The following is a 57671-nucleotide window of genomic DNA, read 5'->3' as shown; positions in this document are numbered from 1 at the left end:
GACCAGGCCGATCACCTCGCCGACTCTGTGTTCATCGAAGACGCGGTCGTGGTCTTCGGTGACGTCGCGGTCATCACGAGCCCGGGGAGTGAACACCGGGTCGAAGAGACCGATGCTGCCGAAGTCACGGTGCGGGAGCTGGGCCTCAAGGTCGCGAGAATCGCCCAGCCGGGCACGCTCGACGGCGGCGACGTGCTCAAGGTCGGCACCACGGTCTACGTCGGCCGGAGCGGTCGCACCAACGCCGAGGGTATCCACCAATTGCGGCACATCCTGGCTTCCCTGGGGTACACGGTGGTCGCCGTACCGCTGAGCAAAGTACTGCACCTGAAGAGCGCGGTCACGGCCCTGCCAGACGGCACCGTGATCGGGTACCTGCCGCTGGTGGATGACCCGCAGATCTTCGACCGGTTCCTGAGCATGCCGGAGGAAGGTGGCGCCCACGTCGTGAAGCTCTCCGAAGACACTGTGCTGATGTCCGCCTCTGCGCCGAAGAGTGCTGAACTCATCGAGAATCTCGGCTACCGGGTCATCTCTGTCGACATCAGCGAGTACGAAAAACTTGAGGGCTGCGTCACCTGCCTGTCGGTGCGGGTGCGCTGACACGGAACGTCTCACATCGGTGAGATGACCGATCCGCGAGTCGGTCGCGAGCTTGCAGGCGGCGTGAAGATTGGGTAGCCTGCAAGGCTGCCCAGAATTCCCTGCGCCCCACAACGGCGAAGCAGCCTGTCGTCAGTCACCATCACACCACACCGAGGACAACCCGTTCATGCCTGCCTCACAAGGACAGTCGACTTTTCGCACTCTCTCGCGACTCCACGAGTACGCGCGACCCGCTATGCCGCGGATCTACACGGCCATGGTCGTGTCGCTGACGGCAAGCATCGTGGCCCTCGTCATCCCGCAGGTGCTGCAGGTTCTGATCGACGGGCCGCTCTCTGACGGAGATTCCTCGCAGATCTGGCCGGTCGTGCTGCTGATTCTCGGCCTCGGTGTGCTGGAGGCCGTGCTGATCGCCCTGCGCCGGGTGCTCGTGCTCACTCCGGGCACCCACGTCGAGGCGAGCATGCGAAAAAGCCTGTATTCGCACCTGCAGGATCTTCCGGTTTCCTTTCATGACCGATGGCCGAGCGGCCAGTTGCTGTCTCGTGCCGTCAGCGACCTGAATCTGATTCGCCGGTGGATCTCGTTCGGCATCGTGATCCTGGTCGTCAATGTGTTGACCATCGTGATCGGTTTCGCTGTGCTCATCAGCATCAACTGGGTACTCGGGCTGATCTTCGTGGTCGCTTCGATCCCGGTACTGGCCTACAGCTACGTCTTCGAGGGGCGGTATTCCGAGGCCGCGAGGCGCAGCCAGGATCAGGTCGGCGACCTTGCGACGTCGGTCGAGGAATCTGTGCATGGAATCCGCGTGCTCAAGGCCTTCGGCCGGGGTGGCTTCGCGCTCAAGAAGTTCGAGCGCCAGGCCGAAGAGCTGCGGGGCACTGAGATCGAGAAGGCCAAAGCGGTCGCTAGCATCTGGTTGTGGTTGCTTCTCATCCCCGATGTGGCGTTCGCGGTCTGCCTTGTCGTCGGAGTGTGGCTGGCGTCGACAGGGGAATCCTCGGTCGGGCAGCTGGTGGCATTCTTCGCCACAGGCACGGTGTTGTTGTTCCCCGTCGAATCGATGGGCTATTTTCTCGCAATGACGCTCGACGCGAAGACGGCGACAGCACGATTCTTCGACGTCCTGGATTCGGTGAACACCATTTCCGACCCGGAGAGACCCACGATCATCCCGAACCCCCGTGGGCAGCTGACCTTTGAGAACGTGCACTTCCGGTACCAGGATGCCCCGGCTGAGTTCCGCGACCTGCTCGATGGTGTCGACCTGCGGATCGAGTCGGGCGAGACGATGGCGCTGGTGGGCCTCACCGGCTCGGGCAAGAGCACCCTGACGGCACTGACAACCCGGCTCTACGACACGACAGGCGGTGCCGTGATGCTCGACGGTGTCGACATCAGGGAGCTGACTCGTGCTGATCTGCGAACGAACATCGCCATGGCATTCGAAGACGCCACGCTGTTCAGCGCCTCTGTGAGGGAGAACATCGTTCTCGGGCGACCTGAAGCCAGCGACGCAGACGTGGCGGAGGCCATCCAGATCGCACAGGCCAGCTTTGTGTACGATCTTCCGCTGGGTCTGGAGACGCGGGTCGGCGAAGAGGGGCTGAGCCTCTCTGGCGGCCAGCGACAGCGCCTGGCACTCGCCAGGGCCATAGCGGCACGCCCGCACGTTCTGGTACTCGATGACCCATTGTCGGCGCTCGACGTCGACACAGAGGCGCTCGTCGAGGCGGCACTCAGACGGGTGCTGGCCACAACGACGGCTCTGATCGTGGCACACCGGCCGTCGACCGTGGCGCTGGCCGATCGGGTTGCACTGCTGGAGCACGGCAGGATCTCAGCCGTGGGCACTCATGCGCAGCTGCTTGCAAGCAGCGATCACTACCGGTTTGTCATCTCGAGTTTCGACGAGGATCCCACGGTGGTGCCATCGACGTCCGGAATCTCCGGTGATCTGTCGATCGAACTGTTGAATTCGGAGGAGGGCAGATGACCACCGCCACAAGCATTTCCGGCGTCGGCGGCGAAGAGCGCAACGACTTCACGAAGATCGAGAGCCAGCAGATCCGCCAACGGTCGCTTCGCCTCCTCGGTTCCCTTCTCCGCCCTGAACGCCCGAGGCTCCTGCTGGGGCTCATCGTCGTCGTGGTGAGCACTGCGGCCCAGGTGGCCGGTCCCGCGCTCATCGCGTACGGAATCGACAGCGGGCTGCCGGCTCTTCTGGCGAATGACTGGATGCCCATCGGCCTCGCCGGGGCCGCCTACATCCTGACGGGGGTCAGTGGCGCGCTCCTGATCTCGTGGTTCACGGTGTTGACGGCGAGAATCTCCCAGTCGATCCTGCTGGATCTGCGGAAGAGGGTCTTCGCGCAGACACAGCGGCTGAGCCTGGACTTCCATGAGAGCTACACCTCAGGGCGCATCATCTCGCGCCAGACCAGCGATCTCGACGCAATCCGCGAGTTGCTCGACTCGGGAATCAACCAGCTCGTGCAGGGTCTGCTGTACATGCTGTTCATTGGTTTCGCTCTGTTCTCCCTCGACTGGACCAGTGGCGTCATCCTTGTCTGCTCGCTCCTGCCGCTCGCGATTCTGACGCGTTGGTTCCAGGTGCGCTCGCAGAAGATGTTCCGGCTCACGCGCGTCGCCAGCGCAAAGTTGATCGTGAAGTTCGTCGAAACGATGACCGGAATCCGCGCGGTCAAGGCATTTCGCACGGAGAAGAGCAATGAGCGTGAATTCGGCGGACTCGTCGAGGCGTACCGGGAATCCAATGCCCGGGTCATCCGGCTCTTCGGCATCTTCGATCCGGGGCTCGTGCTCATCGGCAACGTCACCGTCGCTGTCGTGCTTCTGGTGGGTGCGTTCCGCGTCATCGACGGGCAGGTCGCCATCGGGGTTCTGCTGGCTGCCGTGCTGTACACGCGCCGGTTCTTCGATCCCATGGAAGAAATGGCGATGTTCTACAACTCCTACCAGTCGGCGGCCGCAGCGCTCGAGAAGATCTCGGGCGTCCTCGAAGAGATGCCGAGTGTGGCCGACCCGGTGTCGCCCGTCGACCTCTGGGAATCGAAGGGCGAGATCGACTTCGTCGGGGTGGAATTCTCCTACGACACCGGGCGGATCATCCTGCCCCGATTCACGCTGCACATCCCCGCGGGCCAGACCATCGCCCTGGTCGGATCGACGGGCGCCGGAAAATCGACCCTGGCGAAGCTGATTTCGCGGTTCTATGACCCGACAGCAGGAATTCTCGCTCTCGACGGAATCGACCTGCGCGAAGTGCACCCGAAAGACCTCAGGCGTGCCATCGTCATGGTGACCCAGGAGGCCTATCTCTTCTCGGGGAGTGTCGCAGAGAACATTGCCATCGGAAAGCCGGGTGCCAGCCGCGACGAGATCGTGCGGGCGGCTGAAGCCGTGGGTGCCGACACCTTCATCATGGGTCTGCCGAACGGATACGAGACCGATGTGAATAAGCGAGGCGGCCGTGTCTCAGCCGGGCAGCGGCAGCTCATCTCGTTTGCCAGGGCCTTCCTGGCTGACCCTGCCGTACTGATTCTCGACGAGGCGACTGCTTCGCTCGACATCCCCAGCGAACGCCTGGTTCAGGATGCCCTTCAGACGCTCCTCGCAGACCGCACCGCCATCATCATCGCCCACCGGCTTTCGACGGTTGCGATCGCCGACCGCGTGCTCGTCATGGAACACGGACGAATTGTCGAGGATGGCACACCGGCAGACCTGATTGCGGGAACCGGGCGCTTCTCCCAGCTACACGCTTCGTGGCGCGAGTCGCTCGTGTAGAGCTGTTCGTTGAGCCCGGGCAGCCGGAGAACTCCATGCGGCCTGAGAACGTCAGGCGGCCAAAGAACCTCAGGCGGCCGGAGAACTACGGAGTCCAGGCGTAGACGTAGTTGGCTGGAGTGAAGATGTGCCATGCGCCCGAGCAGGTGACACCTTCGGCAGGCACGGTCGGAGGCCACCACGATTCGATGAGCTGGGGCAACTGTGCGCTCATGTCCGCGCTACACGGCTGACCGATGGGGGCCGGCGTCGTGACAGTGAAAGTCATGATGCTCGCGTGCTTGGTCTCGTCTGTCTTTATCCGGATCAGGGTGGCATCGGCGGGCACCCAGTCGGGCAGCGCCACGTTCGAAGGTGCGCCGGAGGCATCGGCCGGGGTGGCATAGATCGCGCCAGCAAACGGTGGAGCGACGACCTGGGCCACCGAGCACGCTGAGAGCATGAGCGCGCTCGCGGCAAGGATCGGCGCGGCGATGAGAATACGACGCTTCACAGCTTCTCCGTCGATTGTCTGAGGGGTGGGAGGGGGTTCAGTGGCGCTGTGAGGCACAGCTCCACTCTGCGACAGCGTAGCCGAACCGCGTGAGCGAACGCCGTTACAGCGAGAGTGCCGCGATCGTCTCGCCGAACTGGGTCTCGCCGATCGGCTCGAAGCCCACGGCGAGAAAGAAGGCCTCCGGGCCGTCTTCGCCGGGCTCGAACATGACGGTGAGCCTGTCGAATCCCCTCGAACGCGCTTCTTCGGCCAGTGCAACTACGGCGAAGCGGCCGATGCCGCGACCCTGGGCACTCGCGGCTACGTTCATTCGCCAGATGCAACCGCGGAATTCATCGTGCGGGCTGTCTGGATCGAAGTTGCCCATGATGAAACCGACGACTTCGTCGCCGTCGAGAACGACCCGGGGCCACGCCGTCGACGGATTGACATACGCTTCCGCGATGGAGTGCGATACCGGCGCCACGAACTGTTCCTGGCCGGGCTTGAGCGTCAGTGTGTTTGCGGCGACGATGTTGGTCGCAGACAGCTCTTCAAGTCTCAAGTCACTCATGGTGCAAGGCTAACGGGATGCGCATCGACGCGCCAGACGTGCCTGGCCGGCCCCCCGGTTTCCGCGAAAATCTCGTCCCAAACTGTCTTGATATCGAGATACATCTGAAACCGGGTAGGCTGTTCCTTGGCTTAGTTTCGTCAGCACAGGCTGACCACGCGGGTAAGGAGTTTGAATGTCCAAGATTCATGTAGAGGGCACGGTCGTCGAGCTCGATGGCGACGAGATGACGAGGATCATCTGGCAGTCGATCAAAGACACGCTCATCTATCCCTACCTCGACATCAACCTGGAGTACTACGACCTCGGCATCGAGCGCCGCGACGAGACCAACGATCAGGTCACGATCGATGCGGCGCATGCGATTCAGAAGCACGGTGTCGGCGTGAAGTGCGCCACGATCACTCCGGACGAAGCCCGCGTGGAGGAATTCGGCCTGAAGAAGATGTGGAAGAGCCCGAACGGCACGATCCGCAACATCCTGGGTGGAACCATCTTTCGTGAGCCCATCATCATCTCGAACATCCCCCGTCTCGTGCCTGGGTGGAACAAGCCGATCATCATCGGCCGCCACGCGTTCGGCGACCAGTACAAGGCCACCGACTTCCGGTTCGAGGGCAAGGGCACGCTGACCCTCTCGTTCCAGCCTGAAGAGGGCAGCAACGCAGAGCCTCAGTCCTTCGAGGTGTTCCAGTCGCCCGGGTCTGGTGTCGCCATGGCGATGTACAACCTGGATGACTCGATCCGTGACTTCGCCCGCGCGTCATTGAGTTATGGCCTGAACCGCAAGTACCCGGTCTACCTCTCCACCAAGAACACGATTCTGAAGGCGTACGACGGCCGCTTCAAGGATCTCTTCCAGGAGGTCTTCGACGAGGAGTTCGCTGCAGCGTTCGCCGAGGCGGGTATCACCTACGAGCACCGACTGATCGATGACATGGTCGCGGCCGCTCTCAAATGGGAGGGCGGTTACGTGTGGGCTGCCAAGAACTACGACGGCGACGTGCAGAGTGACACGGTGGCGCAGGGCTTCGGTTCGCTGGGACTCATGACGAGTGTCCTGTTCACGCCAGACGGTAAGACGGTCGAAGCCGAGGCCGCCCACGGCACCGTCACGCGCCACTACCGCCAGCACCAGGCCGGCAAGCCCACTTCCACGAACCCGATCGCCTCGATCTACGCGTGGACCCGTGGCCTCGCGCACCGCGGCAAACTCGATGACAATGCCGAGCTCATTGCTTTCGCCGACACGCTCGAGGATGTCGTCATCAAGACCGTCGAGTCTGGTGCGATGACCAAGGACCTCGCCTTGCTGGTCGGCCCTGAGCAGCCGTACCAGACCACCGAAGAGTTCCTCGCGACTCTGACAGAGAACCTGAAGGCGCGCCTGGCGTGATCGTCCTGCCCGACCCGATGCAATCGGGCCGGGTTCAGAGAACGGCATCCTTCCTCCAGTCGAGGTGGGGTGCCGTTCTCCGTTGATCGGAGCCTCAACCCCTGTCTGGGCCCGATCCGGAGACTGCGCCCAGGCACGGGTTTGCTCGGAACGTGTCTACTCGGTCCCGTGTCGTTCAGACCCTGGTTGCTCAGAGCCTGGTTGCTCAGACCCGGGAGCCGGCCGCCCAGACCTGTTCCACATTCCATCCGGCATCCAGCAGCACCGCGTCTGCAGCAAAGCCGGGGGCGAGGTAGCCAAGCGTCTCGTCGAGTTTCAGAGCCCGCGCCGGAGACGCTGTCACCGCGCGCACGGCGAGTACCGGGTCGACGCCAGAGTCGAAGATGGCCGATCGCAGGGCCGCGTCCTGCGTGAGCGAAGAACCGGGAGCCGACATCGCGTCGGTGACCAACACGATTCTCTGGGGGGCGGCGTAGAAGGCGATCCGTGCGACCTCGGGGTGCACCTGCACCCCGTCGAGTACGAGTTCGAGCGCGACCCTCGGGTCGACGAGTGCCGCCGTGACCGGCCCCGGCTCGCGGTGCCCGATACCGGGCATCGCTTCGAACCCATGAGTGAGAAGGCTGGCGCCGCGATCGAATGCCTCACGGGCAAGGTCGAAGTCGGCTTCAGTGTGACCGATAGCGACAACCACGTCGGCATCGACCAATTGGTCGATGATCTCCAGCGCACCAGGCAGTTCGGGGGCAATCGTGACCTGTCTGAGGCTCCCTCTCGCCGCATCCACAAGATCTCTGACCTCGTCGCGGTCAGGTGCTTTCAGGAATTCCGGGTTGTGCGCACCCCGTCGCGAGAGCGCCAGATACGGGCCTTCGAGGTGTGACCCGAGAACCAGCGGGTCCGACTCGGCCAGCGTGGCGATGAGCGCGAGGTTGGTGGTCAGCGATTCACGGGTGTTCGACACGAGACTCACTATGGACCGCGTCGTTCCGTGGGCGCGGTGCGCAGCCAATGCGGCAGTGATGCCGTCGGCGTCACGATCGAAGGCGTGGCCGCCGCCCCCGTGGCTGTGTACGTCGATGAAACCCGGCGTCAGCCAGCGGCCGCGCGCATTGATCACTTCGGCGTTCGCTGCGGTCGACCAGCCATGCCATCCGTTGCCGACACCGGCGGCTGCGATCGTGGTGCCGGTGAAGGCCACCCAGAAGTCCTCGAGTTGCCCGTCGGCGTCGACCTTGGTGGCGCTGTGGATCACGACGGTCATGCGAATTCCTTGCGGCCCGAGATGACGCCACTCACCACGGCGACGAGACCGAACACGAGGGCGACCAACCACTGGCCCATGACCAGCCACGCCAGTGCCCCGGAACCCATGATCACGATTTCAACGAGAGCCTTGCCGAACGGATCCAGGCTGAATACAGCTCGAGGTGAGCGGAACAGACCCCAGAGCACGATTGCGAACAGGGGAGCTCCGATACCGAATACCCAGTTGAGCAGGGGAGCCGGCCATGCGAGAAAGCCCCACAGCCCGATCGAGAAGAACGCGAAGAGTTCGAGCACGAGCCGCAGAATATCGTTCGGCCCGATGCGAACTGGCCCAGAAGGTTCGGTATTCACGCCTGCAATGCTACTGCCGCGTTCGCGCCCGTCGACGCACGGGCCGGGTCTGGCGACACGGGGGGCGTGGGGCAGAAGGGAGAGTACAATTGATTCTGGCTGGCGGGTATCGCTTCAGCCCCGGGCACGAACGTTTGAGATTTGGCCTGCCAAATACGCCTGTGAGAAGTGGTTTTTTCTCGTGACGACTATCGTCAAATCCCCTCCGTCCGCTGTTGTCGAGTCGCCTTTTCCGTGGACTGGGCTCATCGTTCTGGCCACCGCCGTCTTCATGTCTGTAACCGCAGAGATGGTGCCGACAGGCTTGCTCCCCGAGATGAGCGCTGAACTCGGAGTCACCCCGTCCCAGATCGGTCTGCTGGTCACTCTCTTTGCGCTCGCGGTTGTGGCAACCAGCGTTCCCCTGGCTGCCCTCACCCGTCGGTTTGCCCGCCATTCACTGATCGTTGTGGTGCTACTCGCTGTCAGTGCCACCAGTATCCTCGCCGCAGTGGCACCGAGCTACGAGTTCCTCGCCGTGGCGCGGGTGCTGGGCGGAATGGCACACGGGCTCTTCTGGGCTGTCGTCGGAGCATATTCAGGGCACCTCGTACCGAAGCGGCACCTGGGGCGAGCCGTCGCCATAACCACGGGGGGCGGAACGCTGGCATTCGTGCTGGGCGTCCCATTGGCCACCGTCATCGGCCAGTCATTCGGCTGGCGGGTCCCGTTCGCGGCCATCGCCGTTCTCGCTGTGTGTGCGTCGGTACTGATCTTCATGAAGCTTCCCCGTGTGCCGAGCCCGGCTGCGCGGGCGCTGGATGATCGAACCACCGGTTCACCCCGCCTCGCGCGATTCGACCCCTCCATTCCCGGCGTGGTGATGGTCTGCATCACAGTGGCCGTGATCATGGTCGGCCACTACGCCATCTACACGTTCATCACGCCCTATCTGGTCAACCAATTGCACGTTGCGCCAGGCAGTATCGGTGCTTTGCTGTTCCTCTATGGGGCAGCCGGTGCGATCGGGCTGCTCCTTGCGGGCTTCGTGTTCGGGCGGAGACCGTCGCTGGGGCTGGCGGTGGGTATCACGGTCACCGCGATCGCAGTCGCAGTGATGGCTGTCTTCTCCGAGAATGCGGTGGTTGCCATTGTCGCATTCGCGCTGTGGGGGGCTGCCTTCGGCCTGATTCCTCCGCTGATGCAGGTTCGACTGCTCCACACGGCGGCTCCCCATATCCGCGACACGGCAAATGCCTTCTTCTCCAGTTCCTTCAACGTCGGCATAGCGGTGGGGGCACTTTTCGGCGGAATGCTCCTCCCGGGATTCGGTGTCGAGTCGCTGCCGTACGCGTACCTGGCGCTGCTGTTCGTCGGAGGAGGGCTGCTCGCCCTGGCGATCGTGTCTGCACGACGAAGGCGCCTCGAGGCCTGAGCTACGGGGTCAGCGTGATGGTGACGCTGGCAGAGGAAAGTGGTCCGTGCTGGCCCGTATCCGGGTCTGTGTAGCGGACGCCGACCGTCGCCGGTGACGGATCGGGGAGCGGCGGGGCGGTGAACTGGCTGAGGAAGTGCCCATCGCTGCCGATCGCGTAGGTGAACGGGTCGGCGACGCCGTTGAAGAGTTCTTCGAAGAACCCATCGGGGATTCCGGAGGCCTCGACGAAATAGCTGGGCATGATCGAACTGCCCGGCGTGGGGGAGTTCAGTGTGATCGTTGCCAGGGTGACGGCAGTGCTGGCGCTGAGCTGCGAGGTCACGCCGGACGCATTCTGGCGCACGGCGAGCTCATGCGACCCGAATCCAAGACCCGGGTAGTCCGATACAGCAAAGGCACCCGTTGTCGGATCTGCGGTTGCTGTGGCTACGACGCCCCCGCCAGGGATGACAGTGTCGACGACGTCGACCTGGGCGCCGGGCTCGGCGACACCCGTCAACAGCGGGAACACCAGCCCGGCGGGGTCCACCACGAAACTGAACGCGGGTACCGCTGTGACGACCACGGGCGGGGCTGGAATGGTCGTGGGGGGAAGGCTGGGAGACGCGCTCGGCAGCGTCACGGCGGGTGCCGGGTCGACAGGGCGAAGCGCCGGTGCCACCGGCTGCACCGGAGAAGCCTGGGCAGTGGCCGGATCCGGAACGGTGACCGGTTCGCCTGCACCTACGGCAGGAGCTCCGGGTGCGGTCGCACTCGTGACCACCGGTCGGCCAGCGATCGCTTCGGATCTCGAGTGAGCCAACAGAGTGAAGGTACCTGGCGATCCCTTCGACGTCGGGGCGTCGTGTTCGGAATTCGGCGCGGATTCGGTGGTGCTGGTTGCGGTCGGAGAGAAGAGGGGGCCGAGCACGAGGATGGCCGCCACGGCAGCAGCTGTTGCCAGGGCGATTCCGCCCCAGGTCCTGGCGCTTCGGAACCCTGCCGAGCCCACAACGCCGGCGCCGGGTGAGGAGACGGGGACGCCGGCATTCAGTGGCTGAAGCCCTGGTGCGCTGGATTGCGCGGTGGAGCTCGTCCCCGAACCCGCGTCGGAGGTGGCAGTCACGGCCTCAGCGGCCGAGGCGCTGCTGCCTCCCTGGAGCCAGACGGTGTAGGCCAGGGCGCCCGAGATGCCGGCGACGAGGGGCAGGAGCACAAGGGTGAGGCGGGAACCCACTTCTCGGGCTTCGTCATCGACGATCGTGCAGGATGCGCATGAGCTCAGGTGTTCGCGAATCTTTCGAGCCTCCCGTTGCCCGAGACTCCCGCGTGTGTAAGACCCGAGCTTCTCGATCACCGTGGCGCACTCGCTGTCGGCTGCCCGGACGAGGTGGGCCTGGATCCAGGCCTGGCGGAGCCCCTCGCGAGCCCGGAACGTGAGCGCCGAGATCGCATTGGCCGACATTCCGAGCAGGGGAGACATCTCAGATGCGGAGAGCTGCTCGACCTCGCTGTACCACAATGCCTCCTGCCACCGTGTCGGCAGGCTGCGGAAAGCCTGGGCAGTCAGGCTCTTGTCGAGGGCGAGCAGAGTCTCGTTCTCTTCGGAGTGAGGGTCGGCCAGGGCATCCAGTTCATCACTTGCATCGACGATGCTGCCCCGCTTCCACTGCATGGCTACGTTGCGAATGGTGCTGAAGAGGTAGGGGCGGAATGCCGTCGTCGGCCCACCCCCGTTCTTGATGGCCTGGAGCACCTTGGCGAAGCTCTCGGAGACGATGTCGTCTGCGTCGGGAGACGAATAACTGCGGGCAACGGTTCGGCCGGCCCGGGAGTGCCTGTTCCAGAGCTCGGCGTAGGCGCGGGAATCGCCGCGTCGAGTGCGTTCGACGAGATCGAGGTCGGAGGGACCGTTCTCGGCGTTCGGCACGGCGTGTGCACCGACTGGGCCAGCGCTGACTGGGCCAGCGCCGACTGGGCCAGCGCTGACTGGACCGGGGTTGACCGGACCCGCACTCACTGGACCGGCGCTGACTGGACCGGCGCTGACTGGACCCGCACTGACCACGTTGCTCACACCAATCCTTGCCCCTGTTGAAAATTACTCATACCGCCATGCAAGCTGAATAATACTCAGGCAGAGTGAGAATAGCAACGCTGCTATGCTGACTGGGTCGCAACTGGCGTTCAGATGGTCACCATCGGGAAGCGACTGACACGGATTCGGCCGCTCGCCTGGGTCGCTACGCACCACTGCACCACTCTGTCCGCGTTGCCCTGAAGGAGTCCTGATGTCTACCAGTCCCGCGCCCGTTCGCAGTTCATTGCCCTCAACCTTCAACGATCCGCTTGCCAGCGTCGATCCCGAGATCGCTGCCGTTCTCCAGAGTGAGCTGGGCCGCCAGCGTGGCACCCTCGAGATGATCGCCAGCGAGAACTTCGTGCCGAGGGCTGTGCTGCAGGCGCAGGGCTCAGTGCTGACGAACAAGTATGCCGAGGGGTATCCAGGCCGTCGCTACTACGGTGGTTGCGAAATCGTCGACGTCGCTGAGAACCTCGCCCGGGACCGGGCCAAGGCGCTCTTCGGCGCTGAGCACGCCAACGTGCAGCCCCACGCCGGGGCACAGGCGAATGCAGCTGCGCTCATGGCGCTCGCCTCGATCGGCGACACCATCCTCGGCCAGGAGCTCTCTCACGGCGGGCACCTGACCCACGGTATGAAGCTCAACTTCTCGGGCAAGAACTACCAGGCGACCTCGTACGGCGTCGACCCCCAGAGCTATCTCGTCGACATGGATGTCGTTCGCGAGAAGGCGCTCGAACACCGCCCGACGGTCTTGATCGCCGGATGGTCTGCCTACCCCCGCCAGCTCGACTTCGCGGCATTCCGCGCCATCGCCGACGAGGTCGGCGCGAAGCTCTGGGTCGACATGGCCCACTTCGCCGGTCTCGTCGCTGCGGGTCTGCACCCCTCGCCCGTGCCATTCGCCGATGTTGTCACGTCGACGGTGCACAAGACCCTCGCCGGCCCCCGCAGCGGTGTGGTGCTGAGCAAGGCCGAATTCGCCAAGAAGGTCGACTCCGCCGTCTTCCCCGGACAGCAGGGCGGGCCGCTGATGCACGTGATCGCAGCGAAGGCGACCGCCTTCAAGCTCGCAGGCGAGCCGGAATTCAAAGACCGCCAGCAGCGCACTCTCGACGGCGCCAAGATCATCGCCGAGCGCCTCATGGCAGCTGACACGGTAGCGGCCGGCGTCAGTGTGCTCACCGGTGGCACTGAGGTTCATCTCGTTCTGGTCGACCTCCGAAACGCACCCATCGACGGCAAGCAGGCAGAAGACCTCCTGCACGAGGTCGGAATCACCGTGAACCGCAATTCCATTCCCTTCGACCCTCGCCCGCCGATGGTGACCTCAGGACTGCGCATCGGTACCTCGGCGCTCGCAACCCGCGGCTTCGGCAGCGAAGAATTCTCCGAGGTCGCCGAAATCATTGCCAGTGCACTGAAGCCTTCTCCCGACATCGAGGCACTTCGGGCCAGGGTCCTCACGCTGACAGACGGCTTCCCCCTCTACGACGGGCTCGAGAACTGGTAATCGAGGGCTCGGCCCTGAGCGAGGTGCCACCGCCCACCGGCGAGCAGTTCGCGCTGTCGTTCACCGGCCGCGGTGGCACCTCGACTGCCATCGTCACCGAAGTTGCAGCGGCGCTGCGTGAGCTGATCCTCGAGGGTGTCGAATCGGTCGAATCGCACAGCGAATCGTCCCTGCCACCGATGGCCTCGGGGATCGTGCTCGTGCCGTGGCCCAACAGGGTGGCGGGTGGCGCCTGGAGCCTCAATGGTGCACCGCAACAGCTGGACATCACTGAACCGGTGACCGGCAACGCCATCCACGGCCTGCTGCGCAACACCGCGTACCACCTCGTCAGGCGCACCGAGAACTCGGTGACGCTCGGAGCCACCGTCTTTCCCCAGCACGGTTACCCGTTCCGGCTCGCGACCGAGGTGGAATACTCACTCGGTGACGACGGCCTCACCGTGACTCACCGGATCGTGAACGAATCAGGCGCTCCTGCCCCTGTCGCGGTCGGTTCGCACCCCTACCTCAAGGTCGGTGACGTTCCGGTTCACGAGTTGGTGCTCACCGTCGATGCCTCGACCATGTTCGAAGTGGATGCCCGGGCCATCCCGACCGCGGAGGTCGCTGTCGACGGTTCCGACTTCGACCTGCGCGCAGGCCGCGTGATCGGAACGCTCTCGATCGACCATGGCTATGGCGGGGTAGGAGTGCACGGCGGGGTCTCGGTCCATTCCGTTTCGGCGCCCGACGGCTCGGCGACCGAGCTGTGGGCCGACGAGAACTTCACCTTTGTGCAGGTCTTCACGCCATCAGTCTTTCCGCGTGAAACCGGCGCAGGCTACGCCGTTGCCATTGAGCCGATGACTGCGCCGGCGAATGCGCTCAACACCGGCGAAGGGCTCCGCTGGCTCGCGCCCAGTGAGCGCTGGGAACTCCGCTGGGGTATCCGCCACCGCACCCCCTAGTCACACCCCCTGGCCAAGCCCCTTGGCCACAACAGGCGAAACAGAACAGTCCCGGTGCCTTCGCGGTCACCGGGACTGTTCTGTACATCAGGCAGCTTGGTCAGTTCTCCACTGATGGTGGAGCTGAGTCGATCTCGCCCACGAAGTTGTAGGGGATCGGCTCGACGGTGCCCTCTCCGAGTGCCCAGGTGCGCACCGAAGTGGTGTCGCCCGCCTCGAAACTCAGTTCGACCAGATCCTGGTATGCACCATCGATGAAGGGCAATTCGATGATCTCGTTGTTGCCGAGCGTTGTCGGCCCAATCAGTTCTGCCTTGTAGGTGGGGTTGTCGGTCATAGCTTCCCTGCTCTTTCCGTTACATCAGTCGCGTCAAGCGCGTTCGGTTCTCAGCGTAAAGGCTGCTCCGGGTGCCGCGTAAGGGCCTGAGAGTGCACGTTCTCCCAGATATCGATCGGGCGTCCGTGTGCCTCGACACCGGCCCGGAGGTCAGAGTGCCGTGAGCTGGCCGAGCACGGTTCCGTCGGCGCTCTGGATCGTCATGACGCCCGCTCTCACGGTTCCGGATGCCAGGCCGCTCAACCACGTGTCGACACCCTCGCACGCCATCAGGGTGGAGATGCCCTGGCTGAAGGTGATCGAATCGTCGGCATTCGAGGTCCAGGAACCCGCCAGCCGGTTGCAGCCGTCACTACCGGAATACGTGCCGTCCGTCGAGATCGAGAGGAAGGGCGACGTCGAGGTGCGCGTCTCGGTCCAGTACCCGATCGGCCGGCCGGATGGACCGACGGTCGGGTCTGTCGACCTGACCAGTTGGGTCTCTGCGGCACCGTGGGCACTCGTGATCGTGAGGTAGTCACCGTTCACCGAGACGTGGGTGCCTTCGGTCACCGCGAGGGGAATCTGGGCTCCGTCGCAGGCCATCATGGTCTGCGGGCCCGACGTCGTCGTCAGCGTTCCGTCGGCATCGACGTTCCAGGTGCCGCGAACGCGGTTGCACCCGTCTGAGGCGACCCAGGTGTTGTCCTGCACGAAGGAGACAAACGGCTGTTCAGGCGCGTCGACCTTCTGGCCGAGGGTCCAGACGCCGACGAGGCTTCCCGGGTGAATCGACGAGGTCGATGACGGCGTGGGGGCTGGCGTGCTGCTGCCGGCGCTGCCTGTGCTGGAGCTTGCGCACCCGGCGAGGCTGATCGCGGCCAGGGCGGCTGCGGCCAGTGCAACCATTCGAGCTAACTGTGCCATCGGAGACTCCATTCGGGTGGTGTGTGCACGTGCGTGACTGTCTAAAGCTATGGCTTTTTCAGAATTCTAGCGAGGGTCCGTGACGCTGATTGCTGCGCCGCTTGCTCTGCAGGACCAGTAGTGTTTCAGTTACTGAGCTACTTAGACCGTGAGGGACCCTTGACGATGAGCGCACAATCGAAATCGACCCCGCCTGTCACCCGAGAAATCACTGCATCATGGCTTCCGTTGATCGTGGTGGTGCTGACGCAGATCCAGGCATCGTTCGCCGTGAACGCGCTCACCGTGTCGATGGGTGGCATCACGGCAGACCTCGACACCCCGGCCACCAGCGTCGGTACGGCCATCACTGCCGGCACGTTCGCCATGGCGGCGTTCATCCTGCTCGGGGCGAAGGTCGGCGCGAAGTTCGGCTCACGTCGTGTCTTCCAGATCGCCGTCGTCATCCACGGGCTCGCGATGGCCGCGGTCGCCCTGAGCGTGAGCCCGATCATGCTGTTCGTGGCCCAGGCAGCTTCGGGTGCCGTCATCGCGCTGATCGCACCAGCGTTGGTCGTTTTCATCGCGGCGAACTTCAAGGGCGAGCAGCAGGCCAAGTCGATCGGGTTCCTCGCCGCGGCCATTCCTGCGGCGGGGGTTCTCGCCCTGCTCATCGCGGGAACATTCGCCTCGACGATCGGCTGGCGATATTCCTTCGCCCTCGTGGTCGCGCTCGCTGCGGTCAACTTCATTCTGAGCTTCCGCCTGAAGATCGTGCCGGCACAGAGCGAGATCGTGATCGACTGGGTCGGGGCGCTCCTGGCTGCCGGTTCGATCATCCTGCTCAGTTTCGGTTTCAGTGGGCTCAACTCCTGGGGCGTCGTGCTGGCGACCCCGGCGGCACCGTTCAGCATTCTCGGTGTTTCACCGGCACCCCTGCTGATCATCCTCGGAATCATCGGTGGACAGGCCTTCTTCCTCTGGCTCCGCAAGCGCAAGACGGAGGGCAAGCCGCAGATCTTCGACCTCGACGTGCTGAAATCGGGGTCGGAGAAGGCGACGACGTTCGCCATGGCAGCGATGCTCTTCGTCGGTACAGCAGCGAACTTCCTGATTCCGCTCTACATCCAGATCGTGCAGGGGCGCTCGAGCTTCCAGACGTCGATTGCGATCATTCCCTACACCCTGTCTATCTTCATTGCGAGCACACTGGTCGCGAATCTCTACAAGCGCTTCGCACCGCGGCACATCGGCCGCGTGGGCTTTGTGGTCGTCGCCCTGGGCCTCAGCATCCTGGCATTCACCATCCGCAACGAGTGGGAGCAGGGCTTCGTCATCGCCGGCCTGATCATCCTCGGCCTCGGGCAGGGGGCGATCGTGGCGCTCGTCTTCAACACCCTGCTCTCTGCTTCGCCGAAGAACCTTGCCGGCGACGTGGGGGCCTGGAGAGGCTTGGTGCACAACATCTCGGGCAGTATCGGCATCGCCGTGGCGAGCGTGTTCGCGGTGGGCATGCTCAGCTCGATCATCGCGGCAGGCGTGGCATCGAGCCCCAACCTGCCCCCCGAACTCGTCGCACAGGTGCCCCTCGACAGTGTGAACTTCGTGACCAACGACCATCTGAAGGGTGTGCTCGAGCAGACGACGGCCTCGCCTGCCCAGGTCGACGAGGCGGTTGCCATCAACGAGGATGCGCGGCTGCGCGCCCTGCAGATCTCGCTGCTCGGCCTCGCAGGCATAGCGTTGCTCGCCATCGTTCCTGCGGGACGCATGCCGGGTTATCGCCCGGGAGACATTCCCGAAGTGCTCTCGAGCGGGAAATGAGCCAGATAACGATCACTCTGATCGTTCTGTTCGTCGCCGTGGTGCTGTTCGTCTGGAACAGATTCCCGGTGGGCATCGTCGCCATCGGAGTAGCCCTGTCGCTCTACGCGACAGGCGTGATCTCGTTCGAGCAGACCCTGGCCGGCTTCGGCGACCCGGTGATCGTTTTCATCGCAGCGCTCTTCGTGGTCAGCGAAGCCCTCGACGCCACCGGCGTGACCACCTGGGCAGGCCAGCAGCTCGTCACAAGAGCAGGTACGGACCGGAGAACGCTCGTCACACTGGTGATGGTGCTCGTCGCCATCGTCACGGCTCTCATCAGCGTGAACGGAGCGGTTGCAGCGCTCATTCCCATGGTCGTGGTGCTGGCGATCAAGATCCGCCAGCCTCCCTCGCAGATGTTGATGCCCCTGGCCTTCGGTGCGCACGCTGGGTCTCTGCTGGTGCTGACGGGTACACCAGTCAACGTGCTGGTCTCCGAACTCGCCGTGAGTGCAGGCGAGAAACCGATCGGGTTCTTCGCCTTCGGGCTGGTCGGAATCCCGCTCGTGGTCGGCACGATTCTGATCACCGTCTTCCTGGGGCCGAAGTTGCTGCCGAAACGTGCAGCCCGGGCCGCACCAAGCGATCTGAGTTCTCATGCCGAGACGCTCGCCGCCCAGTATTCGCTCGCTCGTTCCGAGGGTCTCCTCAGTCGTGACTCGGGGCTCACCGAGGTCGTCGTGCCACCCCGCTCGTCGTTCGTGGGAGACAGCGTCTTCACCGGCATGGTCACCGAGAGCGGCCAGCTGGTGGTGGTCGCCATCCAGCGCAGTGGCGAAGACCTCAGCGAGGCGGTTCTCGTTCCCGGTGACGTGATGCTGCTCCAGGGCACCTGGCAGGCGCTCGAAGAGAACACGACCGACCCGAACGTCGTGGTGGTGGATGCTCCGCAGAGCATCCGGCGTCAGGCCGTACCCATGGGGCCGAAGGCGAAGACAGCGCTGGTCATTCTCGCAGGCATGGTCGTTCTGCTCGCTACCGGACTGGTACCCGCGGCCATCGCAGCGCTCGTTGCCGCCTGCGCAATGGTGCTGCTGCGCGTCATCAGCGTCGGCCAGGCCCACCGTTCGATCTCGTGGACCACCCTCATCCTGGTCGGCGGCATGATCCCCCTGTCGACGGCGATCCAGTCCAGTGGCGCGGCCGATCTTCTCGCGAACGGGCTGGTGAACGCCGTCGGCAACTCGAGTCCGTACCTGCTTGTGCTGGGTGTCGCCCTGGTGACAGTTGTTCTCGGCCAGTTGATCAGCAACATGGCGACTGCGCTCATCGTGGCACCGATTGCCATCGCCATCGCCACCGAGACGGGCATCTCGCCGCTGCCCCTGCTGCTCGCAGTCGCAGTGGCCGGTGCAGCATCGTTCCTCACCCCCGTGGCCACCCCCGCGAATACGATGGTGATGGGCCCGGGCGCGTACCAGTTCGGTGACTACTGGAAGCTGGGCTTGCCGCTGGTGCTTCTCTTCCTTCTTGTCGCCACCGTGCTCGTGCCCGTGTTCTGGCCGTTCTACCCAGGGTGATCCCCGCCGGCGCGGCGATGAGATCGACTTCATCCCCGAGACCGCCCCACAATCGCCGATCCACCTGCTCAACCCACCACCTGTAAGGAGACCACCCCTCATGGCACTCGGAACGTACAAGCTCATCGCCAGCGACTTCAGCCCCATTCCTTCCCAGTCACCGGGGGCGACGCCGCGCATCCGGGTCGTCGGCGACGTCTCGGCAGGCCTCGAAGCCATCGGCTTTCTTGTGGGAACCAGTGGCGACGTGCCAGACGAGATCGGGCTCGACCGGGAGGCGCTCGAGCGTTCGGGCTTCGACGGCAAGGCCGGTGCGACTCTTCCTCTCCCTCAGTCAGAGGGGCCCCAGTTCATCGTGGTCGGGGCCGGAGACACCGACGACCAGACTTCCGCGTCTCTTCGCGATGCTGCGGCATCGTTCGCCCGCGCTGCGCACAAATATGCCCGGATCGGCATACACCTCGGCGACACTTTCGACCTCGATGCGGCGGTCGTCGGGCAGATGATCGCTGAGGGCGTTCTGCTCGCGCGATATCGCTACGTGACTCTGAAGACCGAGACCAAGCATGTACCGCTGGTCTCGCTCGACATCATGGTGGCACCCGTTGTCGCCGACGAGATCCTCAGCGGCGTGCACCGCGGCGAGGTTTTCGCCAGAGCGGCCTCCATCGCACGAGACCTGGCGAACACCCCGCCGAGCCACCTCACGGCGACCGATTTCGGCGAGGTCGCCGTTGAACTCGGCACCGAGTACGGCATCGGCGTGGAGCTCTTCGACAAGCAGCAGATCATCGAACTGGGCTGCGGAGGGTTGCTGGGGGTGAATGCGGGCAGCATCGAAGAGCCACGCATCATCAAACTCACCTACACGCCGTCGACCCCCGATGGTGAGGCCGCAGACGGGCCGGAGGGAGCATCCATGACTCCGCACCTCGCCTTCGTCGGCAAGGGCATCATGTACGACTCCGGCGGAATCTCGCTGAAGCCCTCTGACCCGATGCACTTCCTCATGAAGATGGACATGGCGGGAGCTGCCGCGGTGTTGGGCGCGATGACAGCTCTCAAGACTCTCGGATGCCCGGCCGCCGTCACCGCCTTCCTGATGTGCACCGACAACATGCCCTCGGGTTCGGCCATGAAGCTCGGTGACGTGCTCACCATCCGCGGCGGCAAGACCGTCGAGGTGAAGAACACCGACGCGGAGGGCCGCCTGGTGATGTCCGACGCCCTGGTACTCGCAACGGAGGAGTCACCCGACGCCATCGTCGACATCGCCACCCTGACGGGAGCCGCTGTTGCCGCACTCGGAACGCACACTGCCGCGGTGCTCGGCAACGATCAGGCGCTGGTCGACCAGGCACTCGCTTCATCGCGCGCGACCGATGAGTCCGTCTGGCAGCTCCCGCTCGAGCACCGGTACCTGTCGCAGCTCAAATCTGAAGTCGCCGACCTGTCCAACCTCGGCGGTAAATACGCCGGGGCGACGACGGCTGCGCTCTTCCTGAACGAGTTCGTCGGAGACACGGCGTGGGCCCACCTCGACATCGCCGGCACGATGATGGCTGACGCCGACGACTCCTGGCGAACCCAGGGAGCGACCGGTTTCGGAACCCGGCTGCTCATCGACTTCGCACTGAACTTCACGCCTACCCGCTCGGCCTCCGAGTGACTGAATCGCGGCTGTTCTCCCAGGGCCCCTTCAAGACGGCCTTCGTCGCGACTCTCGGGGTTCTGCTGGCCCTCCTGCTGGGTTCGGCCGCGGTTTCGCTGAGCACAGCGTTCACGTTGATCTTTCTCTCGCTCTTCGTCTGTCTCGGGCTCTACCCCGTAGTTCAGAAGCTCGAGAGGCGCAAGTTCTCCCGGACGGGCGCGGTCTTCACCGTTCTCGGCGCATTCGTCGTCATTGTCGCGCTCCTCGCCTGGCTGATCCTGCCGATCGTGGTCGAGCAGGCGACGAAGCTCGTGACCTATCTGCCCAGCGGCATCGACCAGATCGAGCACCAGGCGTGGTTCGAGAGCATGAACGGGGCTTTCGGCGGTTCCCTCACACCGGGCATCGACTGGCTCACGCAGGCCGTCGCCGACCCGAATGTCTGGCTCGCGGTCGGGGGCGGGGCGTTGCGCGTGGGAGCGGGCATCCTGAACGGAGTGTTCGGCACAGTGTTCGTCGTGGTGCTCACGCTGTACTTCGTGGCGAGCCTCGAGACGATCAAGGCGGCGGCCTATTCGCTGGTACCGGCTTCGAAACGCGATGGTTTCATCGACCTCTCGGAGACGATCGCAGCGTCGGTCGGCAAGTACCTCGGCGGCATGGTGATCCTGGCAGCGATGAACGCGGTCTTCACCTTCATCCTGCTGACGGCGTGCGGAGTCGCCTATGCTCCCGTGCTCGCAGCGCTCGCGTTCCCCATCACCCTGATTCCGCTCGTCGGCCCGGTCATCAACCTCATTCTCATCACCTTCGTATCGTTGTTCACCTCACCGGGTGTCGCCCTGATCGTCTTTCTCGTGATGCTCGTCTATGTGCAGATCGAGTCGTACGTGCTCACTCCGCGCATCGTCGGGAAGGCGATCAGCATCCCTGGCTCGCTCGTGCTCATCGGTGCGTTGATCGGCGGAACCCTGCTCGGCCTGCTCGGTGCGCTCATCGCGTGCCCAGTGAGTGCTTCGCTGTTGCTCATCATGAAGAAGGTCGTCGTACCGGCCCAGAACACCCGTTAGGCGAAGTGATGCACGAAGTCGAGACCGTCACCCTGCTCCTCGTGCTGGCACACGTCGTCATCGGGTTCATCGCCACCGTGCTCGTGTCCGCGAACCGCAGGCCGTCTGCTGCGATCGCCTGGGTGCTCACCATCATCTTCATCCCGTTCGCGGGCGCGTTCGTGTTCTTTCTCATCGGGTTCGGCCGTCTGCCGGCGGCGCGACGGGCGAAACAGCGCGAGGTGAATGAGCTCATGCTCGCACGCACCGAGGGCCTCTCGCAGGTGAGTCACCGAGAAGAATGGCCGGAGTGGCTCGAGTCTGCGGCGCGCCTGAACCTGAACCTCGGTGCCCTGCCAATGGTCGGCGGCAATCGTGCAGAGCTGTTGCCCGACTACCAGGGCTCGATCGACCGGATGATCGAAGCCATCGACACCGCGACCGAGTACGTGCACGTGCAGTTCTACATCCTGGTGCTCGACGACACGACGGCACCCTTCTTCGACGCTCTGCGCCGGGCATGCACTCGAGGAGTCGTGGTGCGTGTTCTCTCCGACCATGTCTCCGGGTTCCTGCTGCCGCGCCGCACGGAGACTCTCGCTGAATTCAGCGAGATGGGTGCCGAGTGGAGGGCCATGCTGCCGCTGCGGCCGCTGAAGGGGCAATGGCAGCGACCGGACCTCCGCAACCACCGCAAGCTGGTCGTGGTCGATGGCAGAATCGGCTTCACCGGCTCGCAGAACCTGATCGATTCGACGTATCTGAAGAAGAAGAACATCGCGAGGGGACTGCACTGGCACGAACTCATGATGAGTCTCGAGGGCCCGGCCGTGCGTGAGCTCGACGCCGTCTTCGTCTCCGACTGGTACAGCGAGACCGACGAGCTGCTCGCACTCGATACGAGCCCCGTGACACTCGGTGCGGCCCCCGGCCTCCTCGACGCCCAGGTGCTGCCGAGCGGCCCCAGTTTCGAGAATGACAACAACCTCAAGCTCTACGTTCTCCTCATCCAGAATGCGCGCAAGCGCGTCAGTATCACGAGCCCGTACTTCGTTCCGGAGGAGTCCACCCTCCTGGCCCTGATCACTGCGGCGTCGAGAGGGCTCGACGTCGAACTCTTCGTCTCGGCGATCGGCGACCAGACGCTTGTCTACCACGCCCAACGCTCCTACTACGAAGCCCTGCTTCGAGCCGGGGTCTCGATCTACCTGTACCGGGCACCGACCGTTCTGCATTCGAAACACTTCTCGATCGACGACGACGTGGCGGTCGTGGGCTCGAGCAACATGGACATCCGGTCGTTCAGCCTCAACATGGAGGTCTCGGTTCTCGTGCAGGGCCGCGAATTCGTGGATCGCCTGCGCGCCGTCGAAGATGACTACCGTGCCAACAGCGACGTGCTCGACCTCGAGACGTGGTTGAAACGGCCCCTCGGCCAGAAGATCAGCGACAACCTGGCCCGCCTGACGTCGTCACTGCAGTAGTCGGCACCACTCGCCGTGAGAGATCCGGATGCCCGGGGCGAGGTATTTCCGTAATAGCAGGTTAATTGCGTAACACGGGGAATCAGTCGTCCAGAGACTGAAAGAATTGACGGGTGATCTCCTTACCCGTACTCGACCTCTCCCGCCTCGACCAGGGCCCTGCCGAGGCCCAAGCCTTCCGCGACGAGCTGCGGGAGGTGACGCACACTGTCGGCTTCTTCTACCTCACCGGGCACGGCGTACCCTCTTCTCTGATCGACGAGCTGGTCGCCGTCTCCCGCCGCTTCTTCGACCTGCCAGAAGAGCAGAAGCTCGCCATCGAGAACGTGCACAGCCCCCAGTTCCGCGGCTACACGCGCGTGGGCGGTGAACTCACCGCAGGAGGCGTCGACTGGAGGGAACAGATCGACATCGGCATCGATCGCGACGTCGTCACAGATCCGTCTTCAGCGGACTATTGGCGTCTCGAAGGCCCGAACCTGTGGCCGGAGCAGCTGCCCGAGCTCCGCGAGGTGATCGACCGCTGGACGAGCGAGCTCAACGCCGTCGCGATGCGACTCATGCGTGCGTGGGCGCTCGCGCTGGGCTCGCCCGAGAGCGTGTTCGACGAAGCGTTCGCCGATCATCCGTTCTCACTGATCAAGATCGTGCGGTACCCCGGGGAATCGAAGGACACGCCGAAGCAGGGCGTCGGTTCGCATCGTGATGGGGGAGTGCTCACGCTGCTCATGGTCGAACCCGGTAAGGGCGGCCTGCAGGTCGAGCACGACGGAGAGTGGATCGAGGCGCCGCCGATGCCGGGTGCGTTCGTGGTGAACATCGGAGAGATGCTCGAACTCGCGACGGGTGGGTACCTCAAGGCGACGCTTCACAGGGTCGAGTCGCCGAAGGTGGGGTCTGAGCGGATCTCGATCCCGTTCTTCTTCAACCCGGCGCTCGACACGGTGATGCCGAGACTCGAACTGCCGGCCGAACTCGCAGCTGAGGCCAGAGGGCTCTCGGTCGACCCCAACGACAGCCCGATTCTCGAGACCTACGGGGAGAACGCCCTGCGGTATCGCCTGCGCGCCCACCCGAACGTGGTCGAGATCCACCACGCCGACCTGCTCCAGCGCACGGCTCGGTAAGGTGGGCAGATGAACGAGATAACTGTGACTCAACTGTCAGAGCTCCAGGGTGCGACCCTGATCGACGTGCGCGAACCCGACGAATACGCTGCGGTGCGGGTGCCGGGTGCGATCAATATTCCGCTGGGTACTCTCGCCGACGCGCAGCTGCCTGAGGGTGAGGTCTATGTGATCTGCCAGCTGGGTGGCCGCAGCGCCAAGGCGACCGAATATCTCAGCGGGGCCGGGGTCACGGCGACGAACATCGCCGGTGGCACGGCGGCGTGGGTGCAGGCCGGGTTGCCGACCGATTCCGGTACTGCCTGAGCCATTGTGCCGCCTCAGCCATCGTGAGTATGGGGGGCAGGCACCGTGATGAGGGGCCGCAACGCTCTCTCGCGCGCGTCGACCGGCCCCTCACCACTTTTCAGGTGACTCTGGGCGTCAGTTCGTGGGCGTACCGCGTCTGCGGGTGAACGCCAGCACCGAGATCACCAGTGCGACCGCCCCGAGAGCCAGAGCGCCGAGGCCGAGACCGACGGCCAGGGCTGCTGAACCGGAGTTCGATTCGGCTGGCGATGCCGCGGGCCCCGCACTCGGAGTCGCCGACACGGTTGCTCCCGTTGCGCCTGCTTCGACCGGAGCAGGGTCGTTCACGTAGAGCGTCGGTGCGGGGTCTTCCGGCTCGATGCCCGACGCAGGTGTCGGGTTCACCCAGTCGGAGACGGTGCCGTCGGAGTACGTCTGGTGAGTCGGCAGGAGGATACTGCCGGTACTGGGGATCGGACCGACTGAGATGGCGAAGAGTTGGTACTGGCCCGGTGCTATTCCCGCTCCGGCACCGGCTGTCCAGGTGATCTTCGTCGGGGCTTCTGTCACGGTTCCGTCGTCGGTCTTCACCGGTGTAGCCAGCGTGCTCTGGACCACCTCCGCGCTCCAGCCGGGTACCGGCTGGTAGGAGACGCTGCCGAACGGGGTATCGGTGGGCAGGTCGATCTCGAGCTTCGTCGTGCTCGCTGTCGCTGATTCATTGGGCACCGTGAAGGTGAGAGTGGAGTATTCACCCGCCGTTGCCTGGCCGGGATCGACGTGCACGTGGGCACTCGCTGCAAGCGGAGCCGCGAGGGCGAGAAAGGCTGTCAGGGAGACGGCCAGGCCGGCCCGTCGGATTGCGGTGCTGTTCATGATGTTTCCTTGCTGTGTGCGTCGTCGCGCTTGGACGCGCGCCGACAGGCACACGGGATCGAGGGGAGTAGGTGGGTCGGGAAGTGGGCTGCAGGCGTCACCGAACCGCCACAGGCGGTGGAGGGCTGCATAGCCCGAGTCCTGGTGCGCGCGACTCCATCGAGAAGCTCGGGCCGTGGTGCTTCCGGCTGGGTTTGCCGGGAGTGACGACGCGTTCTACTGGGCCGCGAAGAGCGGGGTGGGCGGACCCCGGTGGCGCAGCGACCCGAGATAGATGCCGAGATCGCGCAGGTGCGAGGGTTCGGGTTCGGCTCCAGCAACGTACGGTGACACTGCCGGGACAGGTTGCAGGAAGGGGAGTGTCATCACCGCGCGAAGGCGGAGTGCAGCGGTGGAGTACAGAACACGAATGGCAGATTCGCCCCGTGCGAGCGCAACGACGGTGACCACGGCAGCGACGGCATGCGCCGCCCACATCCACGAGCATCCCTGCATGAGCGCATCAGCGCCACCCTGAGAGCTGCTGGCGATGCCCGCAGCACCAGAATCCGTTGCGACCGAGAGCATCCCGTGGTGGCCCAGCTGGGCCACAGACAGATCGGATGATGCGCCCAGGCTGAACACGAGGTGAAAGACGAGCTGGCTGAGGCCGACAGCGATACTCAGCCGCAGGGTCGACAGAGACCGGCCTGCCAGTGCAACGCAGACGAGCGTAGCGAATGCCAGGCCGACAGCGAGGCCGACGGCGCCGGGAGCTGAGCCGCCGACGGCGACGTGAGAAAAGGCTGCGACGAATGTGGCGAAGCATGCGGCGGTGAGGCCGCGAACGGTTCGTGCCGCCCTGCTGCTCATGTCACACCTCTGCCGTTGGTGCGACCGGTCGGGGGCCCTGCTGTCGGCGCAGGGCGCTGGGTGCCGCACCACTGACGATCATAGTTCCGTCACCGGCCAGGGTGAATTCGACACCCGCCGCCGCGCCCGTGACGACGACGGGGCGGAGGGTGCCGTATTCGGGAGTGCTGAACGGGGTCTTACAGCCCCTGCGCGAGCCGGTAGTAGGCCTGGTTCCAGCGCACCTCGTTGGCGAAGGCCTTCAGGGTGGTGTCCTTGTCGATGGTGAGCAGTTCGGTCTTCGCGATTGCTGCGAAATCCTCGAACACCTCGATACCCACAGCCGTCGACATCACGGTGTGGTGGGCAGCGCCTGCGGTGAGCCACGCCGCGGCCGACGTTGCGAAGTCGGGGGCCGGCCGCCAGACGGCGCGGCCGACGGGCAGGTTCGGCAGGGGAGCGCGGGGCTCGACGACCTCGACCACGTTGGCGACCAGACGGAAGCGGTCGCGCATGTCACTCATGGCGACGACGACGGCGGGCCCGGGGTCGGCGGTGAAGACCAGGCGCACCGGGTCGTCTTTACCGCCGATGCCGAGCGGGTGGATCTCGAGAGTCGGCTTCGATGAGGTGAGCGAAGGGCTGACTTCGAGCATGTGCGCACCCAGAATGGTCTCCGCACCGTCGACGAGGTCATAGGTGTAGTCCTCCATCAGGCTCGCGCCACCCGGGAGGCCGGCGCCCATGACGTTCGCTGCACGAACGAGGATCGCGGTCTTCCAGTCACCTTCTGCGCCGAAGCCATAGCCCTCGGCCATCAGCCGCTGCACAGCAAGTCCGGGCAGTTGCTTGAGAGATCCGAGGTCTTCGAAGCTCGTGGTGAACGCGCCGAAACCGCCCTCTTCGAGGAAGGAGCGCAGGCCGATCTCGATCGCGGCACCGTCGCGAAGGGACTGGTGGCGGTCGCCGCCCTTGCGGAGCTCGGGCGCAACCTCGTAGAGGTCTTCGTACTCGGCGACGAGTGTGTCGACAGCGGTGTCACTGGCCGCATCGACGGCAGCAGCAAGATCGTTCACTCCCCAGGTGTTGACCTGCACACCGAAGCGGATCTCTGCTTCTGTCTTGTCGCCCTCGGTGACTGCGACGTAGCGCATGTTGTCGCCGAAACGAGCGAGCTTGAGCGTCTTTACGGCCTGCCAGCCGGCCGCGGCGCGCGACCAGTCCGCGATCTGGCTCTGCACTCGCGGATTCGAGGCGTGACCGACGACGGTCTTTCGCGCCACACCGAGACGGGTCTGGATGTATCCGAACTCCCGGTCTCCGTGGGCCGCCTGGTTGAGGTTCATGAAGTCGAAGTCGATGTCGGCGTAGGGCAACTCGACGTTGGCCTGCGTGTGCAGGTGCAGGAGTGGCTTCTGAAGTGCTTCGAGCCCGCCGATCCACATCTTCGCGGGGGAGAAGGTGTGCATCCATGCGATGACGCCGATGACAGAGTCGTCGGCGTTGACATCGAGTGCGGCGCGGCGAATCGACTCCGCGTCTTTCAGCACCGGCTTCCAGACGATCTTCACCGGAATGGTGTCGGTGCCGCCAAGGGTCTGCACGATCTGCTGCGACTGCTCAGCGACCTGGCGGAGGGTCTCCTCGCCATAGAGGTTCTGACTTCCGGTGAAGAACCAGATCTCGTAGGGGTCAAGAGATGATTCGAGTGTGCTCAATGGAAGATCCTGTCGGTGTTGTCTGGGGGAACGGGTGGGGTCAGTTGTTGGAAAGGGCGTCGACGGCGGCTCGCTCCACGGCCAGCCCTGTCTCGTAACGGTCGAGGTACGCGGTGAAACCGGCGACATCGTCGGCGTCGGGGGCGATCGTCTGGAAAGCCGCTCCGGCGAACACACGATCACGGAGGTAGGAGTCGAGTCCCTGGCCCGATGGGGCCGCGGAAACGAAGGAGGCCAGGATCGCCATTCCCCACGCACCACCCTCTGATGCGGTCTCGGTGACGGTGACCCGTGCGTCGAGTGCGCCGGCGAGGAATCTCTGGGCCACGCCGAGGGTCCGGAACATACCGCCGTGCGCGAACATCTCGTCCACGGCCACGCCCTCGCCGCCCAGAACGCGCATGCCGAGGCTGAGCGTGCCGAAGACCCCGTAGAGCTGCGCGCGCATGAAGTTGGCGAGCGTGAACCGGCTGTCGGGCGTGCGAACCACCAGCGGTCGGCCCTCGCTGAGACCGGCGATCGGTTCGCCGGCGAGATAGTTGTAGGCCAGCAGGCCGCCTGCGTCGGCCTCGCCCGCGAGTGCTTCGCTGAAGAGCGTCTCGTAGACGGCGTCGGCATCGATCGTCGTACCAGCGGCAACGGCGAAGCGACCGAAGAGGCCGGCCCAGGCCGCGAGTTCGCTTGCTCCGTTGTTGCAGTGCACCATTGCCACCGCGTCGCCCGCGGGTGTGGTGACGAGGTCGAGCTCGTGGTGCACGTGTTCGAGGGGGCGCTCCAGCACGACCATCGCGAAGATGCTGGTGCCAGTGCTGACGTTGCCCGTGCGGGGTGCGACAGAGCAGGTGGCGACCATACCGGTGCCCGCGTCGCCCTCAGGCGGGCAGAACACCGCGCCGGGTTGGAGCGTGCCACTGGGGTCGAGCAGCGCGGCGCCGTGTGCCGTCAGCGAACCGGCCGGCTGCCCGGCAACGAGCACCTCAGGCAGCAACTCGGCGAGCTTCAGGCCAGGGGCCTTCTCGGCGACGAGCTCGTCGTAGCTCATCAGAAGGGTCGCGTCGTAGTTCTTCGTCTGCGAGTCGATGGGGAACATGCCCGAAGCGTCGCCGATGCCGAGCACGGTTCGGCCAGTGAGCCTGCTGTGCACGTACCCGGCCAGCGTCGTGATGTGCCGAACCTGGGTAACGTGCGGCTCGGCGTCGAGCACGGCCTGGTGCAGGTGCGCCACAGACCAGCGCAGCGGAATGTTCAGTCCGAAGGCTGCGGTGAGCTCAGTGGCGGCAGGGCCGGTCGTAGTGTTGCGCCAGGTTCTGAAGGGCACGAGCAGCTTGTCGTCCTCGTCGAACGCGAGATAGCCGTGCATCATCGCGGACACCCCGATCGCGCCGAACGTCAGTGGCAGCACGCCATACCGACGCTCCACATCGGCGACCAGGTCTGCATAAGCCGACTGGATGCCCGACCACACGCTCTCGAGCGAATACGTCCACACGCGGTCGACGAACTCGTTCTCCCACTCGTGGCTGCCCACGGCGAGCACGACGGAGGCATCGTCGCCGACGAGGCACGCCTTGATGCGTGTCGAACCCAACTCGATCCCGAGCGAGGTTCGCCCGTTCGCGATGGCTTCGCGCATCTGATCTGCTGCGGACTCGGATCCCGAGGCTTCGGTGATGGAGGACTCGGTCATGGGAGGAACGCCTTCGGCTCTGCAGGTGTCGGTGGTCGGATCGGCGATTAATGTGATCGATCACATTAGCGCGTGTCTATGCAGTGTACGACATCGGCCGCCTGTTCGGTCGGTAGCTTCACAAGCGGAATTCGGCCGTGGAAGCGCGCACGATGAGCTCCGGATGCACAGACGGAAGCACGTCGGTCTCGCCCAGGAGAAGCGCGACCGACTGGCGACCGGCCTCGGCGAGATCCTGGCGGATCGTCGTGAGTGCGGGGAGGTAGAACGCGGCCTCGGGAAGGTCATCGAAACCCACGACGCTGAGGTGCCCGGGTACATCGACCCCCGCAGTCGCTGCGGCGCTCAGCGCGCCGAGGGCCATCTGGTCGTTTCCTGCGAAAATGGCCGTCACGCCCAGGTCAAGAAGCTCGAGCGCAGCCCGGTGACCCGATGCCGCACTCCAGTCGCCAGCCACGACGAGCTCCTGGTCGAGGCCATATGAGGCAGTTTCGTCGCGAAAGCCCGTGAGACGCAGGTTCGCGTCGAGCCAGTCCGCGGGCCCGGCGATGTGCCCGATGCGGGTGTGGCCGAGACTGATGAGATGAGCGGTCGCCAGCCGGGCCCCGACCACCTGGTCCAGTGGGCCGCCGCCCGACCCGTCACTCGAGACCGCCTGCAGCGTGATGTACGGAATCGTGATCGTGAGTCTGGAGAGGGCATCCAGCACCTGCAGCTGCGGTGCCACCACGACGAGCCCTTCGGCAGACAGCTCCGCGAGGTGACTCACGGCCTCGTCGATCGACGTGAGGTCGAGGCCGTCGGCGTTGGCGATCGAGACGCTGTAGCCCCTGCTGCGCGCGGCCGCCTCGATGGCGGTGACGATCGTCGCCGGGCCATACTCGCCGCTCGAGGTCGAGAGGATTCCGATCATCCGTGACCTGCTCGAGGAGAGCGCCCGCGCGGCTGCATTCGGCCGGTAATTCAGCTCGCGCATTGCATCGAGCACCTTCTGGCGAGTGGATGCCCGCAGGCTCGGATGCTCGTTGAGAACCCGTGACACGGTCTGGTGTGAGACGCCCGCCAGCTTCGCAACGTCGAAGACGCTCGCTGGCCGCGGCCGCGGGTCGTCGCGCGAGGGTTCGTCGGTCATTCTCTGATTATCGTGCGGATGCCGCGATGCGGCGTACCGCTGAGGCTGACCGGTGCCGGGCCGCGAGCGTGTTTCCAAGCGGCAGGCCAGCCGCGAATTGCTCGACGACCAGCAGGGCGGGGCCCGGGCGTCAGAGGCCCTGCTGGTTGAGCAAGTCGGGGATGCGCTCGCGGAAGGCGAAGAAGCCGCGGGATGCGTGCGGCCAGGCGAGCGCGTCCCACCGGCGCGTGACTGTCGTCATCGTGAGCCCCTCTGAAGCGAGGGCATTGCCGAGCGCCGCCAGCCGCTCCTGCACAGGGCCGACCGGCGCCGCGGGCACGACCACAGCGTCGAGGCGTTCTGACTCCGCCCACCGAAGTACCGTCGAGTCGAGGGTGTCTGGCAGCACTGTTGCAGGGCGGGAGGGCGAGCTTCGACCTCGCGACGCGGCATCCTCGAGGGCCCCCGCGGTGAAGGAGTGCACGGCATCAGACACGCTCGCCGGGGAACGGTCGGCCGGGTCGGCGAACGCGGCGGTTGCGACCACTTCACCGCCAGAGTGCCCGGTGCCGAACGCCTGAAGCTCGGGTGTGAGCCAGGGATGATCGTGGCCCAGGCTCGCTGCATCGAGATCCTCCTCGTGCAGCAGCAGGCCGATACGGCCAACTCGGGTAATCGGGTCTGCGACGGAAGCCGCGCTCCGCGGCGGCAGAGGATCTTCGACGAGCGCTCGATCCGAAGTGGCCAGACCGGTGGGTGCGAATCTGCCGTCGGTATAGCGCGAGATGTTCTCTGCTGTCGCCAGATACGTCTTTCCGGCGGTCTGGAGCCCGGCGACCCACCGCCACGAGAGGGTGTTCGAGGCGGCATCGCCGTCAAGGAGGTGACGGTAGAAGAAGTCGGCCCCGAGCTGCCACGGCAACCGCAGGGTGAAGATCCAGATGCTGGCGAACCACATGCGCGTGTGGTTGTGCAGATATCCGGTGATGACGAGCTCGCTTACCCAGGCATCCATCGCATCGATGCCGCTGCGCCCCGTGACGGCGTGTCGGTAGTCAGACGACACTGCATCAGTGTCGAGCCAGAACTCGCCCACCTCGCGGCGGTATCGGTGCCACACCTCGGGGTTCTGCTCGAGCCATCCCTTCCAGTAGGTGCGCCAGAACACCTCCTGAACGAACTTCTCGCAATCAGGCAGGCGATGCCGTGCGAGGACCGCAGCCACCACCTCATGCTCCGTCAGGAGCCGGTGCCTCAGGTAGGGCGAGAGACGGGAGACATTCGTGCGCTCGAGCCCGGTGTCATGGTTGCGATCGCGGGCGTAGTCGCGCCCAGCGTGCGGGAGAAACAACTCGAGGGCGTCGAGTGCGGCGGCGCGGGTAGGAGTGAACATCGCTTCCATCATCCTCCCCGGGGATCATCCGGCCGGGAGGGCGGATGCATCCCTGGCAGGCACGCGGCGATCCAGAAAGTCGTGTAGCAGCGCGGCGAACTCGTCTGCCCGTTCGATCTGCGGCATGTGCCCGGTGTTCGTGAAGACATGCGTTTCGGCGTTCGGCAGGGCCTCTGCTGCGGCCGCCAGGTGGATGAACGGCAGTACGTGATCGTGATCGCCCCACACCACCAGCGTGGGAATGTCGAGCCTCCGAACGCCAGCCACCAGCGACTGCCGCCACTCGGGCCGCACGCCGCGAAAGGTGCCGAGATCGTGTGCGAGGTCGAGGGTGGTCGCCGCGTGTGAGCGCCTCCGGGATATCGCGAACGCGTGAGCGATTCGCGCATCTGTCGCCAGGCTCTTGTCGTAGAACAACGACTGCACCGTGCGCGCCGAATTCTGCGCATTCGGCCGCATGAGAAGCGTGGCGAGGGGCTTCACCGCGAGCAGCCGCAGCACCATCGTCACCTCAGAGCCGAAGCCGGCACTGTCAGCCAGCACGAGATCAGCCACACGCTCGGGATGGGCCACGGCGAAGGTCATCGCCACTGCCCCGCCCAGCGAGTTACCGACCACAGGCACCGGTTCGGAGATGCCGAGCGCGTCGAGAAAGCCGGGCAGGACGCTGGCCAGCTTGTCGAGGGTGGCGGTGCCGGGCAGACGTGCGGAGTAGGCGAACCCGGGCAGATCGAGGCTGATGACACGGTAGCGATCGCCCAGCAGGGCGTGCTGTTCGGTGAAGTCATCGAGGCTCTGGCCGATGCCATGGATGAGCAGGATCGGGCTCGCGCTGCTGCTGCCGGTGTCGCGATAGCGCAGCCGGGTGCCGTTCACCGTGATCATTGCCGTGCCGGGCAGGTCGAGCGCCGACTCAGTGAGCCCGGTGGCGGGGCTCTCTCCGCGGCGGCCGAACCGCACGTCGTCAGTGATGTGGCCCGCACGCAGCAGCCGGAAGTCGCGCACGTAATTCTGGTGCAGCCGCCACGGCGACCTCTCGCCCTGCTTCGGCAGGGCATCCACATCGCGCAGAATGTAGCCGGCCTGCAGATCGATCAGCGGAACGAGATGGCCCGCAGAGACCGATGCCGGTGCTTTCGGGGCGACGAACTGATAGTCGTGTCGATCCATGTAGCGCAGCAGGCGGCAGACGTAGCGTGCCACGAGGTCGGCCTTGAGGGTCCATGACGCGTTCGTGTAACCGATGGTCAGCGAGAAATTCGGCACTCCAGCGAGCATCATGCCCTTGTACGTGAGAGTCTTCGAAACGTCGACGGGCCGCCCGTCGACGCTGAGGCTCATCCCGCCCATGACCAGCAGATTGAGGCCGGTGGCGGTGACGATGATGTCGGCGTCAAGCTTCGCGCCAGAAACGAGATCGATACCCGTCGGCGTGATCTTCTCGATGCGATCGGTCACGATGTCGGCGTTTCCCGAACTGATGGCGCGGTACAGATCGCCATTCGGGATGGCGCAGAGGCGCTGGTCCCAGGGCTCGTAACTCGGCGAGAGATGGGTGTCGACGTCAAACCCGGCCGGGAGCTTCGCGACGGCCGATTTGCGCAGGATCGCCTTCATCGTCTCTGGTCGACGGCGGCTCAGCTGATAGGTGAACATCGAATAGCCGATGTTCTTCACCCGCACGAGGTTGTACGCCAGTTGCGCGGGCAGCCTGCCGCGCAGGCGATCTGCGAAGTGGTCGCGCAACGGTACCGGAGCAATGTAGGTGGGCGACCGTTGCAGCATGGTGACGTGCTTTGCGGTCTTCGCCAGCGACGGTACCAGGGTGACAGCGGTCGCCCCGCTACCCACCACGACGGCCCGCTTGCCGGCGAAATCGAGGTCAGCCGGCCAGTGCTGCGGGTGCACGATCGTGCCGGCGAACGAATCGGCGCCCGGAATCACCGGGCTGAACCCTTCGTCGTAGCGGTAGTAGCCCGAGCACACCGACAGGAACGAGCAGGTGAAGGTGATGGTCTCGGTTGGCGGGGCATCCGGAGCATCGGCCCGGTATTCACCGCCCGCGGTGCGCAACGCGGTGACCGTCCAGAGGGCGGTGTCGCTCGACCACTCAGCGCTGATGACGCGGTGATTCAGGCGAAGCTGAGACTCGAGACCCTCGTCGGCGATGGTGCTGGTGATGTAGTGGCGAATGGAGTCGCCGTCGGCGATGGCCTTGGCGTCGGTCCACGGTCTGAAGGAGTAGCCGAGGGTGTACATGTCGGAATCTGAGCGGATGCCGGGGTAGCGAAAGAGATCCCACGTGCCACCGACTGCTCCGCGCGATTCGAGAATCACGAACGACTTGCCTGGGCAATCGCGCTTCAGGTGGGCGGCCGCCCCGACCCCACTGAGCCCGGCGCCAACAATCAACACATCCACGTGTTCAGTCATGCCGTGAGCTTATCGACACCATGTTGATTAATCCAACACACTGTTGGCCTTACTCGCTACCATGGGGCCATGGCTGAACGTGGACGCAGATCATCCCGCCCCTCGGGCGACGATCGGCAGGCGGCGATTCTCAGTACCGCCGAGCAACTCCTGGGTGAGCGGTCTCTCGACGACATCTCGATCGAAGATCTCGCGGCCGGGGCCGGCATCTCCCGGCCGAGCTTCTATTTCTACTTCTCGTCCAAAGACGATGTTCTGCTGGCTCTGCTCGATCAGGTGATCGGTCAGGTGCAGCATCGGGTCGCCACTCTGCCCCGGGACTTCGACATCGACCCCGCAGCTGCGTGGCGGCGCTCGATCGGCGTCTTCGTCGAGGTCTTCACCCAGCATCGCGCGGTGGCTGCCGCCGCGATCACCGCGCGCCTGCGCAACACAGAGGTGCACGAGCTCTGGTCGAAATCAATGCAGACGTGGGTCGGATATTCCACCGAGGTCATTCTGGCCGAGCGGGCTCGGGGCGCTGCGCCAGAGGGCATCGATGCTCGCGAGCTCGCCGCGGCCCTGAATCTGATGAACGAGCGCGTGCTCGCCGCCGCCTTCAGCGGAGAAACGCCTGCTGTTGACCACAGCGATGTGCTCGATGTTCTCTCGGGCATCTGGGTTCGTAGCATCTATGCGCACGATCTTTCGCACGATCTTCCACACGAGATTCCGCACAACCAATAGAAAGAGGAGACCACATGTCGGCCATCAAGAAAGTCACCGTTCTCGGCACCGGAGTGCTCGGCTCGCAGATCGCCTTTCAGGCGGCGTTTCACGGGTTCGATGTCACTGCGTACGACATCAGCGAGGAGATCCTGGAGAAGGCGAAAGCCCGTTTCGCCCAACTCTCTGAGATCTACCAGGCCGACTCAGTCGTCGCCGCCACGAGAGAGCAGGCCGAGGCGGCGTTGGCCAGGCTGCTCCTTTCGTCCGACCTCGGTGAGGCGGTCGCCGATGCCGACCTGGTGATCGAGGCGGTTCCCGAACTGCTGGCGCTGAAGCGTGAGACGTACACCAGACTGGCGGCGCTGGCCCCGGCCAAAACGATCTTCGCGACCAACTCGTCGACCCTGCTTCCCAGCGATCTGAAGCAGTTCACCGGCCGCCCCGATCGCTTTCTCGCCCTGCACTATGCCAACAACGTCTGGCGCTTCAACACGGCCGAGATCATGGGCACCACCGACACGGATCCCGAGGTCTACCGGTCGGTCGTGGAATTCGCGAAGGCCAGTGGGTTGGTGCCGATCGAGCTGAAGAAGGAGAAGGCCGGGTACGTGCTGAACTCGCTCCTCGTACCGCTGCTGAACGCTGCCGCCGGCCTGCTGGTCGATGACATCGCAGACGTCGAAACGATCGACAAGACCTGGCGCATCGCCACTGGTGCGCCGGTCGGCCCGTTCCAGATCTACGACACGGTCGGCCTGACGACCGCCTACAACATTGCGTCTACCAGCCCAGATCCACGGTCGCAGAAGTTTGCGGCGCTGCTCAAAGAGAAGTACATCGACAAGGGAAAGCTCGGCGTCTCGACGGGTGAGGGGTTCTACACCTACTGACTCGGGCTGCAATCAGGTTCAGCCACGCAGTCTCGCGAACCGCGGCCTCGACCGTTGACGGGAGTCTGCCTCACCGTGTCTCGACCCGTCGCTATCGACGCGTGCAGCCAGTGTGGGTGGGCCCCGCTCTCGAACTCGCAGGGGTGATACTGGAGCAAACAGGAGAACGTCATGACAGAAACCACTCGTGCTGATGTGCTCATCGTCGGCAGTGGCATCATGGGTGCGGCAGCGACAGCCCTGCTGCGTGAGTCCGACCCGCGCACCCGAATCGTCATGGTCGACGGTGGCGTTGCGATCGGGAGAGCTCCTGGTGTGCACCTGCACGATGTCGCGGATCCCGAGCTCTGGTCGAAGTACAACCAGCGCGTTGCATCCGGAATTCAGGGCCTCTACACCGGGGCAGAGGTGATCGCCGATGTGGCGCGGGACGCCAGGCAACTCGAGCCGGGTATGGTGCACAGTTCGGCCTTCGGAGAAGATGCTGCGGCGATGCCGGCAAGCGCAATCGCGTGGAACGCGGGAGGAATGGGCGTGCACTGGACGGCCGCAACTCCATGGCCGGGTGCAGACGAGACCTTCGACTACGGCGACCCCGAGGCGTGGCAGGCCGATCTCGAGACCGCCAGGCGCCTGTTGAACGTGTCACCGTCACCGATCGGCCCGACCCGCGCCGGCGAGATTGTGCTCGACACCCTGTGCGGTCTCTTCGCGGGAAGGGTGAGCGCCGATCGCGGCCCGCAGCCCATGCCGATGGCGGTCGTCCCCACCGCGTCGGGTCTGCGGCCGCGCACGTCCCCATCGACGATCTTCCCCGCCATGGCCGCCGGGTTCGAGCTGGCCGGTGGCGAGCCGGGCGCGGGTGATGCAGCGCAACTCGACCCCGCCTTCACTCTGCTGCTGGGAACGATGGCAACGGGCATCCTCATCGACACCGACGGCACGCGAGTACTCGGGGCACGCGTGCGCCGCATCGCAGACGGCGCCGTTACCGATCTGCACGCCGACATCGTGTTGGTGTGCGCCGATACGGTGCGCACTCCGCAACTGTTGTTCGCCTCGGGCATCCGGTCTCCCGCCCTTGGCCGCTATCTGAACGAGCACGCATTCATCACCGGCCGGGTGCTGATGGATCTCGAACGCTTCGGTGTCACCACTGAGGAGCTGCCCCTTCCGCGCGAGGGGGAATTCTGCACCGACTCGCTCTGGATACCGCAGAACGGCAGCGTTCAGCCGTTTCACGGGCAGATCATGAACAGCACCTACGTCGACGAGGAGGGCACGCCGATCGCCTACTCGGTCGGGCTCTCGCTCTACACGCCGGTCGAGTCACGGCCCGAGAACAGGCTCGTGTTCTCTGACACCGAAACCGACCTCGTGGGCATGCCGAAGGTCACCTTCGAGTTCGCCTACTCCGAACGCGACCGCGCCCTGATCGACCGGGCACTCGATGAGGTCGAGACAATCGCTGAAGCTTTCGGTTCGTTCGACCCGGCGAGCGAGCGGATGCTCTTACCACCCGGGTCATCGCTTCACCTGACCGGCACCGTGCGCTCGGGCACGGCAGACGACGGAACCTGCGTCTGCGACCCGAGCGGGCGTGTGTGGGGGTACGACAACCTCTACGTCGCCGGCAACGGCGTCATCCCCACCGCGATCGTCGCGAATTCGACGCTCACCGGAACCGTCACTGCTGTGCGCGCTGCACGATCGATCATCCGCCAGCTCGCCCCGCAGCTCGCTGACAGGACCACCGAATCACCCGAAAGGACACTATGAAGAAGCTCGCTGGCGACCGTGTCGCGCTCAACCCGATCCAGTGGATCAATCTCAAAGCCGACCCCTCAGACCCCGCCAGCGAATCCCTGTGGCTCTTCGCCGAGCCGTCGTTCCGCGCCGACTACCCCGATGTGCTCAAGGCTGTGCGCGCATCCGGGTTCGAGGCTGTGATGATGCAGGTGCTCGACACGCAGACCCTGCAGAACTACCGCCGAATGGTCGAAGACGCCGGTCTCACTCTCGCACCCGGTTACGCGAGTGTGGCGCTGCCCGACGATCACGGCGTTGTGCTCAGACCTGGCAGTGCGGAGGGTGTGCGGTGGTTCGACGGCATACGCCGGATCGCCGAAGAGTCGAACTTCTTCTCACTCGACACGGTCTTTCTCGCGCCCGAAGTCTGGTGGGGCGAGCACGTAGTGCGCACACAGCGGCAGGTCGCCGTCGGTGCAGGGTTCGACCAGGGGCGACTGAATCGCGTCATCGACCTGCTCGGCACGGCCGCCGAGGTGCTCATCGAAGAGGGAATTCGAGCCGGGTTGCACAATCATGTCGGCACCTGGATCGAGACCGAAGCCGAAATCGAACAAGCCCTCAGTGACATTCCGGCGAGCCTGTTGGGAGCATCCTTCGACATCGGTCACCTGGCCTGGGCGGGAATCGACCCGGTGGCCATGATCAGCAGGCACCAGGACCGCCTGGTCGACCTGCACCTGAAGGACCTCGATCTGACCATCGCCAGAAAGACGCTGATCACACCGACCTCGTACAACGATGCCACCGACGAGGGTATCTTTCTCGAGCCCGGCCTGGGAGACCTCGACCTCGATGGCGTCATCGATGCCCTGCCCGACGAGTGGGCGGGTTGGATGATCGTCGAGGTCGACCGCGCATCCATGCCCCCGGCGGCGAGCGCCGATGTGAGCTGGAAGTGGGTCAGCGAGCGAATCGAACCGCTCCCTGAGCGAACACCCACCCCCGATCCAAATGGTCTGGTCACCGAATCGGGCCGAGCAGGTGGCGCGCCTGCGCGCCTCCCAGATTCCGCCCAAACGGCCTGACGCCCAAACGGCATAACGCCCGCGGGGTTGCAAGCCCTCATCGATTTCACGGCCCGACGATAAAATTGGGTGAATGTCTGCCACTCGCACCCGCCATGCTCCTGCCAGTCCGAGGGATTCGGAAGAGAGCCCGAGCGACGACGCATCCCCAAAGCGATCGACGCCGGCGAACGGCTTCATTCGTGTACGGGGTGCGCGCGAGAACAATCTGCGAAGCGTCGACGTCGATGTGCCGCGAGACAGCATCGTCGCGTTCACGGGCGTCTCGGGATCGGGTAAGTCGTCTCTGGCGTTCGGCACGATCTTCGCCGAGGCGCAACGCCGGTTTCTCGAGTCGGTGGCGCCGTACGCCAGGCGACTGATCGCCCAGGGGTCGACCCCGCACGTCGATTCGATCACCGGGTTACCGCCGGCCGTCGCGCTCCAGCAGCGGAGAGGTGCGCCCAGCTCTCGGTCGAGCGTCGGAACCGTGACGACCCTGTCGAACTCCGTTCGGATGCTGTACTCCCGGGCCGGCACGTACCCTGAGGGTGCGACGCGCCTCGAGTCGGATTCGTTCTCACCCAACACGGTGGCTGGGGCGTGCCCGCGGTGTCACGGTCTCGGTATCGCCCATGAAGTGACCGAGGCGTCGGCCGTCCGTGATGACGGGCTCAGCATTCGCGAGGGCGCGATCACCGCGTGGCCGGGGGCGTGGCAGGGCAAGAACCTGCGCGATGTGACGGCGGGGCTGGGTTACGACATCGACCGGCCCTGGCGTGAGCTGCCCCGAGAAGAACGCGAGTGGCTGCTGTTCACTGAAGAACAGCCGGTGGTCGAGGTGCATCCGCAGCGTGATCGAGTCGCCAAACCGTACAGGGGGCGGTTCTGGAGTGCCCGCCAGTTCGTCATGCACACCCTCGCCGATTCGAAGAGCGAATCGCAACGCACCAAGGTGTTGCAGTTCGTCGAGTCCGGCCGGTGCTCACTGTGCGGTGGCAGCGGGCTCACCCGGGCGGCCCTGTCGGTGACGGTCGGTGGCCTGACGATCGCGGAGCTCAACGCGCTCACTCTCGGCGAACTCACCGAGACGCTGAGGCCGATAGCCTCGCAGAAGGATGCCCTGCCAGCCACGTCGCGGGCATCATCCGGTGAGCACACCGAGGTCGCCGTGACGATCTCGCGCGACCTCGTGGGCAGGGTCGAGGTGCTCACGAGCCTGGGCCTCGGCTACCTGAGCCTCGACCGGGCAACGCCCACGCTGTCGCCGGGCGAGATGCAACGCCTGCGCATCGCCACCCAGCTGCGGTCAGGTTTGTTCGGCGTCGTCTACGTTCTCGACGAACCGAGCGCGGGGCTGCACCCGGCCGATGCTGAACCGCTCATCGATGTTCTCGAGAGCCTGCGGGCAAGTGGTAACAGCGTTTTCGTCGTCGAGCACGACATGGATATCGTGCGCCGGGCGGACTGGATCGTCGACGTGGGCCCAGGTGCCGGCTCGGGCGGGGGAGAGGTCCTCTACAGTGGGCCGGTTGCCGGCCTGGCTGCGGTCGACGCATCCGTGACCCGCCGTTTTCTGCAGCCGAAGCCGAAAGACACGACGCAGGATGCACGGCGAGCCCCGGAGGCGTGGCTCCAGCTGCGCGATGTCACGCTCCACAACCTGCAACACCTCGACGCCGATGTGCCGCTGGGCGTGCTCACTGCCGTGACCGGGGTGTCGGGGTCGGGAAAGTCCACACTGGTGGGGAGGGTCCTCGCCGAGCGCGCCACGCAGCATCCACTCATCGACCGGGTCGTGCAGGTCGATCAGAAGGCCATCGGCAGAACCCCGCGGTCGAACCTCGCGACGTATACCGGGCTGTTCGATGCGGTCCGAGCCACCTTTGCGGCGACCGACGAAGCGCGGGCCAGGGGATGGTCGGCGGGGCGGTTCTCGTTCAACGTCGTCGGCGGCAGATGCGAGGTCTGCCAGGGTGAAGGATATGTTTCGGTCGAGTTGCTGTTTCTTCCGGGCAGCTGGGGGCCGTGCCCGGAGTGCCACGGCAGCCGGTACAACGCCCAGACGCTCGAGGTGCTGTGGCGGGGAGCATCCATCGCCGATGTGCTCTCGATGACGGTCGAGGCCGCGGCGCCGTTTCTCGCGGACGTGCCAGCTGCCTCCAAAGCCCTCGAGACCCTGCGCCAGGTCGGGCTCGGCTACCTGAGGCTCGGTCAGCCCGCCACCCAGCTGTCGGGAGGTGAGGCACAGCGCATCAAGCTCGCCACCGAGCTTCAGCGCTCGAGATCCGGTCACACCCTCTATCTATTGGATGAACCGACCACCGGTTTGCATCCGGCCGACGTCGAACTGCTCATCGCTCAGCTCGGCCGTCTGGTCGACACCGGGAATACGGTCGTTGTCGTCGAGCACTCGATGGCCGTCGTCGCTGCCGCAGACCACGTCATCGACATGGGCCCCTCCGGTGGTGCGGATGGCGGACGGATCGTCGCCTCGGGCACGCCGGATGCCGTGGCCCAGGATTCTGCGAGCCGCACGGCGCCGTACCTTCGAAGCTATCTCGCGTAACGGTTCGCACTCGAGAGCCTGGGTCTGTATCAGCGGAACAGTGCTCAAGCGGCCAGTCTGGGTGGGCCCCGTCGGGCTCGAACCGACGACCCACGGATTAAAAGTCCGATGCTCTACCAACTGAGCTAGAGGCCCTTGACGACCAATCTACCGGGTTCATGCCCGAGTTCTAAATTGAGCCCTGACGAACGTCGATGGCTGCACGTTTGCCGACTGTTGCCGACCAGTACAGGTCGCTCGATTCAATCTGAAGTACCGTTGGAGGGCACGAAATGCACCACCAGGAAAGGGGCACCAGGTTGGCAGAAGACTTTCACAAGCCGACGTTGTTCGCCGGATCGACCTTCGAGGCGTTCCAGGGCGGCGATGACCCCGCCCACATCAGCCGGCTCGCTCACGACACCGCTGCGGCTTTGCTCAGCCGGGTGAGAGCAGATCCTGACGCAGGGGTCATCGACAGGCTGATCGCCTACACCGATGTGAACGGCATCGATGCGATCGCCGAGCTGTGGTCCCGATCATCTGCGCGCAGTCTGCCCGGTGCGCTGTGGCGCATCTACCTGCTGAGGGCCCTCACGCGGCAAGACCCAGAGCAGTCGAGTTTCATCTACCAACGCGGGGCCGATCTCTCGCTCACCATTGACCCCGTGGTTGCCGGCGCCCCGAACCCGACCGGCCCAGAAGAGATCACCGCGCTTGCCGACCAGATTCTGCGTGGACTCTTCGAGGGGGACTTCGCTGTAGCGCTCGACCGTGCCGCCGCATTCTGCCGGCTGATGTCGAGCGGCTGTGCGAGTCTCGCCGACGACGCCGAGACCACGTCGGCAGAGCGGGCTACGGCTTTGACGACGAGAGCGCTGCGTTTTCATTCGATTGCGGCCGACCTCACGGCCTGTGCCAGACTCTGGCGGAGCGGGAGCCTCGACTGATGTTCGCTCACCGCGCACTGTGATCGCCTGTGGCTGATCACTTGATAAACTGTTACAGCCGGGCCGCAGTAACCCCGGGCTCCAAATTTAGCCGCTCAGAGCGGCCTCGCGCCGAGAGGCGTTTCTGCGGCCCGGTATCTCCTGCAGGCAGTGCCCGGTGAACGTGTTTCGTTTTGCCGCCACCTTCTGGGCCGTTCTGGCACTCGCACTGAACGCCTACATCCATTTCACCCTCGCGCCCGAAGTATCGACCGTCGAGGGCTCGCTGATGAACCTCGGCACGCTCTATCTGATCGAAGCGGCCGTCAATACGCTCGCCGCGATCCTCCTCGTCATCAGGCCGCGGCTCTGGACCGCCGTCTTCGCGATCCTGGTTGCCCTGGCGGGCCTCGCGATGCTCGTCGCCTCGGTATGGATGCCCGTGCACCTGCCATTCGGGCTGCCGATGGTGCCCATGAGTTCGTGGACGACAGAGAAGGCGGTCTCGGCAGCAGCCCAGTTCCTGGTGCTCTTCAGCGGCACGATCATCGCGGTGACGGGTCGCCCCCGCACGTAGTGCGAACGGTGGAAGACCAATCCGCCTGCGCTGCGGCTCCGAATGATGATTGTCAAGAGCAACACCCATCAAACATCTCGTGAGGCGCAAACCTGACATGCTTAAGCTTGTGACCCACCAGAGCGAAGAAGACGATCCCGTCCAGGAGACCAGTCTCGACACTCTGCTGGAGAGGATTGCAACCGCAGACCAGCGAGCGTTCTCTGAGCTGTACGACCGGGTCTCCCCCCGGGTGATGGGATTGGTCAGGCGATTGCTGGTGAATCCGGCGCAGTCCGAAGAGGTGACCCAGGAGATCTTCCTGGAGATCTGGAAGACTGCGAACAGATTCGACACCGATCGTGGCGCGGCAATGTCGTGGATCCTCACGATGACCCACCGCCGTGCCGTAGACAGGGTTCGTGCTTCGCAGTCGGGGCACGACCGCGACCTGAAGATCGGCATCAGGGACATTGAACGGGAATACGACCAGGTTGCCGAAACCGTCGAGATCCGAATCGAACATGAAAGGGTGAAGAAGGCCATGAGCCAGTTGACAGAACTGCAGCGACAGGCCATTTCCCTTGCCTATTACGGCGGCTACAGCCACAGTGAGGTCGCCGAATTGCTTCACGTGCCGGTTGGCACTGTGAAGACGCGACTGCGCGACGGAATGATCCGTCTGCGCGATGAGATGGGCGTGGCGAAATGACCCACGACGAGTTCTACCTCCTGTCGGGTGCATATGCCCTCGACGCCCTGAGTCCAGAGGAGAAGGCAGCGTTCGAGGCCGCTCTGGCCGAATCTCCCGAACTTGCACGTGAAGCCGATGAGCTCGCGGCGACTGCGACATTGCTTGCCCTTTCGGCCGTGCCCGTGCAGCCCTCTTCGTCACTGAAGGCGACACTGATGGCTCAGCTGGCCACCACGCCCCAGGATTCGTCGACACGGCACGGCGTCACGCCCGAGGCTGTCTTCGGCGCGGTTCCGACCGCTTCCGAGCATCCGGAGACCGATTCGTCGAACAGCGGGTCACGCGCCGAACTCAAGGCCCGCTCACGCTGGTTCACCCGGCCTGCCGGAATCCTCGTCGCCGCCGCCGCAGCAGTAGCACTCTTCGTCGGCGGTGGCTTCGTCGGCACCGCACTCACCCAGAGCGGCACCAACAGCTCGCAGGATGCGTCTGCCAGCGCTCTGGCCGAACTCTACGCGGCGTCTGACGTTCAGAGCGCTCACAGCACGATCGAGGGCGGGGGAGAAGCCACCGTGATGTGGTCGAGCAGGCTGGCGAAGTCCGCCGTCATCGCGCAGGGGCTCGCTTCGCTTCCGTCATCAAAGACGTATGAGGCGTGGTACATCAACGGCTCGACGGTCACCCCGGCAGGTACCTTCACGCCCGGCGGTGACAACACCACGTGGCATGTGCTCAGCGGCAAGATGGCTCCCGGCGACACCGTGGGCGTCACCGTGGAGCCGGCTGGCGGCTCCCAGGCACCCACCACGACTCCGATCATCGCCGTCACCAGCAGCTGAACCCGTTGCCCTGGAGTTCGGGCCTGCGCGTCTGACTCGAAGCCTCTGACCCGAAGGCTCTGACCCGAAGGCTCTGGCCCGAAACTTCTGACCCGGCGGCCAAGTGGGCCGAGGGCCGGCGGCCCGAGCGGATGATCGGGTTTAGCCGAATCGACCGCTGACGTAGTCTTCGGTCTCCTTGACCGACGGGCTGCCGAAGATGGTGGTCGTGTCGTTGTACTCGATCAGCTTGCCGGGCTTGCCGGTGCCGGCGATGTTGAAGAACGCTGTGCGGTCGGAGACGCGGCTGGCCTGCTGCATGTTGTGGGTCACGATGACGATCGTGTAGTCCTCTTTGAGCTCGGTGATGAGGTCTTCGATCGCCAGTGTGGAGATCGGGTCGAGTGCCGAGCAGGGCTCATCCATCAGCAGTACGTCGGGCGAGACCGTGATCGCGCGGGCGATGCAGAGGCGCTGCTGCTGGCCGCCGGAGAGGCCGCCGCCGGGCAGGCTCAGGCGATCCTTCACCTCGTTCCAGAGGTTCGCACCGCGCAGCCCCTTCTCGACGAGGTCGTCGCCGTCTGCCTTGGTGAGGCGCTTGTTGTTCAATTTCAGCCCGGCGAGAACATTGTCGCGAATGGACATCGTGGGGAACGGGTTTGCGCGCTGGAACACCATTCCGACCTGCCGGCGAACCATCACCGGGTCGACTCCGGGGTCATAGAGGTTGTTGCCGTCGATCAGCACTTCACCCTTGACGTAGGCGCCGGGAATCACTTCGTGCATGCGGTTGAGCGTGCGGAGGAACGTCGATTTTCCGCAGCCGGAGGGGCCGATGAAGGCCGTGACGGTGCGGGGCTCGATCGTGATCGTGACCCCTTCGACAGCGAGAAAGTCGCTGTAGTAGACGTTGAGGTCGTTGACTTCGATTCGCTTCGACACAGTGATCCTTTTACGAGAGTGCGGGGAGGAGTGAGGGAGAGGGGAGGCCGGGTTCGGGCCTGCGGGTCACCGCGAACCCTTGGGTGCGAAGATCTTCGCGACCACGCGGGCGATGAGGTTCAGAATGACGACCAGTATGACGAGCAGCAGAGCGGCACCCCAGGCAGTGGCGTTGGATGCGGCAATGTCCTTACCGGGGAACGCATAGCCCGTATAGGCAAGCACCGGCAGGGTCTGCATCGGGCCGTCGAAGGGGTTCGCGTTGAAGTTGTCGGTGAAGCTCGCCGCGAGAAAGATCGGTGCGGTTTCGCCGATGACCCGCGCGACCGCGAGCATGATTCCGGTGATCAGGCCGGCGATGGCAGTCGGCAGCACGATCTTCACAATGGTCGAGAACTTCGACACCCCGAGAGCGTACGAGGCTTCACGCAAGTCTCCGGGAACGAGTCGCAGCATCTCTTCGCACGCACGTACCACCGTGGGAATCATCAGTACAGACAGGGCGACGGAGGCAGAGAAGCCGCTGAAGGCCTTCGGCCCCACGATGATCGAGAACAGAGAGAAGGCGAACAGGCCGGCGACGATCGAGGGGATGCCCGTCATCACATCGACGAGAAATGTCACTGTGCGGGCGAGCCACTGCTTGGGCAGGGCGTATTCCACAAGGTAGATGGAGGTGAACAGGCCGATTGGAATGGAGATCAGTGCGGCGATTCCGGTGATGATCAAGGTTCCTACGATGGCTTGCAGCGCGCCCGGAGTCTGGGTCACCTCAAGGGTGTCGGGGTTGAAGCTTGAGGCGCCGGTCTGCGTGATGAACGACCAGCTGAGCTCACCGATCCCCTGGGCGACGACCGTGGCAAGAGTGGAGACCAGGGGGATCAGTGCAAGCAGGAACGCGACGGTGACCAAGCCACGGACCAGCCGGTCAGTGGCTTTCCGCCTGTTCTCCACGACAACCGAGAGGATGCCGAGAGCGATGAGGTAGACGAATGCCGTGAGTACGAGCCAGCCGACGACGGTGAAGCCGATGAGCAGCAACAACAGGGCGCTGACAAGTGCGGCAGCACCGAGTACGTAGAGTTCGACGAAGCGCGGCAGTTGGCCTGTGGTCAGCGAGTTGCCGACGGGCCCCGAAGGCTTCACGCGCGGGCTGAGGGCGGTCAATATCTCGCTCCTTCGATGTCTTCTTCGGGCGTTGGCCCCTCGTCGTCGATGATTCCGACGCGCCCTGGCCCGGATACCACGTCGATTGCGGTGGCTGAAGCGAAATCACCGGCCGGAACGCGACTGAGCGGGCCCGGCGTGAGAGGGGCGGTCTTGCCCTTCTTCCGCTTGCCCCGCTTGCCACTGACGATCACGCGGGCGATCGAGTTCACCGCCAGCGAGATGACGAACAGCATGAGGCCGGTGCCGATGAGAGCGTCTCGCTGCAGGGTGGTGGCGATCGGGAAGTTCAGCGCGATGTTGGCTGCAATGGTCTGGGAGTTCTGACCTTCGGTGATGAGGCGAACCGAAACGAGAATTGCTGGCGAGATGATGAGGGCAATCGCCATGGTTTCACCCAGGGCCCGGCCAAGGCCCAGCAGGGTGGCACTCACGATGCCTGATTTGGCGTAGGGGAAGACCGACAGGCGGATCATCTCCCAGCGCGTGGCACCCAGGGCCAGCGCGGCCTCTTCGTGCAGGCGCGGGGTCTGCAGGAAGATCTCGCGAGAGATCGAGGTGATGATCGGCAGGATCATCACGGCCAGCACCAGCGCGCCCGCAAGAATAGTCGACCCTGTCGTGGTGACCGGGCCGCCGAAGAGGGGGATCCATCCGAGATTCGCGCTCAGCCAGTCAGACAGCGGCAGCAGGAAGGGGCGGATCACGATGATGCCCCAGAGGCCGAAGACGATCGAAGGCACTGCGGCGAGCAGGTCGACCAGGTAGCCGAGGATGCTCGCCAGCCGCCTCGGCGCATAGTGCGAGATGAACAACGCGATGCCGATGCCGACGGGTGCGCCGAACAGCAGGGCGATGGCGGCCGACCAGAGCGTGCCCCAGATGAGTGGGCCGACATACGACCAGAAGTTGGGGAACCCGGCGGTGGGCCCGGTGTTGAGCTGCGGATCGGTCTGCCAGTTGGCGACGATCGCAGGAATGGCCGAGATGATGAGGAACAGGGCCACGCCGGCGAGGATGATCATGATGAGCACGGCGGAGCCGGTGCTCATGAACCGGAAGATGAAGTCTCCCGGCCGAATGCGGGTGGAGCGCCCGATGGCGGCAGCGTCGTTGCGATCGCTACCGCCATCAGGCGAGGTGGAGCTGGTGGTCTGTGCCGGGCCGCCGGACGCGCTTTCAGAAGCAGAGTGCACTGAGGTTCTGTTGCTCACAGCGTTCTTTCTTGAGAGTTCGTGTCGGGGAATTGGCCGGTACAGAGATGCTAGCCGCGCGACGCGCTGGGGAGAAGCGCCCGCTCAGGGCGCCTCTCCCGCTTGCCAACTACTTGACGGTGGCCAGCGTGGTCTGGATCTGCGTCAGCATTGAGTCGGGGATCGGCGCAGAACCTGCGTTCTTGGCAGCGACGTTCTGGCCGACGGTCGACGCGACGAACCCGATGAACGACTTCGTCAGGGTGGCCTGGGCCGGGTCCTTGAAGACCGTGCAGAGGATCTGGTACGAGACCAGCGGAATCGGGTACGCGTCGGTCACGGTGGTGAGCTTCGTGTAGTCGATCTTCTGTGACAGGTCGCCCGTGGTGGTCGGAACGGTCGTCGCGGCAGCGGCGAACGCAGCGGTGGCGGCTTCCTGGCTGAAGGCGATCTTGTTGATCGTTGCAGCGGTGGCCTTGCCGATTGCGCTGTGGTCGGCGTAACCGATTGTTCCAGATCCTGCACCGACGGCCTGGACGACGCCCGATCCGCCCTTCTGCGAGGAGACGTTGCCCGTGACAGGCCACGCGTTGCTCGCCGGGAAGGTCCAGACGGACTTGGCCGTCGTGCTCAAGAAGTTGCTGAAGGTCTGCGTCGTTCCGGAACCGTCTGAACGGGCGACCGTTGTGATGGCCGTTGCGGGCAGTGTCGCGCCGGGGTTGTCGGCGACGATCGCTGGGTCGTTCCAGGTCGTGATCGCGAGCGAGAAGATCTTGGCGAGCGTCTCCGTCGACAGGTTCAGGTTCGTGACGCCCGGGAGGTTGTAGATGATCGCGACGCCGTCGAGGTAGACGGGGAGGTTCACGGCACCGCCGGGGCCACAGATGGTCTGCGAGCTGGTCTGCTGGTCAGCCTTGAGGGGCGAGTCGGAACCGGCGAAGTCGTAGCTTCCGGCGAGGAAGTTGGTGACGCCACCGCCCGAGCCCTGTGACTTGTCGTAGTTGACCGTGACGCCAGTGACCTGTGCGTTGTAGGCGGTGACCCAGGCGTTCTCGGCGTTGGCCTGAGCGCTCGAGCCGCCGGCGGTGACGGTGCCCTTGAGCGTGGTGTCGAGTGTGGGGCCGGCAACGCCTGCTGATGCGGAGCTGCTGGGGGAGGTGGTGCTCGATCCGCTGGTGCCAGACGATGAGCACGCGGAGAGCGCGAGGGCGGCCGCCATGAAGACAGCTCCTGTCGCGGCCACATTCTTGAACTTCACTGTGTTCCCTTCAATTGGGGTAGTCCACCGGCTCCCGCAAGTGATCGGGAGCGGATGCCGGCGGGGCCGGTGCAGGCCCTTTGCGAAAGTACGCCGAAGGCGTGACCACGTTCCTCCCGGGAGGTGAACGGAAGGTTAACGGCGGGCGACGAAATGGTCGGAGGCAGGCGTGGATCGGGCATCCATCGTCACGCCAGTTGTGGCACGTGGGTCTCTATCGCGATGATGCCTGAGCCCGGTTTGTCGACCGACAGGTGCAGAACGCTGAACCCGGCCACGGGCAGATCGCCCGCCCTGGTGAGCGAGGCCTGGCGTGTGCCGCCTGCCGCGAGGCCGACTTCGCGAACGATCTCCGGAAGTACGGGACCGTGTGCGCACACGATCGCGCTGGTGAGCTTTCGAACGCGCTTGGCAACGATGTGGCGTACGTCGCTGGTGCCTTCTTCGAAAGCGTCCTGGCTGATGAGGTTCGTCTTCCGTACGCGGATCTCTGTCGACTCCGAGAACGGCGTGACCGTTTCGATACAACGCCTGGCTGTGCTGCTGACGACCACGCCAGGGCCGAATGCCCGAAGGGCCGGAACGATCACGTTCGCCTCAGTTCGCCCCCGGTGGGTGAGTGGTCGGAGGGAATCCGGGCCGTCGAACTCTGAGCCGGGAATGGTCTTGGCGTGCCTCAGCGCAATGATCGCGAAGGTGCGGGAGACTCCCTGGTCGATGAGCAGCTGGAATCGTTCCAGCACTTCGACGTCACGCTCGTAGGTCAGGGCCTTCTTCGCCTTGCGCAACGACATCCACTCGCAGCCTGCGACCTCGACGCCTGGCGTGAACGTCGAAGACGCGTGCGCCTCAGGGCTGACCTCTGCTGCCCAGTAATAGACGACTTTGTCGCGGTTGTTGGGCATGGTGTAGCTGGTGACACCGAGAGGTACGCCGAGGTCGACGGCAAGGCCGGTCTCTTCGAGAACCTCGCGAACCGCCGTTTCAGGCAGGGTTTCGCCGGCCTCGACCTTGCCCTTGGGCAGGGACACGTCATTGCGCTGGCCGCGATGGATCACCAGGATCCGGATCTTGCCGCCGTCGAACCGCCAGCAGACGGCTCCTGCTGCATAGATGGTCATCGCGTGACACCTTCCCGCACGATCCGGGTCAACGAAGAATTCCCGGCCGCTTGCGGCGCGACGTCAGATACATCAGGCGGTCCTGCAGGTCGATGAGGGGTTCTCCCGATTCACTCGTGGTGTGCCTCGTCCATTCACCCTCGCTGTCGAGCCACCACGAGGTGACCGTGTCTGACATCGCCAGTTCGAAGAGCGAGTGGATCTCCTTGAGGTGATCGGGTGCAACCAATCGGACAAGAGCTTCGATTCTCCGGTCGAGGTTGCGGTGCATCATGTCTGAACTGCCGATGAAGACCTGCGGGTCGCCGTTGTTCGCGAACGAGAAGATGCGGGAGTGTTCGAGATACCGCCCCAGGATCGACCGCACCCTGATGTTCTCGCTGAGCTCCGGCACTCCGGGTTTGATGCCGCAGATACCCCGGACCCAGATGTCGATCGGCACTCCGGCCTGGCTCGCCCGGTAGAGGGCGTCGATGATCGCCTCATCGACGATGGAGTTCAGTTTGATCTGGATGCCCGAAGGCAGGCCCTGGGACGCGTTGGTGGCCTCCTGCGCGATGCGCTTGAGGAGGCCTTTCCGCAGGTGCAGGGGGGCGACCAGAAGTCGTTTGAACTTCTTCTCGATCGCGTAGCCCGAGAGCTCGTTGAACAGGCGGGTGAGGTCTTTGCCCACCTGGTCGTCCATCGTGAATAGCCCGAAGTCCTCGTAGATGCGGGAGGTCTTGGGGTTGTAGTTGCCCGTGCCGATGTGACTGTAGTGCTTGAGCTTTCCCTTCTCACGGCGCACAACCAGCGCGAGCTTGCAGTGCGTCTTGAGGCCGACGAGTCCGTAGACCACGTGAACCCCGGCCTTCTCGAGCTTGCGGGCCCACGAGATGTTCGCCTGCTCGTCGAAGCGGGCCTTGATCTCGACGAGGGCGAGCACCTGCTTTCCCGATTCGGCGGCATCGATCAGGGCTTCGACGATCGGGCTGTCTCCGCTTGTGCGATACAGCGTCTGCTTGATGGCGAGCACATCGGGGTCGGCCGCAGCCTGCTCCAGAAATGCCTGCACGCTCGTGGCGAACGATTCGTACGGGTGGTGCACCAGGATGTCCTGGCGTGCGATGGCTTTGAAGATGTCGGGCCGGGCATTCGGCTCCGGCGGCAGCAGGAACACGTTCGTCGTCGGCACGTGCTTCGGGTACTTCAGGTCGGGGCGTTCGAGCTTGCTCAGTTCGAAGAGCCCGCCGAGGTCGAGGGGGGCCGCCAGACGGTACACCTCCTGCTCGGTGACATCGAGTTCACGCACGATCAGACCGAGGGTCACATCATCCATGTCTTCGGTGATCTCGAGGCGAATGGGGGGGCCGAAGCGTCGCTTCAGCAGCTCTTTCTCGAGAGCCTGGATGAGGTTCTCTGTGTCGTCTTCTTCGATTTCGACGTCTTCGTTGCGGGTGACCCTGAAGACGTGGTGCTCGAGCACCTCCATGCCCGGGAAGAGATGGCTCAGGTGATTGGCGATCAGGTCTTCGAGGCTGATGAACCGAACGTTCTTGGTGCGCTCGCGGGGGTCGACACGCACGAACCTCGGCAAGACCTGCGGCACCTTGAGGCGGGCGAACTCCTGCCTCTCGGATTTCGGGTTGCGAACGCGCACAGAGAGGTTGAGCGAGAGCCCGGAGATGTAGGGGAAGGGGTGAGCAGGGTCGACGGCGAGCGGCATCAGCACCGGGAAGATCTCGTCGCTGAAGACCTCGGTCAGGCGGTCTCTGTCGGCCTGGTCGAGTGAGTCCCAGGTGACGATGTGCACGCCGGCGTCGTCGAGCGCGGGCTTCACGAGGGCCTGGTAGGCCTTCGCGTGGCGCTCCTGCAGCTCGTGGACGACCAGGGAGATGTCGTCGAGCACGTCTTGCGGGGTGCGGCCGATGTTCGTGGGCACGGCGAGGCCAGTGACGATGCGGCGCTTGAGACCGGCGACCCGCACCATGAAGAATTCGTCGAGGTTGCTGGCGAAGATCGCGAGAAAGTTCGAGCGTTCGAGCACCGGGATCGACTCGTCTTCGGCGAGTTCGAGTACGCGTCGGTTGAACGCGAGCCAGCTCAGCTCGCGGTCGAGGTACCGACCCTCCGGCAAAGCCGGGTCGTCGGGGTCTTCGATGATTTCGAAGTCGTCGTCGAGGTAATCGCTGCCCACACCTGCGTCGAGGGTGATGTTGTCGCCGTCCATCCCATCATCATGTCACTCGCAGACAAACCGTGAGAGTAAACGGCCCGTGAACGGCTCCCGATGGTGACCCTGCACGGTCGTCAGGATGTGCGACGGTACTGCACATCCACCGTGAAATCGGTGAACCCGAGACTGCGGTACAGCGCGACCGCCGCTGGATTCTCTTCGTCGACATAGAGTGCGGCGACAGTGCACCCTCGATTGCCCAGGCGTTCGAGCCCGGCGTTCATCAGCTCGCGGCCGAGCCCTCTGCCGGCTTCGGCGGAATCGACGCCGATCACGTAGATCTCTCCGACGGTCGGGTCTTCGGGGTCGATCTTCAACCAGTTGTACCCGATCATCACTGCCTCGGCAGAACGGGCGACGAGAAAGTCATCTGCCTCGAACCAGGGTTCGTCCATTCGCGCGTGCAGATCGTCGATGGTCAGGCGACCCTGTTCCGGATGCCCGGCGAACACTCGCGCGTTCAGTGCGACCCAGTCGGCGTCGTCGTCACCGGGTCGAAATGCGTCGATATGTGCCGTCACAGCTCGCATCACTTCGCCGCCTCGCTGGTTGAGGAGCGCGACTTCGCCGTGCATATCGAAACCGATGTCGCCTGATGGTTTCGATGCGCCGCGCTCCGCGTGGCTACTCAACCGGTGGTGATCGAGCGGCATCCGCAGCTGCAGCAGGTTGCGAATCGCGGTGAAACCGTGCGTCGCGGCGAGTCGCCGGCTCGCGGGGTGATCGCCATGGGCCCACGCGTAGGGGGGAGTGGCTTCGGTGAGCAGGCGCTCGAGGAGCTCGGTTCCGTATCCGCGCCGCCGGGAGTCAGGATCGACGACGAGTTCGAGGCTGTCATCACTGACGGCGGCGACCGCGACAAGGGTCTCGCCAGCGAAGGCGGTGTGGAGACGGATCGCACCCGGGCGGGCATCCAACATCGTCTGGTCGCTGAAGGGCGGCTGGCCGTCGGAACGTGCTGCCCGGGCAGCCAGAGCCTCTGCTTCGCTGAATGCGAAAGAGTCGGCCGGGTCAGGAGTTTCGAGCCTGAGCAAGGCGATCGTTCTCGTCTTCGAAGAAGTTGAAGCGGTAGCCGACGTTGCGCACCGTGCCGATGAGCGATTCGAGGTCGCCGAGCTTCGCTCGCAGGCGCCTGACGTGCACATCGACCGTGCGGGTGCCACCGAAGTAGTCGTAACCCCAGACCTCACTGAGCAGCTGCTCGCGGGTGAACACGCGTGACGGGTTCAGAGCGAAGAAGCGCAGGAGTTCGAACTCCTTGAATGTCAGGTCGAGGGGGCGGCCGTGAACCCGTGCCGAGTAGCTGGCTTCGTCGATGACGACCCCGGAGGCCTGGATCTTCGACGAGGACTGCTCCTGCACCTGCCGCCCGATGGCGAGCCGGATGCGCGTGTCGACCTCTGCCGGGCCGGCCGACTCGAGCAGCACGTCTGCCGCACCCCACTCGGCGCTGACGGCGGTCAGACCGCCTTCAGTGAGAATGAGCACGATCGGCACACCGATGCCCGTCGTCTTCAGGATCTTGCACAGTGACCTGGCGCTCGCGAGGTCGCGTCGGGCATCGATGAAGATCAGGTCGCAGTTGGGCGTGTTCACCAACTGAGCCGCCTCGGCGGGAATCTGCCTCGTGCGGTGACTGAGCAATGAGAGCGCGGGGAGAACCTCTTTGTCGACCGCAGAGGTCAGGATCAACAACTGCGCCACAGAGATCCTCCAGATATTGCCTGTCGCAATACTAGCGCGCCGGCCAGAATCCCATTCGCATCGGGCAGAATGGTGCTGTGGTCATCGATCGAAAAGGCGTACTCCTGGCCAGGAGCGTTGCACCTGTGTGGATTCTCGCTTTCGTGGGAGCCGTGCTGGTCGGCATCTTCTCGCCGCCGGCGCAGTACGACGTCTACCTTCCCGCTGTACTCGGTGCTCTCGTGATCGTGACGTTCATCGTGCAGCTGGCTTTCACCCACCCCGAAGGGTTCGTCGACAGGGTCGCCGCGGGCGTGGCTGGCTCGTTCGTCATCCTGGGACTGGCCACGGCGGTTCTCGCGCTGGTCTCCTGATCGCTGTTTGCTGCCAGACGAGCCCATCTCCCAGCAACCCGCTCCTCCCAGAGACGCACACGTCCTGGCGCAACCTCTAAGATTGAGGCATGTCATATGTGCCTCTTGAACTCTTCTACCTCGGGCTCCTCGGTCTCGCCGGGGTCGGCATCGCCTTCACCTCCATCGTGATTCTTCTGCGCCTGTTCCGCGGGCAGCGCTGATCGCTGCTGACAGCGGTCACCGGATGATCGACCTGCCTTCCGGGCTCCCTCCCGAGATCGTGCCACTGTCGTGGCTGCTCGGGGTATGGGAAGGCACCGGAGTCATCGACTACGCCGTCGGCGACCAGAAGGTCAGCCACGAATTCGGGCAACGGATCAGCTTCAGCCACGACGGCCTGCCGTATCTGAACTACAGCTCGTACTCGTGGCTGCTCGACGAGAAACAGACGCCTCTCGTCACCGAGATGGGTTATTGGCGGCTCAGCCGGCCTTCGGTCGAGGGTGACCCCGGGCCTGGAATGCTGCCGGGCGCCGACCCCCGCCCCTACGCCTCCACCGAGGCAGTAGAAGAACTTCGGAACTCCGAAGGCGGCTTCGACATCGAGGTGTCGTTGCTGCACCCCGGAGGTGTCGACGAGCTCTACGTCGGCCAGGTGAAGGCGGCACGCATCGATCTGGCCACCGACGCGGTGATGCGCTCGCATTCGGCGAAGGAATATTCTGCCGCCACACGTATTTATGGACTGGTAGCCGGGCATCTCCTCTGGGCCTGGGATATCGCGGCGCTCGGGCAGGATCTGCGCACACACGCCTCGGCCCGCCTCGCCAAAACAGATTGACAGTGAACACATGACGTCACCATTCCTCGCGTTGCCCGGTGCCGTCGACTCCAGTGGTGAAGATGCCGGAGTCGCAGCGCACTATGGCAATCCTCTGCGTGAACAACGACTCCTGCAGGGCGGTGCCATCGTCGATCTCTCGAACCGCGGCGTCATCTCTGTGACGGGCCCCGACCGTCTGAGCTGGCTCGACTCTGTCACCAGCCAGGCGCTCAAGGGTCTGGCTGCAGGCGATTCGACCGAAACCCTGTTGCTCGATCCGAGCGGTCACGTCGAACACGCGATCCGGGTCTTCGACGACGGTGTGACGGCCTGGCTGCTGGTGGATGCCTCAGAGACACTCGCGCTCGCGGCCTGGCTCGACCGGATGAGATTCACCCTGCGGGTCGAGGTCGTCGACCGTACCGCCGATTTCGCGACGATCGGCTGGATGCCGCCGCAGGAACCTGCGCTCTCAGGCTCGGGGAGCAGCGTGGGGAACGGCACCGACAGTGCGTCAATCATCGAAGCGTTCGCCGCTGCCCCGGCTGGCGTGGCCCTCACCTGGAGCGATCCGTGGACTGCTGTGGCAACCGGCGGTCACCAGTATGCAGCGGTCGACCGTCATCCCGGTGAGGACTTCCCGTGGCGGGAGACCCTGGTCGAGCGGGCCGACCTGACTGCCCTCGCCCAGCGCGCCTCCGAGCGACACATCGAGGTCGCGGGCGTGCTTGCCGCAGAAGCGCTGCGCATCGCCGCCTGGCGACCGCGCCTCAGCTCGGAGGCCGACGAGAAACTGATCCCCCACGAGGTCGACTGGATACGCTCAGCAGTACACCTCAACAAAGGCTGCTACCGCGGCCAGGAGACGGTGGCGAAGGTGCACAACCTGGGTCACCCACCCCGGCGCCTCGTGATGTTGCATCTCGACGGCTCTGACGCGGTGTTGCCCGCAGCAGGCGATGCAGTCGTCGTGCTCGATGACCCCGAGAACACGGTGGGCACCATCACGTCCTGTGCCCTGCATTTCGAGCTCGGCCCGATCGCCCTGGCCCTGGTGAAGCGGTCGACACCCGTCGACGCTCCCCTCGCTGTGGCCAGCGAGTCGATCCTTGTGCCGGCCTCGCAGGAGGTCATCGTTCCTCCGGAGGCGGGGGCCGCCGTCGGCCGCATTCCCCGCCTTCCGCGGCTTGGCGCCCAGCGCCGGTAAGGCTGCGCGCGTGCCACCGACATCGAACGCGCGCGAAACCGCATCAGCGGGGAGTGCCGCAAAGGCCAGGGCGGGAGGCTTCTCCCGCTGGCTCGGTTCAGCGACGAGCGCCGGGTTTCGCCGCGCGGGTGCCTCGGCACCCGCCATCCTGCAGCTGGTGGTCGCCGTCGTCGCCGCCTATTCGGTGACGCATTACGGGCTCGGCCACGCGGCACCGATCACCGCGGTGACGGTGACGCTCTCGAGCCTTGGTTTCGTTCGCGATGCCAGACCCGTGCGGGTACTCGAGACGGCCATCGGTGTCACGCTCGGCATCACCCTCAGCGAGCTGATTCTGATGGCCTTCGGGCAGGGCATCTGGCAACTCGGCGTGAGTGTCGCTGTCACGCTCTTCGCGGCGAGGATCATCTCACCAGCACCGGGATTCGCGGTGATCGCCGGCGTGCAGTCGGCGCTGGTCGCGATGCTCCCGGCTGTGCAGGGCGGCCCCTTCACGCGAACGATCGACGGGCTCGTCGGCGGAGCGATCGCGCTCCTCGTCACGGCTCTGATTCCGCGGGACCCCCGGCGATTCGCCCTCGCCGACGCCAGGCGGGTGCTGCGGGTCTTCTCCGACATCGTGTCAGACCTCGTCATCGAACTTCGTCGAGGCCCCGAGAACGACGTCGATCGCGTGCTCGAAGACGCACGGCGCACCCAGCCCCTCATCGACCAGTGGCGTGCCTCGCTCGAATCTGCTCTGGGCATCGCCCGCATCTCGCCGTTTCTGCGGCGACGCCTGCCTGAGCTGAAACGGCAGAAGGTCATGCTCGCCGGGGTCGACCTGGCGATTCGCGACCTGCGGGTGGTGATCAGGCGTCTCTCGGTGATCATGCGCGACGGGCAGCCGCGGCCTCAGTTCGCCGACCTCTTCGATGGCCTCGTCGGTGCGTTGAGTCTCCTCGAGCAGAGCCTCACCGACCCGATGGTGCGCCCGTTGGCGCGCCAGCATCTGATTCTGATCGCTGTGCGGCTCGACCCTGACGAGCTGTTTCCTGAAAACACCATGGTCGAGATCTCTGTGGT

Annotated in this window: 49 protein-coding genes, 1 tRNA gene and 1 riboswitch (2 of these 51 cut by a window edge); of the genes, 27 read left to right on the top strand and 23 right to left on the bottom strand. The window is 64.7% G+C overall.

What is annotated here, in order from left to right:
• The 3 genes from ddaH to KPL76_RS00560 form a co-directional block, all read left to right on the top strand.
• Positions 1–603: the 3' end of a dimethylargininase gene (ddaH, locus tag KPL76_RS14880; protein ID WP_216334447.1), read on the top strand. 615 nt of this gene lie to the left of the window's left edge; the window shows 603 of its 1218 coding nt (coding positions 616–1218); the start codon falls outside the window, past its left edge; its stop codon occupies positions 601–603.
• A 169-nt stretch (positions 604–772) separates the two neighbouring features.
• Positions 773–2605, top strand: a complete 1833-nt coding sequence (locus KPL76_RS00565; protein WP_216334446.1) for an ABC transporter ATP-binding protein — start codon at positions 773–775, stop codon at positions 2603–2605.
• Positions 2602–4419, top strand: coding sequence for an ABC transporter ATP-binding protein (locus KPL76_RS00560; protein WP_216334445.1), 1818 nt, complete (start codon positions 2602–2604; stop codon positions 4417–4419). The genes KPL76_RS00565 and KPL76_RS00560 overlap by 4 nt, the downstream gene beginning before the upstream one ends.
• Before the next feature lie 85 nt (positions 4420–4504).
• Here the strand turns inward: KPL76_RS00560 and KPL76_RS00555 are convergent, their stop codons facing one another.
• Together KPL76_RS00555 and KPL76_RS00550 are read right to left on the bottom strand one after the other, a co-directional pair.
• Positions 4505–4912, bottom strand: a complete 408-nt coding sequence (locus tag KPL76_RS00555) for a hypothetical protein (RefSeq protein ID WP_216334444.1) — start codon at positions 4910–4912, stop codon at positions 4505–4507.
• A gap of 103 nt (positions 4913–5015) precedes the next feature.
• A complete protein-coding gene (locus tag KPL76_RS00550; protein ID WP_216334443.1) occupies positions 5016–5468 on the bottom strand; it encodes a GNAT family N-acetyltransferase in 453 nt (150 codons plus the stop codon).
• A 175-nt stretch (positions 5469–5643) separates the two neighbouring features.
• Here KPL76_RS00550 and KPL76_RS00545 point away from each other — a divergent pair, with 175 nt between their 5' ends.
• Complete coding sequence (locus tag KPL76_RS00545) at positions 5644–6864, top strand: NADP-dependent isocitrate dehydrogenase (protein ID WP_216334442.1); 1221 nt, start codon at positions 5644–5646, stop codon at positions 6862–6864.
• 205 nt (positions 6865–7069) lie between these two features.
• On the opposite strand, the gene KPL76_RS00540 is transcribed toward KPL76_RS00545, so the two are convergent.
• The gene (locus tag KPL76_RS00540; RefSeq protein WP_216334441.1) at positions 7070–8128 is read right to left on the bottom strand and encodes an N-acetylglucosamine-6-phosphate deacetylase; all 1059 of its coding nucleotides are present in this window, start codon (positions 8126–8128) and stop codon (positions 7070–7072) included.
• Positions 8125–8484: a YrdB family protein gene (locus tag KPL76_RS00535; protein ID WP_253202086.1), complete on the bottom strand. Its 360-nt coding sequence runs from the start codon at positions 8482–8484 to the stop codon at positions 8125–8127. The genes KPL76_RS00540 and KPL76_RS00535 overlap by 4 nt, the downstream gene beginning before the upstream one ends.
• A gap of 181 nt (positions 8485–8665) precedes the next feature.
• On the opposite strand from KPL76_RS00535, the gene KPL76_RS00530 reads away from it, so the two are divergent.
• Positions 8666–9898 carry an MFS transporter gene (locus tag KPL76_RS00530; RefSeq protein ID WP_253202085.1) on the top strand — a complete coding sequence of 411 codons (1233 nt, stop codon included), beginning with the start codon at positions 8666–8668 and terminating at the stop codon, positions 9896–9898.
• Between the two features lies 1 nt (position 9899).
• Here the strand turns inward: KPL76_RS00530 and KPL76_RS00525 are convergent, their stop codons facing one another.
• The gene (locus KPL76_RS00525; RefSeq protein ID WP_216334440.1) at positions 9900–11810 is read right to left on the bottom strand and encodes a sigma-70 family RNA polymerase sigma factor; all 1911 of its coding nucleotides are present in this window, start codon (positions 11808–11810) and stop codon (positions 9900–9902) included.
• A gap of 236 nt (positions 11811–12046) precedes the next feature.
• Positions 12047–12128, top strand: a riboswitch (ZMP/ZTP riboswitch).
• Positions 12129–12171: 43 nt separating this feature from the next.
• On the opposite strand from KPL76_RS00525, the gene glyA reads away from it, so the two are divergent.
• Both glyA and KPL76_RS00515 read left to right on the top strand, forming a co-directional pair.
• Entirely contained in the window at positions 12172–13476 is a 1305-nt protein-coding gene (glyA, locus tag KPL76_RS00520) for a serine hydroxymethyltransferase (protein WP_216334439.1), read from the top strand.
• Between the two features lie 23 nt (positions 13477–13499).
• Complete coding sequence (locus KPL76_RS00515) at positions 13500–14426, top strand: aldose 1-epimerase family protein (protein WP_253202084.1); 927 nt, start codon at positions 13500–13502, stop codon at positions 14424–14426.
• Between the two features lie 100 nt (positions 14427–14526).
• Here the strand turns inward: KPL76_RS00515 and KPL76_RS00510 are convergent, their stop codons facing one another.
• Together KPL76_RS00510 and KPL76_RS00505 are read right to left on the bottom strand one after the other, a co-directional pair.
• Complete coding sequence (locus KPL76_RS00510; protein ID WP_216334438.1) at positions 14527–14763, bottom strand: hypothetical protein; 237 nt, start codon at positions 14761–14763, stop codon at positions 14527–14529.
• A 150-nt stretch (positions 14764–14913) separates the two neighbouring features.
• On the bottom strand, positions 14914–15669 hold the full coding sequence (locus KPL76_RS00505; protein WP_216334437.1) for an META domain-containing protein: 756 nt from the start codon (positions 15667–15669) through the stop codon (positions 14914–14916).
• Between the two features lie 165 nt (positions 15670–15834).
• On the opposite strand from KPL76_RS00505, the gene KPL76_RS00500 reads away from it, so the two are divergent.
• The 7 genes from KPL76_RS00500 (at position 15835) to KPL76_RS00470 (ending at position 24651) form a co-directional block, all read left to right on the top strand.
• Positions 15835–17472, top strand: a complete 1638-nt coding sequence (locus KPL76_RS00500; RefSeq protein ID WP_216334436.1) for an MFS transporter — start codon at positions 15835–15837, stop codon at positions 17470–17472.
• Positions 17469–19034, top strand: coding sequence for an SLC13 family permease (locus KPL76_RS00495; RefSeq protein ID WP_216334435.1), 1566 nt, complete (start codon positions 17469–17471; stop codon positions 19032–19034). The genes KPL76_RS00500 and KPL76_RS00495 overlap by 4 nt, the downstream gene beginning before the upstream one ends.
• A 100-nt stretch (positions 19035–19134) precedes the next feature.
• The gene (locus KPL76_RS00490; RefSeq protein WP_216334434.1) at positions 19135–20703 is read left to right on the top strand and encodes a leucyl aminopeptidase; all 1569 of its coding nucleotides are present in this window, start codon (positions 19135–19137) and stop codon (positions 20701–20703) included.
• On the top strand, positions 20700–21755 hold the full coding sequence (locus tag KPL76_RS00485) for an AI-2E family transporter (RefSeq protein WP_216334433.1): 1056 nt from the start codon (positions 20700–20702) through the stop codon (positions 21753–21755). Before KPL76_RS00490 ends, KPL76_RS00485 begins: the two co-directional genes overlap by 4 nt.
• Positions 21756–21763: 8 nt before the next feature.
• On the top strand, positions 21764–23218 hold the full coding sequence (gene cls / locus KPL76_RS00480) for a cardiolipin synthase (RefSeq protein ID WP_216334432.1): 1455 nt from the start codon (positions 21764–21766) through the stop codon (positions 23216–23218).
• A 113-nt stretch (positions 23219–23331) separates the two neighbouring features.
• The gene (locus KPL76_RS00475; RefSeq protein WP_216334431.1) at positions 23332–24345 is read left to right on the top strand and encodes an isopenicillin N synthase family oxygenase; all 1014 of its coding nucleotides are present in this window, start codon (positions 23332–23334) and stop codon (positions 24343–24345) included.
• 9 nt (positions 24346–24354) lie between these two features.
• Positions 24355–24651, top strand: a complete 297-nt coding sequence (locus tag KPL76_RS00470) for a rhodanese-like domain-containing protein (protein ID WP_216334430.1) — start codon at positions 24355–24357, stop codon at positions 24649–24651.
• Between the two features lie 117 nt (positions 24652–24768).
• Here the strand turns inward: KPL76_RS00470 and KPL76_RS00465 are convergent, their stop codons facing one another.
• The 7 genes from KPL76_RS00465 to KPL76_RS14635 form a co-directional block, all read right to left on the bottom strand.
• A complete protein-coding gene (locus KPL76_RS00465; RefSeq protein WP_216334429.1) occupies positions 24769–25509 on the bottom strand; it encodes a YcnI family protein in 741 nt (246 codons plus the stop codon).
• Between the two features lie 216 nt (positions 25510–25725).
• Positions 25726–26361, bottom strand: a complete 636-nt coding sequence (locus KPL76_RS00460) for a hypothetical protein (protein WP_216334428.1) — start codon at positions 26359–26361, stop codon at positions 25726–25728.
• Positions 26362–26540: 179 nt separating this feature from the next.
• Positions 26541–28058, bottom strand: a complete 1518-nt coding sequence (araA, locus tag KPL76_RS00455) for an L-arabinose isomerase (protein WP_216334427.1) — start codon at positions 28056–28058, stop codon at positions 26541–26543.
• Positions 28059–28098: 40 nt separating this feature from the next.
• The gene (locus KPL76_RS00450; RefSeq protein WP_216334426.1) at positions 28099–29745 is read right to left on the bottom strand and encodes a xylulokinase; all 1647 of its coding nucleotides are present in this window, start codon (positions 29743–29745) and stop codon (positions 28099–28101) included.
• Positions 29746–29863: 118 nt separating this feature from the next.
• Entirely contained in the window at positions 29864–30877 is a 1014-nt protein-coding gene (locus KPL76_RS00445) for a LacI family DNA-binding transcriptional regulator (RefSeq protein WP_216334425.1), read from the bottom strand.
• A gap of 130 nt (positions 30878–31007) precedes the next feature.
• Positions 31008–32249, bottom strand: a complete 1242-nt coding sequence (locus KPL76_RS00440; protein ID WP_216334424.1) for an FAD-binding domain-containing protein — start codon at positions 32247–32249, stop codon at positions 31008–31010.
• Between the two features lie 24 nt (positions 32250–32273).
• Entirely contained in the window at positions 32274–34682 is a 2409-nt protein-coding gene (locus KPL76_RS14635; protein ID WP_253202083.1) for an alpha/beta fold hydrolase, read from the bottom strand.
• A 69-nt stretch (positions 34683–34751) separates the two neighbouring features.
• Here KPL76_RS14635 and KPL76_RS00425 point away from each other — a divergent pair, with 69 nt between their 5' ends.
• The 5 genes from KPL76_RS00425 (at position 34752) to KPL76_RS00405 (ending at position 41665) form a co-directional block, all read left to right on the top strand.
• A complete protein-coding gene (locus KPL76_RS00425) occupies positions 34752–35408 on the top strand; it encodes a TetR/AcrR family transcriptional regulator (RefSeq protein ID WP_216334423.1) in 657 nt (218 codons plus the stop codon).
• Between the two features lie 14 nt (positions 35409–35422).
• Positions 35423–36280 carry a 3-hydroxyacyl-CoA dehydrogenase gene (locus KPL76_RS00420; protein WP_216334422.1) on the top strand — a complete coding sequence of 286 codons (858 nt, stop codon included), beginning with the start codon at positions 35423–35425 and terminating at the stop codon, positions 36278–36280.
• Between the two features lie 171 nt (positions 36281–36451).
• Positions 36452–38059, top strand: coding sequence for a GMC oxidoreductase (locus tag KPL76_RS00415; RefSeq protein WP_216334421.1), 1608 nt, complete (start codon positions 36452–36454; stop codon positions 38057–38059).
• Positions 38056–39117: a sugar phosphate isomerase/epimerase gene (locus KPL76_RS00410; protein WP_216334420.1), complete on the top strand. Its 1062-nt coding sequence runs from the start codon at positions 38056–38058 to the stop codon at positions 39115–39117. Before KPL76_RS00415 ends, KPL76_RS00410 begins: the two co-directional genes overlap by 4 nt.
• Before the next feature lie 73 nt (positions 39118–39190).
• Positions 39191–41665 (top strand): excinuclease ABC subunit UvrA, encoded by a 2475-nt coding sequence (locus tag KPL76_RS00405; protein WP_216334419.1) that lies wholly within the window; start codon positions 39191–39193, stop codon positions 41663–41665.
• Between the two features lie 62 nt (positions 41666–41727).
• On the opposite strand, the gene KPL76_RS00400 is transcribed toward KPL76_RS00405, so the two are convergent.
• Positions 41728–41800: transfer RNA gene (locus KPL76_RS00400), tRNA-Lys, on the bottom strand.
• A gap of 164 nt (positions 41801–41964) precedes the next feature.
• Here KPL76_RS00400 and KPL76_RS00395 point away from each other — a divergent pair.
• The 4 genes from KPL76_RS00395 to KPL76_RS00380 all read left to right on the top strand — a co-directional run bounded on the left by KPL76_RS00395 (position 41965) and on the right by KPL76_RS00380 (position 44662).
• The gene (locus KPL76_RS00395) at positions 41965–42594 is read left to right on the top strand and encodes a DNA-directed RNA polymerase subunit beta (protein WP_216334418.1); all 630 of its coding nucleotides are present in this window, start codon (positions 41965–41967) and stop codon (positions 42592–42594) included.
• 157 nt (positions 42595–42751) lie between these two features.
• Positions 42752–43150: a hypothetical protein gene (locus tag KPL76_RS00390; protein ID WP_216334417.1), complete on the top strand. Its 399-nt coding sequence runs from the start codon at positions 42752–42754 to the stop codon at positions 43148–43150.
• A gap of 97 nt (positions 43151–43247) precedes the next feature.
• Positions 43248–43841 (top strand): sigma-70 family RNA polymerase sigma factor, encoded by a 594-nt coding sequence (locus KPL76_RS00385; RefSeq protein ID WP_216334416.1) that lies wholly within the window; start codon positions 43248–43250, stop codon positions 43839–43841.
• The gene (locus tag KPL76_RS00380; RefSeq protein ID WP_216334415.1) at positions 43838–44662 is read left to right on the top strand and encodes an anti-sigma factor domain-containing protein; all 825 of its coding nucleotides are present in this window, start codon (positions 43838–43840) and stop codon (positions 44660–44662) included. The genes KPL76_RS00385 and KPL76_RS00380 overlap by 4 nt, the downstream gene beginning before the upstream one ends.
• Positions 44663–44803: 141 nt before the next feature.
• On the opposite strand, the gene pstB is transcribed toward KPL76_RS00380, so the two are convergent.
• From pstB to KPL76_RS00340, 8 genes are all read right to left on the bottom strand, one after another.
• Complete coding sequence (gene pstB / locus KPL76_RS00375; protein ID WP_216334414.1) at positions 44804–45583, bottom strand: phosphate ABC transporter ATP-binding protein PstB; 780 nt, start codon at positions 45581–45583, stop codon at positions 44804–44806.
• A gap of 66 nt (positions 45584–45649) precedes the next feature.
• Positions 45650–46750: a phosphate ABC transporter permease PstA gene (pstA, locus tag KPL76_RS00370; RefSeq protein ID WP_216334413.1), complete on the bottom strand. Its 1101-nt coding sequence runs from the start codon at positions 46748–46750 to the stop codon at positions 45650–45652.
• Positions 46747–47850 carry a phosphate ABC transporter permease subunit PstC gene (pstC, locus tag KPL76_RS00365; RefSeq protein ID WP_371733968.1) on the bottom strand — a complete coding sequence of 368 codons (1104 nt, stop codon included), beginning with the start codon at positions 47848–47850 and terminating at the stop codon, positions 46747–46749. Before pstC ends, pstA begins: the two co-directional genes overlap by 4 nt.
• A gap of 223 nt (positions 47851–48073) precedes the next feature.
• Positions 48074–49201 (bottom strand): phosphate ABC transporter substrate-binding protein PstS, encoded by a 1128-nt coding sequence (locus tag KPL76_RS00360; RefSeq protein ID WP_216334412.1) that lies wholly within the window; start codon positions 49199–49201, stop codon positions 48074–48076.
• 188 nt (positions 49202–49389) lie between these two features.
• Positions 49390–50322, bottom strand: coding sequence for an NUDIX domain-containing protein (locus KPL76_RS00355; RefSeq protein ID WP_216334411.1), 933 nt, complete (start codon positions 50320–50322; stop codon positions 49390–49392).
• 28 nt (positions 50323–50350) lie between these two features.
• Entirely contained in the window at positions 50351–52531 is a 2181-nt protein-coding gene (locus tag KPL76_RS00350) for an RNA degradosome polyphosphate kinase (RefSeq protein ID WP_216334410.1), read from the bottom strand.
• Positions 52532–52611: 80 nt separating this feature from the next.
• Positions 52612–53571 (bottom strand): GNAT family N-acetyltransferase, encoded by a 960-nt coding sequence (locus KPL76_RS00345; protein WP_216334409.1) that lies wholly within the window; start codon positions 53569–53571, stop codon positions 52612–52614.
• Positions 53549–54241, bottom strand: a complete 693-nt coding sequence (locus tag KPL76_RS00340; protein ID WP_216334408.1) for a response regulator transcription factor — start codon at positions 54239–54241, stop codon at positions 53549–53551. The genes KPL76_RS00345 and KPL76_RS00340 overlap by 23 nt, the downstream gene beginning before the upstream one ends.
• Before the next feature lie 77 nt (positions 54242–54318).
• Between KPL76_RS00340 and KPL76_RS00335 the strand changes: the two genes are divergently transcribed.
• The 4 genes from KPL76_RS00335 to KPL76_RS00320 all read left to right on the top strand — a co-directional run.
• Positions 54319–54594: a hypothetical protein gene (locus KPL76_RS00335; protein ID WP_216334407.1), complete on the top strand. Its 276-nt coding sequence runs from the start codon at positions 54319–54321 to the stop codon at positions 54592–54594.
• Positions 54595–54820: 226 nt separating this feature from the next.
• Positions 54821–55417, top strand: coding sequence for an FABP family protein (locus KPL76_RS00330; protein ID WP_216334406.1), 597 nt, complete (start codon positions 54821–54823; stop codon positions 55415–55417).
• A gap of 10 nt (positions 55418–55427) precedes the next feature.
• On the top strand, positions 55428–56606 hold the full coding sequence (locus tag KPL76_RS00325; protein WP_216334405.1) for a folate-binding protein YgfZ: 1179 nt from the start codon (positions 55428–55430) through the stop codon (positions 56604–56606).
• Positions 56607–56616: 10 nt separating this feature from the next.
• Positions 56617–57671 carry the 5' portion of an aromatic acid exporter family protein gene (locus KPL76_RS00320; protein ID WP_216334404.1) on the top strand. Its footprint extends 94 nt past the window's final position, so the window shows 1055 of its 1149 coding nt (coding positions 1–1055); its start codon is at positions 56617–56619; the stop codon falls past the right edge of the window.

It is taken from the genome of Subtercola sp. PAMC28395, from assembly GCF_018889995.1.
Lineage (GTDB): Bacteria > Actinomycetota > Actinomycetes > Actinomycetales > Microbacteriaceae > Subtercola.
This window is presented reverse-complemented; position numbering and strand designations above follow the sequence as displayed.

What these genes read in the sequence shown, in the direction of transcription:
- KPL76_RS00545 (WP_216334442.1), top strand. Translation starts at nt 5,644, where the DNA reads ATGTCCAAGATTCATGTAGAGGGCACGGTCGTCGAGCTCGATGGCGAC.
- KPL76_RS00415 (WP_216334421.1), top strand. Translation starts at nt 36,452, where the DNA reads ATGACAGAAACCACTCGTGCTGATGTGCTCATCGTCGGCAGTGGCATC.
- KPL76_RS00425 (WP_216334423.1), top strand. Translation starts at nt 34,752, where the DNA reads ATGGCTGAACGTGGACGCAGATCATCCCGCCCCTCGGGCGACGATCGG.
- KPL76_RS00330 (WP_216334406.1), top strand. Translation starts at nt 54,821, where the DNA reads ATGATCGACCTGCCTTCCGGGCTCCCTCCCGAGATCGTGCCACTGTCG.
- KPL76_RS00565 (WP_216334446.1), top strand. Translation starts at nt 773, where the DNA reads ATGCCTGCCTCACAAGGACAGTCGACTTTTCGCACTCTCTCGCGACTC.
- KPL76_RS00450 (WP_216334426.1), bottom strand. Translation starts at nt 29,745, where the DNA reads ATGACCGAGTCCTCCATCACCGAAGCCTCGGGATCCGAGTCCGCAGCA.
- KPL76_RS00540 (WP_216334441.1), bottom strand. Translation starts at nt 8,128, where the DNA reads ATGACCGTCGTGATCCACAGCGCCACCAAGGTCGACGCCGACGGGCAA.
- KPL76_RS00410 (WP_216334420.1), top strand. Translation starts at nt 38,056, where the DNA reads ATGAAGAAGCTCGCTGGCGACCGTGTCGCGCTCAACCCGATCCAGTGG.
- KPL76_RS00465 (WP_216334429.1), bottom strand. Translation starts at nt 25,509, where the DNA reads ATGAACAGCACCGCAATCCGACGGGCCGGCCTGGCCGTCTCCCTGACA.
- KPL76_RS00385 (WP_216334416.1), top strand. Translation starts at nt 43,248, where the DNA reads ATGCTTAAGCTTGTGACCCACCAGAGCGAAGAAGACGATCCCGTCCAG.
- KPL76_RS00440 (WP_216334424.1), bottom strand. Translation starts at nt 32,249, where the DNA reads ATGTTCACTCCTACCCGCGCCGCCGCACTCGACGCCCTCGAGTTGTTT.
- KPL76_RS00510 (WP_216334438.1), bottom strand. Translation starts at nt 14,763, where the DNA reads ATGACCGACAACCCCACCTACAAGGCAGAACTGATTGGGCCGACAACG.
- KPL76_RS00350 (WP_216334410.1), bottom strand. Translation starts at nt 52,531, where the DNA reads ATGGACGGCGACAACATCACCCTCGACGCAGGTGTGGGCAGCGATTAC.
- KPL76_RS00550 (WP_216334443.1), bottom strand. Translation starts at nt 5,468, where the DNA reads ATGAGTGACTTGAGACTTGAAGAGCTGTCTGCGACCAACATCGTCGCC.
- KPL76_RS00405 (WP_216334419.1), top strand. Translation starts at nt 39,191, where the DNA reads ATGTCTGCCACTCGCACCCGCCATGCTCCTGCCAGTCCGAGGGATTCG.
- KPL76_RS00325 (WP_216334405.1), top strand. Translation starts at nt 55,428, where the DNA reads ATGACGTCACCATTCCTCGCGTTGCCCGGTGCCGTCGACTCCAGTGGT.
- glyA (WP_216334439.1), top strand. Translation starts at nt 12,172, where the DNA reads ATGTCTACCAGTCCCGCGCCCGTTCGCAGTTCATTGCCCTCAACCTTC.
- cls (WP_216334432.1), top strand. Translation starts at nt 21,764, where the DNA reads ATGCACGAAGTCGAGACCGTCACCCTGCTCCTCGTGCTGGCACACGTC.
- KPL76_RS00500 (WP_216334436.1), top strand. Translation starts at nt 15,835, where the DNA reads ATGAGCGCACAATCGAAATCGACCCCGCCTGTCACCCGAGAAATCACT.
- KPL76_RS00445 (WP_216334425.1), bottom strand. Translation starts at nt 30,877, where the DNA reads ATGACCGACGAACCCTCGCGCGACGACCCGCGGCCGCGGCCAGCGAGC.
- KPL76_RS00505 (WP_216334437.1), bottom strand. Translation starts at nt 15,669, where the DNA reads ATGGCACAGTTAGCTCGAATGGTTGCACTGGCCGCAGCCGCCCTGGCC.
- KPL76_RS00420 (WP_216334422.1), top strand. Translation starts at nt 35,423, where the DNA reads ATGTCGGCCATCAAGAAAGTCACCGTTCTCGGCACCGGAGTGCTCGGC.
- KPL76_RS00355 (WP_216334411.1), bottom strand. Translation starts at nt 50,322, where the DNA reads ATGACCATCTATGCAGCAGGAGCCGTCTGCTGGCGGTTCGACGGCGGC.
- KPL76_RS00380 (WP_216334415.1), top strand. Translation starts at nt 43,838, where the DNA reads ATGACCCACGACGAGTTCTACCTCCTGTCGGGTGCATATGCCCTCGAC.
- KPL76_RS00470 (WP_216334430.1), top strand. Translation starts at nt 24,355, where the DNA reads ATGAACGAGATAACTGTGACTCAACTGTCAGAGCTCCAGGGTGCGACC.
- KPL76_RS00560 (WP_216334445.1), top strand. Translation starts at nt 2,602, where the DNA reads ATGACCACCGCCACAAGCATTTCCGGCGTCGGCGGCGAAGAGCGCAAC.
- KPL76_RS00460 (WP_216334428.1), bottom strand. Translation starts at nt 26,361, where the DNA reads ATGAGCAGCAGGGCGGCACGAACCGTTCGCGGCCTCACCGCCGCATGC.
- KPL76_RS00490 (WP_216334434.1), top strand. Translation starts at nt 19,135, where the DNA reads ATGGCACTCGGAACGTACAAGCTCATCGCCAGCGACTTCAGCCCCATT.
- KPL76_RS14635 (WP_253202083.1), bottom strand. Translation starts at nt 34,682, where the DNA reads ATGACTGAACACGTGGATGTGTTGATTGTTGGCGCCGGGCTCAGTGGG.
- KPL76_RS00495 (WP_216334435.1), top strand. Translation starts at nt 17,469, where the DNA reads ATGAGCCAGATAACGATCACTCTGATCGTTCTGTTCGTCGCCGTGGTG.